The sequence below is a fragment of the Erwinia phyllosphaerae genome, assembly GCF_019132875.1.
GTDB classification, from domain to species: Bacteria; Pseudomonadota; Gammaproteobacteria; order Enterobacterales; family Enterobacteriaceae; genus Erwinia; species Erwinia phyllosphaerae.
Genome location: NZ_JAHSPF010000006.1, coordinates 230,687 through 288,357 on the forward strand (window position 1 = coordinate 230,687; position 57,671 = coordinate 288,357).

Annotated in this window: 50 protein-coding genes (2 of these 50 running past the window's edge); 16 read left to right on the forward strand and 34 right to left on the reverse strand. The window is 54.1% G+C overall.

Annotated elements, in window-relative coordinates; translation table 11 throughout:
- Positions 1-1,264: the 3' portion of a tRNA uridine-5-carboxymethylaminomethyl(34) synthesis GTPase MnmE gene (gene mnmE / locus KUE00_RS12955; RefSeq protein WP_246760309.1), read on the forward strand. It extends 101 nt beyond the left edge of the window; 1,264 of the gene's 1,365 nt are visible here — the last part of the coding sequence; its start codon lies off the left edge, out of view; it ends in the stop codon at positions 1,262-1,264.
- A gap of 115 nt (positions 1,265-1,379) precedes the next feature.
- On the opposite strand, the gene KUE00_RS12960 is transcribed toward mnmE, so the two are convergent.
- Together KUE00_RS12960 and KUE00_RS12965 are read right to left on the reverse strand one after the other, a co-directional pair.
- A complete protein-coding gene (locus KUE00_RS12960) occupies positions 1,380-3,476 on the reverse strand; it encodes a peptidase domain-containing ABC transporter (protein ID WP_246760310.1) in 2,097 nt (698 codons plus the stop codon).
- Positions 3,469-4,755 (reverse strand): HlyD family secretion protein, encoded by a 1,287-nt coding sequence (locus KUE00_RS12965; RefSeq protein WP_246760311.1) that lies wholly within the window; start codon positions 4,753-4,755, stop codon positions 3,469-3,471. The genes KUE00_RS12960 and KUE00_RS12965 overlap by 8 nt, the downstream gene beginning before the upstream one ends.
- 426 nt (positions 4,756-5,181) lie before the next feature.
- Here KUE00_RS12965 and KUE00_RS12970 point away from each other — a divergent pair, with 426 nt between their 5' ends.
- Positions 5,182-5,898 carry a 4'-phosphopantetheinyl transferase family protein gene (locus KUE00_RS12970; RefSeq protein WP_246760312.1) on the forward strand — a complete coding sequence of 239 codons (717 nt, stop codon included), beginning with the start codon at positions 5,182-5,184 and terminating at the stop codon, positions 5,896-5,898.
- A 37-nt stretch (positions 5,899-5,935) separates the two neighbouring features.
- Here KUE00_RS12970 and KUE00_RS12975 read toward each other — a convergent pair whose 3' ends face one another.
- Entirely contained in the window at positions 5,936-7,249 is a 1,314-nt protein-coding gene (locus KUE00_RS12975) for an NCS2 family permease (protein WP_246760313.1), read from the reverse strand.
- A gap of 207 nt (positions 7,250-7,456) precedes the next feature.
- Between KUE00_RS12975 and yieH the strand changes: the two genes are divergently transcribed.
- Positions 7,457-8,119 (forward strand): 6-phosphogluconate phosphatase, encoded by a 663-nt coding sequence (gene yieH / locus KUE00_RS12980; protein WP_246760361.1) that lies wholly within the window; start codon positions 7,457-7,459, stop codon positions 8,117-8,119.
- Positions 8,120-8,162: 43 nt separating this feature from the next.
- On the opposite strand, the gene KUE00_RS12985 is transcribed toward yieH, so the two are convergent.
- The 7 genes from KUE00_RS12985 to KUE00_RS13015 form a co-directional block, all read right to left on the reverse strand.
- The gene (locus KUE00_RS12985) at positions 8,163-9,353 is read right to left on the reverse strand and encodes an MFS transporter (protein ID WP_246760362.1); all 1,191 of its coding nucleotides are present in this window, start codon (positions 9,351-9,353) and stop codon (positions 8,163-8,165) included.
- A 174-nt stretch (positions 9,354-9,527) separates the two neighbouring features.
- Positions 9,528-10,259: a phosphate signaling complex protein PhoU gene (phoU, locus tag KUE00_RS12990; RefSeq protein ID WP_246760314.1), complete on the reverse strand. Its 732-nt coding sequence runs from the start codon at positions 10,257-10,259 to the stop codon at positions 9,528-9,530.
- 17 nt (positions 10,260-10,276) lie between these two features.
- Positions 10,277-11,047, reverse strand: a complete 771-nt coding sequence (gene pstB / locus KUE00_RS12995; protein WP_246760315.1) for a phosphate ABC transporter ATP-binding protein PstB — start codon at positions 11,045-11,047, stop codon at positions 10,277-10,279.
- A gap of 47 nt (positions 11,048-11,094) precedes the next feature.
- Positions 11,095-11,982 (reverse strand): phosphate ABC transporter permease PstA, encoded by an 888-nt coding sequence (gene pstA / locus KUE00_RS13000; protein WP_246760316.1) that lies wholly within the window; start codon positions 11,980-11,982, stop codon positions 11,095-11,097.
- Positions 11,979-12,941 carry a phosphate ABC transporter permease PstC gene (pstC, locus tag KUE00_RS13005; RefSeq protein WP_246760317.1) on the reverse strand — a complete coding sequence of 321 codons (963 nt, stop codon included), beginning with the start codon at positions 12,939-12,941 and terminating at the stop codon, positions 11,979-11,981. Before pstC ends, pstA begins: the two co-directional genes overlap by 4 nt.
- Positions 12,942-13,007: 66 nt before the next feature.
- Positions 13,008-14,048: a phosphate ABC transporter substrate-binding protein PstS gene (gene pstS, locus KUE00_RS13010; protein WP_246760318.1), complete on the reverse strand. Its 1,041-nt coding sequence runs from the start codon at positions 14,046-14,048 to the stop codon at positions 13,008-13,010.
- Positions 14,049-14,259: 211 nt separating this feature from the next.
- A complete protein-coding gene (locus KUE00_RS13015; protein ID WP_246760319.1) occupies positions 14,260-15,144 on the reverse strand; it encodes a DMT family transporter in 885 nt (294 codons plus the stop codon).
- A gap of 151 nt (positions 15,145-15,295) precedes the next feature.
- Here KUE00_RS13015 and KUE00_RS13020 point away from each other — a divergent pair, with 151 nt between their 5' ends.
- Positions 15,296-16,222, forward strand: a complete 927-nt coding sequence (locus KUE00_RS13020; protein ID WP_246760320.1) for a LysR family transcriptional regulator — start codon at positions 15,296-15,298, stop codon at positions 16,220-16,222.
- A gap of 204 nt (positions 16,223-16,426) precedes the next feature.
- On the opposite strand, the gene glmS is transcribed toward KUE00_RS13020, so the two are convergent.
- The 5 genes from glmS to KUE00_RS13045 form a co-directional block, all read right to left on the reverse strand.
- On the reverse strand, positions 16,427-18,259 hold the full coding sequence (gene glmS, locus KUE00_RS13025; RefSeq protein WP_246760321.1) for a glutamine--fructose-6-phosphate transaminase (isomerizing): 1,833 nt from the start codon (positions 18,257-18,259) through the stop codon (positions 16,427-16,429).
- A 161-nt stretch (positions 18,260-18,420) separates the two neighbouring features.
- A complete protein-coding gene (gene glmU, locus KUE00_RS13030; RefSeq protein ID WP_246760322.1) occupies positions 18,421-19,791 on the reverse strand; it encodes a bifunctional UDP-N-acetylglucosamine diphosphorylase/glucosamine-1-phosphate N-acetyltransferase GlmU in 1,371 nt (456 codons plus the stop codon).
- A 217-nt stretch (positions 19,792-20,008) separates the two neighbouring features.
- Positions 20,009-20,341 carry a phage holin family protein gene (locus KUE00_RS13035; RefSeq protein ID WP_246760323.1) on the reverse strand — a complete coding sequence of 111 codons (333 nt, stop codon included), beginning with the start codon at positions 20,339-20,341 and terminating at the stop codon, positions 20,009-20,011.
- Between the two features lie 23 nt (positions 20,342-20,364).
- On the reverse strand, positions 20,365-20,853 hold the full coding sequence (locus KUE00_RS13040) for a lysozyme (protein ID WP_246760324.1): 489 nt from the start codon (positions 20,851-20,853) through the stop codon (positions 20,365-20,367).
- 83 nt (positions 20,854-20,936) lie between these two features.
- Entirely contained in the window at positions 20,937-23,132 is a 2,196-nt protein-coding gene (locus KUE00_RS13045; RefSeq protein ID WP_246760325.1) for a glycoside hydrolase family 18 protein, read from the reverse strand.
- 572 nt (positions 23,133-23,704) lie between these two features.
- Between KUE00_RS13045 and KUE00_RS13050 the strand changes: the two genes are divergently transcribed.
- Positions 23,705-24,142 carry a winged helix-turn-helix domain-containing protein gene (locus tag KUE00_RS13050; protein WP_246760326.1) on the forward strand — a complete coding sequence of 146 codons (438 nt, stop codon included), beginning with the start codon at positions 23,705-23,707 and terminating at the stop codon, positions 24,140-24,142.
- A 139-nt stretch (positions 24,143-24,281) separates the two neighbouring features.
- Here KUE00_RS13050 and KUE00_RS13055 read toward each other — a convergent pair whose 3' ends face one another.
- The 16 genes from KUE00_RS13055 to ravA all read right to left on the reverse strand — a co-directional run bounded on the left by KUE00_RS13055 (position 24,282) and on the right by ravA (position 41,629).
- Positions 24,282-24,701, reverse strand: a complete 420-nt coding sequence (locus KUE00_RS13055; RefSeq protein WP_246760327.1) for a F0F1 ATP synthase subunit epsilon — start codon at positions 24,699-24,701, stop codon at positions 24,282-24,284.
- Positions 24,702-24,722: 21 nt separating this feature from the next.
- Positions 24,723-26,105, reverse strand: coding sequence for a F0F1 ATP synthase subunit beta (gene atpD, locus KUE00_RS13060; RefSeq protein ID WP_246760328.1), 1,383 nt, complete (start codon positions 26,103-26,105; stop codon positions 24,723-24,725).
- A 32-nt stretch (positions 26,106-26,137) separates the two neighbouring features.
- Positions 26,138-27,007, reverse strand: a complete 870-nt coding sequence (gene atpG / locus KUE00_RS13065; protein ID WP_246760329.1) for a F0F1 ATP synthase subunit gamma — start codon at positions 27,005-27,007, stop codon at positions 26,138-26,140.
- 54 nt (positions 27,008-27,061) lie between these two features.
- Positions 27,062-28,603, reverse strand: a complete 1,542-nt coding sequence (atpA, locus tag KUE00_RS13070) for a F0F1 ATP synthase subunit alpha (RefSeq protein WP_246760330.1) — start codon at positions 28,601-28,603, stop codon at positions 27,062-27,064.
- A gap of 14 nt (positions 28,604-28,617) precedes the next feature.
- The gene (gene atpH, locus KUE00_RS13075; RefSeq protein WP_246760331.1) at positions 28,618-29,151 is read right to left on the reverse strand and encodes a F0F1 ATP synthase subunit delta; all 534 of its coding nucleotides are present in this window, start codon (positions 29,149-29,151) and stop codon (positions 28,618-28,620) included.
- A 14-nt stretch (positions 29,152-29,165) separates the two neighbouring features.
- Positions 29,166-29,636 carry a F0F1 ATP synthase subunit B gene (gene atpF, locus KUE00_RS13080; protein WP_246760332.1) on the reverse strand — a complete coding sequence of 157 codons (471 nt, stop codon included), beginning with the start codon at positions 29,634-29,636 and terminating at the stop codon, positions 29,166-29,168.
- A 98-nt stretch (positions 29,637-29,734) separates the two neighbouring features.
- Entirely contained in the window at positions 29,735-29,974 is a 240-nt protein-coding gene (gene atpE, locus KUE00_RS13085; RefSeq protein WP_003849523.1) for a F0F1 ATP synthase subunit C, read from the reverse strand.
- 50 nt (positions 29,975-30,024) lie between these two features.
- The gene (gene atpB / locus KUE00_RS13090) at positions 30,025-30,840 is read right to left on the reverse strand and encodes a F0F1 ATP synthase subunit A (protein WP_246760333.1); all 816 of its coding nucleotides are present in this window, start codon (positions 30,838-30,840) and stop codon (positions 30,025-30,027) included.
- Positions 30,841-30,848: 8 nt separating this feature from the next.
- On the reverse strand, positions 30,849-31,229 hold the full coding sequence (gene atpI, locus KUE00_RS13095; RefSeq protein ID WP_125289170.1) for a F0F1 ATP synthase subunit I: 381 nt from the start codon (positions 31,227-31,229) through the stop codon (positions 30,849-30,851).
- Between the two features lie 839 nt (positions 31,230-32,068).
- The gene (gene rsmG, locus KUE00_RS13100; protein WP_246760334.1) at positions 32,069-32,707 is read right to left on the reverse strand and encodes a 16S rRNA (guanine(527)-N(7))-methyltransferase RsmG; all 639 of its coding nucleotides are present in this window, start codon (positions 32,705-32,707) and stop codon (positions 32,069-32,071) included.
- Between the two features lie 54 nt (positions 32,708-32,761).
- The gene (gene mnmG / locus KUE00_RS13105) at positions 32,762-34,651 is read right to left on the reverse strand and encodes a tRNA uridine-5-carboxymethylaminomethyl(34) synthesis enzyme MnmG (RefSeq protein ID WP_246760335.1); all 1,890 of its coding nucleotides are present in this window, start codon (positions 34,649-34,651) and stop codon (positions 32,762-32,764) included.
- Positions 34,652-35,110: 459 nt separating this feature from the next.
- Positions 35,111-35,554 (reverse strand): FMN-binding protein MioC, encoded by a 444-nt coding sequence (gene mioC, locus KUE00_RS13110; protein WP_246760336.1) that lies wholly within the window; start codon positions 35,552-35,554, stop codon positions 35,111-35,113.
- A 327-nt stretch (positions 35,555-35,881) separates the two neighbouring features.
- Positions 35,882-36,343, reverse strand: a complete 462-nt coding sequence (asnC, locus tag KUE00_RS13115; RefSeq protein WP_246760337.1) for a transcriptional regulator AsnC — start codon at positions 36,341-36,343, stop codon at positions 35,882-35,884.
- A 113-nt stretch (positions 36,344-36,456) separates the two neighbouring features.
- On the reverse strand, positions 36,457-38,592 hold the full coding sequence (ovoA, locus tag KUE00_RS13120) for a 5-histidylcysteine sulfoxide synthase (protein ID WP_246760338.1): 2,136 nt from the start codon (positions 38,590-38,592) through the stop codon (positions 36,457-36,459).
- Between the two features lie 80 nt (positions 38,593-38,672).
- Positions 38,673-40,136: an ATPase RavA stimulator ViaA gene (gene viaA, locus KUE00_RS13125; RefSeq protein ID WP_246760339.1), complete on the reverse strand. Its 1,464-nt coding sequence runs from the start codon at positions 40,134-40,136 to the stop codon at positions 38,673-38,675.
- A complete protein-coding gene (gene ravA, locus KUE00_RS13130) occupies positions 40,133-41,629 on the reverse strand; it encodes an ATPase RavA (protein WP_246760363.1) in 1,497 nt (498 codons plus the stop codon). The genes viaA and ravA overlap by 4 nt, the downstream gene beginning before the upstream one ends.
- Before the next feature lie 252 nt (positions 41,630-41,881).
- Between ravA and kup the strand changes: the two genes are divergently transcribed.
- On the forward strand, positions 41,882-43,750 hold the full coding sequence (gene kup, locus KUE00_RS13135; RefSeq protein ID WP_246760340.1) for a low affinity potassium transporter Kup: 1,869 nt from the start codon (positions 41,882-41,884) through the stop codon (positions 43,748-43,750).
- 322 nt (positions 43,751-44,072) lie between these two features.
- Positions 44,073-45,572: a UbiD family decarboxylase gene (locus KUE00_RS13140; protein ID WP_425523584.1), complete on the forward strand. Its 1,500-nt coding sequence runs from the start codon at positions 44,073-44,075 to the stop codon at positions 45,570-45,572.
- A gap of 182 nt (positions 45,573-45,754) precedes the next feature.
- Here the strand turns inward: KUE00_RS13140 and qseC are convergent, their stop codons facing one another.
- Both qseC and qseB read right to left on the reverse strand, forming a co-directional pair.
- Positions 45,755-47,101 (reverse strand): quorum sensing histidine kinase QseC, encoded by a 1,347-nt coding sequence (gene qseC, locus KUE00_RS13145; RefSeq protein WP_246760342.1) that lies wholly within the window; start codon positions 47,099-47,101, stop codon positions 45,755-45,757.
- A complete protein-coding gene (qseB, locus tag KUE00_RS13150; protein WP_246760343.1) occupies positions 47,101-47,760 on the reverse strand; it encodes a quorum sensing response regulator transcription factor QseB in 660 nt (219 codons plus the stop codon). The genes qseC and qseB overlap by 1 nt, the downstream gene beginning before the upstream one ends.
- A 218-nt stretch (positions 47,761-47,978) precedes the next feature.
- On the opposite strand from qseB, the gene KUE00_RS13155 reads away from it, so the two are divergent.
- The gene (locus KUE00_RS13155) at positions 47,979-48,371 is read left to right on the forward strand and encodes a YgiW/YdeI family stress tolerance OB fold protein (RefSeq protein WP_246760344.1); all 393 of its coding nucleotides are present in this window, start codon (positions 47,979-47,981) and stop codon (positions 48,369-48,371) included.
- Positions 48,372-48,451: 80 nt separating this feature from the next.
- On the opposite strand, the gene KUE00_RS13160 is transcribed toward KUE00_RS13155, so the two are convergent.
- Positions 48,452-49,327, reverse strand: a complete 876-nt coding sequence (locus tag KUE00_RS13160; protein ID WP_246760345.1) for a LysR family transcriptional regulator — start codon at positions 49,325-49,327, stop codon at positions 48,452-48,454.
- A gap of 105 nt (positions 49,328-49,432) precedes the next feature.
- Here KUE00_RS13160 and budA point away from each other — a divergent pair, with 105 nt between their 5' ends.
- The 8 genes from budA to rbsK all read left to right on the forward strand — a co-directional run.
- Positions 49,433-50,215: an acetolactate decarboxylase gene (budA, locus tag KUE00_RS13165; protein ID WP_246760346.1), complete on the forward strand. Its 783-nt coding sequence runs from the start codon at positions 49,433-49,435 to the stop codon at positions 50,213-50,215.
- A gap of 15 nt (positions 50,216-50,230) precedes the next feature.
- Entirely contained in the window at positions 50,231-51,910 is a 1,680-nt protein-coding gene (gene alsS / locus KUE00_RS13170; RefSeq protein ID WP_246760347.1) for an acetolactate synthase AlsS, read from the forward strand.
- Positions 51,911-51,930: 20 nt separating this feature from the next.
- Positions 51,931-52,704, forward strand: coding sequence for a (S)-acetoin forming diacetyl reductase (locus tag KUE00_RS13175; RefSeq protein WP_246760348.1), 774 nt, complete (start codon positions 51,931-51,933; stop codon positions 52,702-52,704).
- A gap of 261 nt (positions 52,705-52,965) precedes the next feature.
- Positions 52,966-53,385 carry a D-ribose pyranase gene (rbsD, locus tag KUE00_RS13180; protein WP_246760349.1) on the forward strand — a complete coding sequence of 140 codons (420 nt, stop codon included), beginning with the start codon at positions 52,966-52,968 and terminating at the stop codon, positions 53,383-53,385.
- Between the two features lie 7 nt (positions 53,386-53,392).
- Positions 53,393-54,904, forward strand: a complete 1,512-nt coding sequence (gene rbsA / locus KUE00_RS13185) for a ribose ABC transporter ATP-binding protein RbsA (protein WP_246760364.1) — start codon at positions 53,393-53,395, stop codon at positions 54,902-54,904.
- The gene (gene rbsC, locus KUE00_RS13190; RefSeq protein WP_246760350.1) at positions 54,901-55,863 is read left to right on the forward strand and encodes a ribose ABC transporter permease; all 963 of its coding nucleotides are present in this window, start codon (positions 54,901-54,903) and stop codon (positions 55,861-55,863) included. The genes rbsA and rbsC overlap by 4 nt, the downstream gene beginning before the upstream one ends.
- A gap of 19 nt (positions 55,864-55,882) precedes the next feature.
- The gene (gene rbsB, locus KUE00_RS13195; RefSeq protein WP_246760351.1) at positions 55,883-56,764 is read left to right on the forward strand and encodes a ribose ABC transporter substrate-binding protein RbsB; all 882 of its coding nucleotides are present in this window, start codon (positions 55,883-55,885) and stop codon (positions 56,762-56,764) included.
- 61 nt (positions 56,765-56,825) lie between these two features.
- Positions 56,826-57,671, forward strand: partial view of a ribokinase gene (rbsK, locus tag KUE00_RS13200; protein ID WP_246760352.1) — the 5' portion only. Its footprint extends 84 nt past the window's final position; the window shows 846 of its 930 coding nt (coding positions 1-846); the start codon lies at positions 56,826-56,828; its stop codon lies off the right edge, out of view.

Here is a 57,671-nt window from a genome sequence, read left to right on the forward strand (position 1 = left end):
CGCGCTGCTGGGTAAACTGCCGAAGCCCCGCTACGCCGACTATCTGCCCTTTCGCGATGCCGATAACGTCACGCTGGACCAGGGGATTGCGCTGTGGTTTCCCGGCCCGAACTCCTTTACCGGTGAAGACGTGCTGGAACTACAGGGCCACGGCGGCCCGGTTATTCTGGATCTGCTGCTGAAACGTATCGTCGCCCTGCCTGGCGTACGCATCGCGCGTCCCGGCGAATTTTCAGAACGTGCTTTCCTTAACGACAAGCTGGATCTGGCTCAGGCTGAAGCTATCGCTGACCTGATTGACGCCAGTTCGGAGCAGGCGGCACGCTCGGCGGTGAACTCCCTACAGGGCGCGTTTTCGCTGCGGGTTAATACTCTTGTGGAAGCACTTACTCACCTGCGCATCTACGTAGAAGCCGCAATTGATTTTCCGGATGAGGAGATCGATTTCCTGTCGGACGGTAAAATCGAAGCCCAGCTGAATCAGGTTATTGCCGATCTGGACAGCGTGCGGGCCGAGGCGCGCCAGGGCAGTTTGCTGCGCGAAGGGATGAAAGTGGTGATTGCGGGACGGCCTAACGCCGGAAAATCCAGCCTGCTGAACGCGCTGGCCGGACGAGAAGCGGCGATTGTGACCGATATTGCCGGTACAACCCGTGACGTGCTGCGCGAGCATATCCATATCGACGGCATGCCGCTGCATATTATCGATACCGCAGGGCTACGCGAAGCCAGTGACGAGGTTGAACGCATCGGTATTGAACGGGCCTGGCATGAAATCGAACAGGCCGACCGCGTGCTGTTTATGGTTGATGGCACGACCACTGCGGCGACAGAGCCTGGCGACATCTGGCCAGACTTTATTGCCCGCCTGCCGGCGACCCTGCCGATCACCGTGGTACGTAATAAAGCGGACGTTACTGGCGAAACGCTCGGCATGACGGAAGTAAATAATCACTCACTTATCCGCCTTTCTGCGCGTACCGGTGAAGGCATTGACGTCCTGCGTAATCACCTGAAAGCGTCGATGGGCTTTGCGGGCAATACGGAAGGCGGCTTCCTGGCGCGCCGTCGCCATCTTCAGGCGCTGGAGTTAGCAGCTACTCACTTACTTCAGGGTAAAGAGCAGCTGCTGGGTGCCAAAGCGGGTGAGCTGCTGGCGGAAGAGCTGCGGGTCGCGCAGCAAAGCTTGAGTGAAATTACCGGCGAATTTACCTCTGACGATCTGCTGGGCCGTATTTTTTCCAGCTTTTGCATCGGGAAATAAGCGGCAGCGCCTGAAACAAAGCATTGTGGGCCAAGGATGGCCCGTGCCGAGCCTCCACGAGGGCATCTTTGTGAAAAGCGCAGGCTTTCTGAGTCAGTACTCTGGTAGCCGAGCCTTACAGCTCAATCACCCTGTCCGCGCTGGCAATCGTGGACGGCCGGTGAGCAATAAATATGCGGGTAATTTTCAGCGCGGCGACAGAGGCGTTGATATGCGCTTCGTTGGCCAGATCCAGATGGCTGGTTGCCTCATCCAGAAACAGAATATTAGGCCGTCGGTATAAAGCTCTGGCGATAAGCAACCGTTGTTTCTGACCGCCGGAAAGGCTGCCGCCCAGCTCGCTGATCAAGGTTTCGTAGCCCATCGGCATCGCCGTAATTTCCTGATGGATATTGCAGTCCATCGCGCAGCGTATAATGCGCTCCATCTCTTTTTCGCCGTCAAAACTGGCGATGTTTTCGGCTATCGACCCCGCAAAAAGCTTATCTTCCTGCAACACGCACGCAATACAGTCGCGATAGTTATTCAGCCCTGCTTTGTTAATATCCAGACCGTTAATCAGGATCTCACCTTCAACCGGCGTCAGCAGGCCAGCCATCACTTTCATTAATGTGGTTTTGCCAATGCCGGAAGGCCCGACGATCGCCACGCTTTCTCCGGGTGCCACGGAAATATTCAGGCCGCTAAAAACAGGTCTGGACAGCTTGTCGTACTGGTAGGTGACGCCGCGCGCTTCAAAGCCAGCCGGTTCATCAACCGTGGCCAGCGAGCGCCCGGGCTGCAACTCCTCCGCATCGGTAAAAACAATGTCTGCCACCCTGTCGCTGTGCAGCGCCAGCATTTTCAGCTGTAAGACCATATTGATCAGGCTGGCAGCGCGATCGGAAAACTGTCCGCGATAGGCGTTGAACGCCACAAACATCCCCAGCGTCATATTACCGTCGATCACCATTGAGGCGCCCAGCCACAGGATCACCACCTGATCGAGGGTGCTGATAAAAGTATTTACGCCGCCAAACAGCAAATCCAGTTTGGTCAGCCGGATAGTGGCGTTGGTGGTATCGATAGTCAGATTGAGCCAGAACTGCGCTCGCCGGGCGGTTATACCCAGCGCTTTAAGCGTGCCGATGCCGTACAGGCTTTCCATAAAATGCGAACCGGCCCGCGCGCCCTTCACAATCTGCTCCTCCTGCGCCTGCCGATAGCGCTGATAGGTAGCCAGGCGCAGGATCATATAAATCAGCGTAAAACCCAACACCACCCAGACCAGCCAGCCGCCGTACAAAAACATCATGATAAAAACGCCAGCCGACATCAGCGAATCAATAATGCCGTTCACAATGCTGCTGGTTAGCGTGGTGCGGATCACGTCCAGCGAACCAAAGCGGGACTGGATATCGCCAAGCTTGCGCTTTTCAAAGTAGTGCAGCGGCAGGTTAAGCAGGTGATCGAACATGCCCGCTTTCCACTGCACGTCTATCAGCGATCCCATCACCAGCGATGTCCAGGCACGCAGCATGCTGACAAAAGTGCGAAACAGAATAAAACCCAGCAGCCCCATGCAGATGAGCGCCAGCAAATCATGATCTTCGGCAATAATGACGTGATCCATCACCAGCTGCGTCCCCACCGGCATCAGCAGGTTAACCGCTTCGATAACCAGCGACAGGCAGAAAATTTTAGTGAGAAAGCCGGGCAGCCCGCTGATATTTTTCATCATCGTGCCAAAGCTCAGACGGCTGCGCTGTTTAATACGGGTAAATTCGCTGTCTGGCCACAGCTCCAGCGCGACGCCGGAGAAATGCTGTGACATTTCCGCCAGCCCTACCACTCGTCTGCCAAATGCCGGATCGTGCAAAATAAAGCGCGAGCCGCGCACGGCCACCAGCACGACAAAGTGACTCATGTCCCAGTGCAGTAAACAGGGCGTTTTTAGCTGCTTCAGCTCGTCCAGATCCAGCGATAGAGGCCGCGTTTTCAGCTTTAGCTGCCTGCCAATGTCGATCAGCACCGCCAGCGTCGCGCCATGAGAAGAGATACCAAACCGGCTACGTAAATTGAACAAGTCGATATCCATGCCGTGGTAGCGGCAGGCCATTACCAGACAGGCCAGCCCGCACTCCGCCGCTTCCGTTTGTAACACCACGGGAACCTTGCGCCGAAAGCTGAAGTTCAGACGACGCAGGATGTCATTAAAAATCGAATCATTCATTTACAGGCCCGCTAATGCTTTTTTTGAGGTCATAGTAAGGCGATAACATCCACTGCCAGATTGGCCGCTTCTCCAGAAACAGCGTGGCCTGCGCCTTCATCCCGCTGGCCAGCGTCAGCGGCTTGCCCTGATAGCTGAAGCGCCCTTGCTCAAGCGCCACAATCACTTTGTAATAGGGGGCAATCACGCCGTCGGTACGCGGTATTGAGTTATATTTACCCATTTCCTGGAAAGAGGCGGAGACGTTGGAAATGGATAAAATCCTGCCGGGAAACTGGCCATATTTTTCAAACGGGAAAGCCTCGTAACGCAGATTGATACCATCGCCGGGATGGAGGTAAGGCACGCTGGTATCCGGGATCCAGAGCATCAGGTAATAACGGGTACTGCTGGCCGGCATCAGCTGGGCCAGGCTGTCTCCCTGTGCCACCATCTGCCCTTCCGTTACGCTCATGCTTTCGATTTTTCCGTCGCTGGGCGCTGTGATAAAGAGCGAGCCGCTGGCATTCACTTCCGCCAGCTGCCGTTTCAGATCGCTACGCTGATACTGATACTGTGAAATCTGGTTGTCATACTCGATGCCTTTGGTCAGCAGCTCACTCTCCAGCGCGCTGATTTGCAGTGCTTCCTGAATCGCCTGCGTGTTGAGGCCTTGCCAGGCGTTTTGCTGTTGGTAAAAGAGGTAGCGCTGGTTGGCGAACTGTTCCTGAGTGATTAACCCTTTACGCAGATAATCGCTATAGTTGGTCATGCTTTTACGCATATCTTTTACGCCGTTTCCGCTATCGGTAATTAAACGCTGCGATTTCTCATGGGCGATACGATATTTTTCCAGCTGGTTCTGCAAATTTTTTAAGGTAGTGGCTTTATTTTCCGCCAGCCTTTCAATGATATTTTCCGTTAGCGCAATCTGGTGGTTAATCGCTTCCACCGAGCGCTCGCTGACGTTACCTGATGAGGTGGTACGGCTAACATCAATCTGGTAAAGGCGTTCGCCTTTCTTTATTAAATCGCCCGCCTCCGGCCACTTTTTAGTAATAAAACCCTGCTGCGGGGCGAAGATGGTAATAGCGTGCGGCAGAGAGATAACTTCTCCGGTCACGTTGATGCGGCGGGTAAAAGAGCCGCCCAGGATAAACAGCAACAGCAGAATAAAAAACAGAACGGAAACAACGGCGACGGCCCATGCGGGATAGCCTGATGTCAGTAGCGCTTTGCCCAGCCATTTGGTTTTAAGATGCTGGACGGCTTCCATGCGAAATAGCGGTTTTCTTTCCATAGCTTTCTTAAATTAAAAGAATAAAGGGTTGTTATCCCCTGGTCATGGCGGATAAAAACCCGGCGTTCCGTGCCTGGCTGTGGAAAGTACACTATTCTCCCTTACTTTATCAACTCCATTTTTATAGCAATAGAATAAATCCAGTTAACATCATTGATTAATTCCAGTAAAAATAGCTTACTTGCGGCAGGTTACGTTACTTATATGACATTTATTAACGTTATATAAAAAAAGGTGAGCCGTTAATAATGATAATGGAATGGAAAAAATTTCAGCGTAAAAATACTGCCTGGCGGGATTAATAAGCAGGACTGTAAATTAATATTAATCCTAATTTCTGTTCGTAACAGGAAAGTTGCGTGATATTTACCAGGAAAATTCTTACAATAGCGCGATGATTTTCCGACCATTTTCACGGAGCGACAGATGGCAAGTCATTTTGTACGTTGGAGCCTGACGGATGCCAACATTCCCCTACACCGACTCTCCCGACAGGTCACCGAAGCGGCGCAGACACTGCCGGAGCGGCGGCGAATGCGTTTTCTCGCCTCACGTATGCTGCTGGCCGAAACTATGCTGCGGCTGTACGGTATTCCTCAGTTGCCTGCGCTAACCGCCGCCCTTAACGGACGCCCGCGCTTTGCCGATCCCGACCTGCCGGATTTTAGTATTGCCTATGCGGGAAACATTATTGGCGTGCTGCTGGCGGAAGAAGGTACCTGTGCCGGGCTGGATATGGAAATCGTTCGCGCGCACAGCCGACAGACGCTGGAACAGTATTCCCGTGAAATCTCCTCCGGTGAAAAAGCCTGGGCGCAGGCGCAGGCCGATCCCGTAGAAGCCGCCACCCAGCTCTGGACGCTGCGGCAAAGCATACTCAAGCTCACGGACGATAAGGCAAAAGAGTCGCTAAGGCTCCATCCCGCTTCCGGACGGCTGCGATCGCTGCTTTTGCCGGATATTGAAGCCATTTCCGATGTTGAACCGCTGATTGTCTGGTCGTGCGCGCTTTCGCCAGGCTGCGAGCGTTTATCACTGTGGGAATTTGCGGAAAATAACTGGAAGGGACTGAGTTCGAAAAGTATGGGGCCGCGAACGCTACGGCTGACCAGCCTGCCGCCAGAGAAACTGGCGCATTTTTAACGAGCGGGCCGACGCTTATCGACCCGCCCGTTGGCTGTTAATGAGCGTCAATAAAAACGATTTTCAGCACGAAAAGCAGTCCTACCACGATGACGCATGGCGACATTTCACGCCAGCGGCCGGTACCCAGCTTCATCACGCAGTAAGAGATAAAGCCCAGCGCGATGCCTTCGGTAATAGAAAAGCTGAACGGCATCATCACCGTCGTCACGAAGGCCGGCACCGCTTCGGTTAAATCATCCCATTTCACGCGCGCAAGGCTGGAAGTCATCAGCACGCCAACGTAGATCAGCGCGCCAGCGGCCGCATAGGCTGGCACCATACCGGCCAGCGGCGACAGGAACATCACCAGCAGGAACAGAATACCTGTTACCACCGCCACCAGCCCGGTACGACCACCGATAGAAACGCCGGAAGAGCTTTCGATATAGGCGGTAACGGAAGAGGTACCGATATAAGCGCCCGCAACGGAGCTGATGCTGTCGACAAACAGCGCCTGCTTCATGCGTGGGAACGTCCCTTTTTCATCGGTCAGGCCCGCTTTGTCGGTCACGCCAATCAGCGTACCGGAAGAGTCAAACAGGTTAACCAGCATAAAGGAGAAGATGATGCCGGCCATGCCGATATTCAGCGAGCCTTTTAAATCGACCTGTCCCAGTACGGCGGTCATGCCGGACGGCGCAGAGAATACGCCGCCGTATTTGACGTCGCCAAGCGCCAGGCCAATCAGCGTGGTCACAACGATAGAGACCAGCACCGCGACGTGAATATTGCGCGAGGCCAGAATCGCGATGATAAAGAAGCCCAGCGCCCCCAGCAGTACGCTATGGGAGGTCAAATCGCCTACGGCCACCAGCGTTTCTTTATTTGGCACCACGATACCGGCATTTTTCAGGCCGATCATCGCAATAAATAACCCAATTCCGGCGGTAATCCCCACGCGCAGGCTCACCGGAATATTGGCGATCATCCAGTAACGCACGCGAAACAGCGTCAGCAGCAGCAGGCCTACGGCGCCCCAAAAAATAGCACCCATTCCCACCTGCCAGGAGATCCCCATGGCACCCACGACCACGAAGGCGAAAAAGGCGTTCAGGCCCATGGCAGGCGCCAGCGCTACCGGCAGATTGGCCACCAGGCCCATCAGGATACTGCCGAATGCAGCAATCAAACAGGTTGTCACAAACACGGCCTGCGTATTCATGCCCGCCACGCCAAGGATCTGCGGGTTGACGAAGACGATGTAAACCATGGTCAGAAAGGTCGTGAATCCGGCGACCACTTCCGTCCGCACCGTCGTGCCGTGTTCCTGGAGTTTAAAGATCCGCTGCAGTAGACCTGAGTTATTCATTGTGAGTTTCCAAAACGGAGAAAAGTTATCGTCGGCTATCCTAACTGATAAATTTTAATTTGCCAGAGAGCACCGGGGTTTTTTCGCAACCGATTGCGCCTCTTTTACCGTCACTTCACCGCCGTTAACTGAAATTGACATTTTCAGGTCGCATTCTGCTCAAGGATAATTAAAGTGGAGAGAACATTTATTATTAAGGATGAATCGATGTCGGTTAGCTGTGTATTTTTTGATTGTGACGGGACGCTGGTGGACAGCGAGCTGCTCTGTACCCAGGCCTATGTAAACACCTTTGCGCGCTACGGCGCCCGGCTGTCGCTACAGGAAATGTTTGAAAAATATAAAGGCGTGAAGCTGTACGATATCATCGCCGACGTTACCGCTGAGCATCATCTCAGCGCCAGCGTAGAAGAGCTGGAGCCTGCCTACCGTCAGGAAGTGGCGCGGCTGTTTGACGAACAGCTACAGCCGATTGCGGGCGCAAAAGCGCTGCTGGAGCAGATAACCGCGCCCATGTGCGTGGTATCCAACGGCACCGTACCGAAAATGCAGCATTCGCTTGGTCTGACCGGCATGCTGTCCTTTTTTGATGACCGGTTGTACAGCGGCTATACGATTGAGAGCTGGAAGCCCGATCCGGCGCTGATGTTCTACGCGGCGCGGCAAATGGCGGTGCCAATCGAGCAGTGTATTCTGGTAGACGATTCCGAGGCGGGAGCAAAAGCGGGTATTGCTGCCGGTATCCCGGTGTTCTATTACTGCGCGGACGCGCACAACCAGCCGCTGGATCATCCGCTGGTGACGCCTTTTAATGATATGGCCCAGCTGCCAGCGCTGTGGCGGGAAAGAGGCTGGCAGCTTACGCGCTGAAAACCGTTGCGCCGGAGAGCGTTTCTCGTCCGGCGGTTCCTGCTCAGCCAATGGCGCCCAGCGCGTCCTCTTTGCCCTGCGTTTTCGGCAGCAGAAACAGCGTGGCGATAATATCCAGCAGGTAGATCAGCGCCAGCAGGGTAATGGCCGCCCCGAAAGAAAGTTTTACCGCCAGCAGCCCAATGACCAGCGGGCCAAAGCCGCCGACGCCGCGTCCCAGATTGAATAAAACGTTCTGCGCCGTCGCGCGAACCTGCACGGGATAGGTATCAGAAATCAGCGCGCCGTAGCCGCCGATCATGCCGTTAACGAACATCCCCATCACCGCGCCGGTAAACAACATCACCATGGGATCGCGCAGCTGCGCATAGAGGATCACCATCGCCACTGCGCCAGTCTGGTAAAGCAAAAAGATTTTCCAGCGGGCAAAACGATCCGCCAGCATGCCGAATAGCCAGATACCAAAGGTCATCCCTACCACGGTCACCGCCGTCCACAGCCCGGATTTCGTCAGGGAAAAGCCAAAGCTGCTGGAGAGGTAAGCGGGCATCCAGATCATCAAACCGTAGTAGCCAAAGTTTTGCACCGAACAGAGGATAAAAATGCCCAGGCTGGCTTTGGCCGTCGCGGCGTCTTTAAACAGCAGCTTCAGCCTGGCGGCAAAGGACAATCCCTGATGAACATCTACGTGACGCGTAAAGCCTTCCGGCTCACCCAGTCCACGGCGGATCATGAATGAGGCGACCGCAGGCAATAATCCCACCAGAAACATACCGCGCCAGCCGATATAACCCAGCAGCAGCGGCGTGATAAAAGCCGCCAGCAGCACGCCAAGCTGCCAGCCAATACCAACCCAGGCAGAAGCCCGGTTACGTTTGCTGGCGGGCCACGCTTCCGCTATCAGCGCCATGCCAATGCCGAACTCGCCGCCCAGGCCGACACCCGCGAGCGTGCGGTACGTCAGCAGATCCCAGTAGCCCTGGGCAACGGCGCACAGGCCGGTAAACACGGCAAACATCAGAATAGTAAAGGTCAGCACACGGATGCGGCCAAGCCTGTCGCTGAGGTGGCCGAACACTACGCCGCCGATGACCGCGCCGATCAGCGTCCAGGTAACCAGCGAACCGGCCTGCGATGGCGTCAACGCCAGGGAGAGACTGATAGCGGGCAGCATAAAGCCGAGGATCAGCAGGTCAAAACCATCCATCGCATAGCCGCCGATGGCGGCCAGCATCGCTTTGCCGGGCGTCACGCTTTTTTTTAATGACTGAGTCACGGGAGTTCCTTGCCGGTGTTAAGTGCGGCAAGTATAAATGACGCGCGCGGGTCAACCAACCTTGCGGGCGAACCGATCATCAAAACAAAAGATGCGCATCAGGGCGATGAGCACCTTATGGAAGCCAGATAATCAGACCGGTTTTTCGTCGCTTTCGCCGGTCAGCAGCTCGTCCAGCTTATCGCCGCCGACGTGACGGAAATCCTGTCCCTTAACGAAATAGAAGATGATTTCGCAAATGTTCTGGCAGCGGTCGCCGATACGCTCAATGGCGCGAGCGCAGAACAGCGCGGTCAGCACGCTGGGAATCGTGCGCGGATCTTCCATCATGTAGGTCATCAGCTGGCGCACGATGCCTTCATATTCCTGGTCGACCTTTTTATCTTCCCGGTAAATCTCAATGGCAGCATTCAGATCCATCCGCGCAAAGGCGTCCAGCACATCGTGCAGCATCTGGATGGTGTGATAGCCCAGCGACTCCAGGCTAACCAGCAGCGACTGGTGCTGTTGGCCAAATTTTTCCAGCGCCGTGCGGCTGATTTTTTCCGCCACGTCGCCAATACGCTCCAGCTCGGAAATGGTTTTGATGATCGCCATCACCAGCCGTAGGTCGCTGGCGGTTGGCTGACGTTTGGCGATGATGCGTACGCAAGCCTCGTCAATCGACACTTCCATCATGTTAACTTTCTGGTCGCCATCGATGACGCGCTGCGCCAGTTCAGCATCCTGGTTATGCATCGCCACAATGGCATCCGTCAGCTGTTTTTCTACCATGCCGCCCATGGTCATAACCTGGGTACGAATGTGCTCCAGCTCGGCGTTGAACTGCCCGGAGATATGTTTATTCAGATTGAGGTTGTCCATGCACTTCTCCAGTCAACTTAACCATAGCGGCCAGTAATGTAGTCTTCGGTTTGTTTTTGGTGCGGTTTGGTAAACAGCGTATCCGTATCGCTAAACTCGATCAGCTCGCCCAGATACATAAAAGCCGTATGGTCAGAACAGCGCGCCGCCTGCTGCATGTTATGCGTCACGATCACGACGGTGTAATCCTGTTTCAGTTCGGTGATCAGCTCTTCGATGCGCCCGGTAGAGATCGGATCCAGCGCCGAGCAAGGCTCGTCCAGCAGCAGAACCTCAGGCCGGATAGCGATGCCGCGCGCGATACACAAACGCTGCTGCTGGCCGCCGGAAAGGCTGTAGCCACTCTGGTGCAGCTTGTCTTTGGTTTCGCTCCACAGCGCCGCTTTGGTCAGCGCCCATTGTACGCGCTCGTCCATCTCGGCACGGGAAAGTTTTTCAAATAAGCGCACGCCAAAAGCGATGTTATCGTAAATCGACATCGGGAACGGCGTTGGTTTTTGAAACACCATGCCCACGCGGGCGCGCAGCAGCGCAATGTCCTGGCTGGCGGTTAAGATATTTTCGCCATCCAGCAGAATTTCGCCTTCTGCGCGCTGCTCCGGATAGAGCGAAAACATTTTATTAAACGTACGCAGCAGCGTGGATTTGCCGCAGCCCGAGGGGCCGATAAAGGCGGTTACCTGGTTTTTAGCAATATTCAGATTGATGTTCTTCAGCGCGTGAAATTTCCCGTAGTAAAAATTCAAATCACGAACCTGGATCATATTGCCGGAAATGTTGTCAGCCATTCTCTTTCTCGCTTTTCTTCGCGCCGCCGTAGCCGCGCTTTTTTTAATCAGTGTTTGCTTTTGGCAAAAATCACGCGTGCCAGAATATTTAAAATCAACACGCAGACGGTAATCAGCAGCACGCCCGCCCAGGCCAGGCTCTGCCATTCGGCAAACGGGCTCATGGCGAACTTAAAGATCGTCACCGGCAGGTTAGCCAGCGGCTGCATCATGTCGGTGCTCCAGAACTGGTTAGAAAGCGACGTAAACAGCAGCGGGGCCGTTTCACCGGCGATACGCGCAACCGCCAGCAGGATGCCGGTCAGAATGCCCGAAACAGAAGCTTTCAACGTAATAGCGGAAATCATTTTCCATTTCGGCGTGCCCAGCGCATAGGCCGCTTCGCGCAGGCTGTCCGGCACCAGCTTCAGCATATTTTCCGTGGTGCGGATAACGATAGGGATTTGCAGCAGCGCCAGCGCTACCGCGCCCGCAAAACCGGAAAAGTGCTGCATCCGCGCCACCACCAGCGTGTAGACAAACAGGCCGACCACGATAGAAGGCGCGGAGAGCAGGATGTCGTTAATAAAGCGGATGGTTTCCGCCAGCCAGGATTTGCGGCCATATTCGGCCAGATAGATCCCGGCCAGAATGCCTAACGGCGTGCCGACCACCGTTGACCAGAACATCAGCAGGCCGCTGCCCATGATCGCGTTGGCCAGCCCGCCTCCGGCCGTGTTCGGCGGCGGCGTATTTTCCGTAAACAGCGACAGCGTCATGCCGTCGATGCCGCGCGTCACGGTGGCCCACAGTATCCACACCAGCCAGAACAGGCCAAAAGCCATGGTCAGCAGAGAGAGCGCCAGGGCAATACGGTTTTTCATGCGCCGCCATGCCTGCATTTTGCGGCGGGAGGCTTCCAGATCGGCACGGGACTGTAACGCCATCATGCTCATGAACGCGCTCCTTCACTTTTTGCCAGACGAAGGATCATCAGCTTCGAGCAGGCCAGCACAATAAAAGTAATCACGAACAGGATCAGGCCCAGCTCCATCAGCGCGGCGGTATGGACGCCGGACTCCGCTTCCGCAAACTCGTTTGCCAGCGCGGAGGTAATGCTGTTACCCGGCATAAACAGCGAAGCGCTGTCGAGCTGGTAGGTGTTGCCGATGATAAAGGTCACCGCCATGGTTTCGCCCAGCGCGCGGCCAAGACCTAGCATGACGCCGCCAATGACGCCGTTTTTGGTGAACGGCAGAACGATGCGCCAAATCACTTCCCAGGTCGTGCAGCCAATGCCGTAAGCGGACTCTTTCATCATCACTGGCGTCTGCTCGAACACGTCGCGCATCACCGAGGCGGTATAGGGAATAATCATAATGGCCAGGATAATACCGGCGGCCAGAATGCCGATCCCAAAGGCCGGGCCGGAGAAGAGCGCGCCAACAATGGGAATGTTCGCCATCAGGTCACCCAGCGGCGTCTGGAAATAGGTAGCAAACAGCGGCGCGAAGATAAACAGGCCCCACATGCCATAAACGATGCTGGGGATGGCGGCCAGCAGTTCAATCGCCACGCCCAAAGGACGCTTCAGCCAGTTTGGCGCAAGCTCAGTCAAAAACAGCGCAATACCGAAGCTGACGGGCACGGCGATAATCAGCGCGATAGCCGAGGTAACAAGCGTGCCGTAAATCGGCACCAGCGCCCCAAACTGTTCGTTAGGCGCATCCCAGGTTTTGGTCCACAGGAAAGAGAAGCCAAATTTCTGGATGCTGGGCCAGGAGGAGAAGATGAGCGAGACAATAATGCCGCCGAGCAGCAATAACACAATCAGCGCAGCCAGCTTAACCAGCGCGCTAAAAATAATGTCACCCTGCTTGCCGGGAGCGTTGAATGTCGGCCTGGATGTAGCCATAGAATTCTCGATAGTGAAAGTTTTTGGGCGGCGCAGAGGCCGCCCGGGACCTGTCATTCAGTCAGCTTAATACAGCGCTTTGCCTGAACTGTCCTTGATGTTAGTTTTCCATGCGGCGCGTACTTGATCGGCCACGGAGTCTGGCAGAGCCGCGTAATCCAGGCTGGTGGTAGTCTGGCTACCGTTTTTATAAGCCCAGTCAAAGAACTTCAGCACGGCAGCGCCCTTCTCGGCGTTAGCCTGATCTTTGTGCATCAGAATGAACGTGGTAGAGGTAATTGGCCACGCGTTGTCGCCTTTCTGGTACGTCAGATCCTGGGCAAAAGATTTGCTCCAGTCTGCGCCTTTCGCCGCGTCGCTAAAGCTCTGCTCGCCAGGGGAAACGGCTTTGCCGTCGGCATCCAGCAGTTTGGTATAGGCCAGGTTGTTCTGTTTGGCGTAGGCATATTCCACATAGCCGATGGAGCCAGGCAGACGCTGGACGAAAGCGGCGACGCCGTCGTTACCTTTGCCGCCCAGGCCAACTGGCCAGTTAACGGTGTTGCCTTTGCCCACCTTGCTGTTCCAGTCGCTGCTCACTTTCGCCAGGTAGCTGGTAAAGACAAACGAGGTGCCGGAACCGTCAGCGCGGCGAACCACGTTGATGTTGGAATCAGGCAGTTTGATCCCCGGATTCAGTGCAAGAATCGCCGGGTCATTCCATTTTTTTACGTTGCCCAGGTAGATATCGCCAACGGTTTTGCCGTCCAGCGTCAGCTCGCCCGACTTCACGCCGGGAATATTCACCGCCAGCACCACGCCACCGATCACGGTAGGGAACTGGAACAGGCCGTTTTTCTGTAAATCTTCATCTTTCATCGGCGCATCGGAAGCCCCGAAATCGACAGTTTTGGCAATAATCTGTTTTACGCCGCCGGAGGAACCAATGCCCTGATAGTTAATCTGCGCGCCTGTTGCTTTGTTGTACTCGGCCGCCCACTTGTTATAAACCGGTGCCGGGAAAGTCCCGCCTGCACCCGTAAGATTATCGGCGGCAAAAGCGGAAACCGCGCTCAGTGAAAGCGTGACAGCCACGCATTGAGCCAGGGTTTTTTGCATCAGTGTCATATTCCCTCCAGGGGATTAAAGTCAGTCTTTATACTGTTTTAGTCTGAATAATGATTGCTGCTGGAGGCAAAATAGGACAGTTTGATGACAGTAACATGTCCACAATATGACAGTTTTATGACGACCTTCTTTTATCTCTCTGGCGCAGAAAAAGCCGGTTTGAATCAAGCCTGCCGTCGCGGCATTCTGTTTACCCGTTTCTTCTGGCGGACTACTCCTGCACGGCAACGGCACGAGGCTGGCGAGGCCGCGTCGCCCACAGCGAAGAAGCAACAATCAGTATGCCGCCCAGCCAGGCAAGCGGCGTCAGCGCTTCCTGTAGCCACAGGACGGCGAACAGCGCGCCGAAAAGCGGCTCCGACCCCATTAACAACGATGCCCGCGTGGCGGTAGTACGTTTCACCGCGTAGTTTTGCGCAAAGAAAGCAAACAGCGTGCAGAAAAGTACCATGTAGAGCGTGATGCTCCAGAAGCTGAAACTGTCTGGCAGCGGTGGAATACCTTTTTGGGTAAGCAGTAACGCTATCAGCGAACCGCAGGCGACGACGCCGGTTTGCACCGCCGTTAAAGCCAGTGCCGGAATAGCCCGGTGCTGGATCAGTTTTCTGGTCAGGCAAACCATTAACGCCCGCAGCAGCGCCGCCGCCAGCATCAGCAGATCGCCGCCGTTCATGGCAATATGCGTCGTACCGGTCAGCAGCAGCGCGCCGAACAGAGACAACGCCGCCGCAATAAAGATGTCGTTTTCAGGCCGCTGGCGAAACATCAGCCATTCCACAAAAGGCGTCAGCACTACGCAAAGGCTGATCAGGAAAGCAGCGTTACTGGCGCTGGTATGCGCCACGCCATAGGTTTCGCAGAGAAAAATAGTGAACAGCACGGTGCCTAAAGCGATGCCTGGCGGTACTGCCTGTCGCCAGACGTTTTTCAACGTAGGCAGCAGGATAAGAAAGGTAAGCAGAAAACGAATCAGCAGAAAGCCCACCACGGGATAAAAAAGCAGCGCCTGCTTTGCCAGACCGTAGCTGGTGCCCCATACCACGGCCACCGCCAGCAGCAGCCATTCCGCACTCGGTTTTATTCTGTTATTAATCATGATAAATATCCGATAAAAAAGGCTGAAAAAGCAGCACATTGCTTTCCTCACGTACCGTGCAGCCTGTATGGTTAACTGCATTGCCGAGCGGCGATTATGGGCGATGTTTTTCCGATAAATAATCAGGGCTGATAAACAAGACTTTTGCGCTATGAGAACAAATCAACACATGGGTTTGCTGCCTTATATGGCGGTTTTCGTAAAAGTTGTGGAGGCGGGAAGCTTTTCCGCAGCGGCTGAACAGCTGGATACCACCGCCTCGTCGGTCAGCCGCCAGATTGCCAGCCTTGAAAAAGCGCTGGCGGTAAAGCTGCTGGAAAGAACCACGCGGCGGCTAAAGCTTACCGCCGCCGGAACGGAAGCCTTTGCGCACTGTAGCGAGATGATACGATCGGCGCAGTCGGTGCTGGATTTGGCCGAACGAATCAATACTGCGCCGCAGGGGCTGGTAAAAATCAGCGCGCCGCGCGCCTGGGGCAAAGTGCTGATTGCGCCGCATATTGAAGAATTTTTGCAGCGTTATCCGCAGGTCGATATCCAGCTCAGGCTGACGGATCGCCCCGTCGACCTTATCAGCGACGACGTTGATTTAATTGTGCGTATAACCGACAGGCCGCCCGAAAACCTGGCGGCGCGGCCTTTGTTTCGGGTGAACCATGTTCTTTGCGCCTCTGCTGATTATCTACGTGATAACGGCTGTCCGCAGCATCCCGCCGATCTGGCGCAGCACAGCTGTATTTATTTGGGTGAAGTGGCCGGGGATGACATCTGGAAATTCCGACATCTGCAAACGCGGGAGTGTATTAGCGTAAAGGTACGCGGCCGCTACGCCACCAACCACAGCAAGGCGCGTCTGGAAGGCGTGCTTAGCCACTTAGGCATTGGCTGTTTCCCCCGGTTTGCCGTACGTGATGCGCTTGCCGCAGGCATTGTTACCGAGGTGCTGTCAGACTGGGATTATATGAACGCCTATTACGGTATGTCCTGGATCCTCTATCATCCCGATCGTTTCTTACCGCCAAAATGCCGGGCGCTGATCGATTTTCTGGTAGAGAAGATTGTCAGCGACAATACGTAATCTCATCTCTTCCTATAGTCGCCTGAAAAAAGTAGCGATTTTAGTAGCGGTTACCTTTTTTATTTATCTTCCGGCCGAGAGACGGCTGTCAGGGAATGCCGATAATTTCGCCATAAAAAAAGCCCGGTATACTTGTTTGAGAAGTATAGCCGGGCTTTATCGCTGTCAGACCTGCCGTACTGACAGGAGCAGCAACTTTATGGGTTACTCGACCGTCACCGATTTTGCCAGGTTACGCGGCTGATCCACGTCTGTGCCTTTAATCAGCGCAACGTGGTAGGAAAGCAGCTGTAGCGGCACGGTATAGAAGATTGGCGCAATAATATCTTCTACGTGCGGCAGTGGAATAATGCGCATGCCTTCGCTGTCCACAAAACCGGCATCCCTGTCGGCGAACACATAGAGCAGGCCGCCACGCGCGCGCACCTCTTCAATGTTCGACTTCAGTTTTTCCAGCAGCTCGTTGTTTGGTGCCACCACGATAACCGGCATTTCAGCATCGATCAGCGCCAGCGGGCCATGTTTCAGCTCGCCAGCCGCATAGGCTTCTGCATGGATATAGGAGATCTCTTTGAGCTTCAGCGCGCCTTCCATCGCAATCGGATACTGATCGCCACGGCCCAGGAACAGCGCGTGATGCTTATCAGAGAACTCTTCCGCCAGCGTTTCAATCAGCTTGTCCTGGGACAGCATCTGCTCAATGCGGCTCGGCAATGCCTGTAAACCGTGCACGATATCGTGCTCGATCTGCGCATCGACGCCCTTCAGGCGGCCAATTTTCGCTACCAGCATCAGTAAAACGGTCAGCTGGGTGGTAAACGCTTTAGTGGAAGCTACGCCGATTTCCGTGCCGGCCTTGGTCATCAGCGCCAGATCGGACTCGCGCACCAGCGAAGAACCGGCCACGTTACAGATTGCCAGCGAGCCGAGATAGCCCAGCTCTTTTGACAGGCGCAGCGCCGCCAGCGTATCTGCTGTTTCGCCGGACTGCGACAGCGTAATCATCAGGCTGTTTTTACGTACTGCCGATTTGCGATAGCGGAACTCAGAAGCAATCTCTACGTCACACGGCACGTTGGCCAGCGCTTCAAACCAGTAGCGGGAAACCATACCGGAGTTGTAAGAGGTGCCACAGGCGACGATCTGAATATGCTCAACCTGCGCCAGCAGCGCACTGGCGTTCGGCCCAAGCTCCGAAAGGTCAACCTCGCCGTGACTGAAACGCCCGCTCAGGGTGTTTTTAATCGCCATCGGCTGCTCGTAGATCTCTTTCTGCATGTAGTGGCGATAAAGCCCTTTATCGCCCGCATCGTACTGTACGTTAGATTCGATTTCGCTGCGCTGCACGCGCTCGCCCAGACGGTCGAAAATGGTCACGTCACGGCGGGTCACTTCTGCAATATCGCCTTCTTCCAGATAGACAAAGCGACGCGTTACCGGCAGCAGCGCCAGCTGGTCAGAGGCGATAAAGTTTTCGCCCACGCCACGGCCAATCACCAGCGGGCTGCCTGAGCGCGCGGCCACCAGCACGGAAGGATCGCGGCTGTCCATTATCACCATGCCGTACGCACCGCGTAGCTGAGGAATAACGCGTTGCACCACTTCACGCAGCGATCCGCCGCCCTGCTTCTGCTCCCAGTGCACCAGATGCGCCACCACTTCCGTATCCGTTTCGGAAGCAAAGTGGTAACCCAGCGCCTTCATCCGCTCACGCAGCGGCTCGTGGTTTTCAATAATGCCGTTATGTACGATAACGATATGTTCTGAGATATGAGGATGGGCGTTAGCTTCTGACGGCTCGCCGTGCGTTGCCCAACGCGTATGCGCGATCCCCGTTCCGCCAACCAGCGGCGTAGTTTCTGCCGCTTCCGCCAGTTTCTGCACCTTGCCTAAGCGGCGAAGGCGAGTGATTTTTCCTTCAGAGGTGACGACAGCCAGACCGGCGGAGTCGTAACCCCGATACTCCAGGCGACGTAATCCCTCTAACAGGATTTCTGCGATATCACGTTGCGCTACTGCACCAACAATTCCACACATAGTTGTATTCCTGACGTTATGGCCTTGGCCATTAACTTAGTCTTTTGCCTGTTTGTTCCGGTTATTTCCGGTGCCCCGAGCCTTGTAGAGAGTGGGGTTATTTTTATGTGGGATGACCAGCATCCCTTACTGCTGTCGGGCGATCTTCGCCGCCCGTAAAATTATTTTTTCTTTGCTGGCCGCTGCCAGTCGGTTTTCAGATTCTGATCTTTACGATTGTAGGCCAAACCTTTAGCCGGGATATCTTTCATGACCGTGGTGCCGGCCGCAATGGTCGAGCCTGCCGCGACCGATACCGGCGCCACCAGCTGCGTATCTGAACCGACAAACACATCGTCGCCGATTACCGTCAGCGATTTATTTACGCCGTCATAGTTACAGGTGATGGTGCCGGCACCGATATTCACGTTGGCACCAATTTCCGCATCGCCCAGATAGCTCAGATGGCCCGCTTTAGAGCCTTTGCCCAGCGAGGCTTTTTTCATTTCAACAAAGTTACCGACGTGCGCGCCCTCGGCAAGGGAGCTGCCCGGCCGCAGACGAGCAAACGGGCCGACGGTGCAGGCTGTCGCCAGCACGGCGTTTTCCAGCACGCTATACGGGCTGATTTCGCAGTCGTCGCCGATGGTGCAGTTTTTCAACACGCAGCCGCTGCCAATTTTTACCCGAGCGCCAAGATGAACTTTGCCTTCAATAATGACGTTGGTGTCGATCTCTACATCACGACCGTGCGTGAGTTCGCCACGCAGATCGAAACGGGCGGGATCTTTCAGCATCACGCCAGCCAGCAGCAGCTTTTCCGCCTGCTGCGCCTGATAAATACGTTCCAGCGTCGCCAGCTGTAGACGGTTATTTACGCCATCCGTTTCGGAACTGCGCGCAGGCTGTACCGTTTGCGTTGTGCGGCCTTCCTGGTGCGCCAGCGCGATAATATCCGTGATGTAATATTCGCCCTGGGCGTTATCGTTAGTCAGCTTGCTTAGCCAGCGTTTTAAATCGGCACCGTTGGCCAGCAGAATGCCGGTGTTGATTTCACGAATGGCCAGCTGTTCCGGCGTGGCATCTTTTTGTTCAACGATGCCTACCACCTGATCCTGCTCGCGCAGAATACGACCGTAGCCGGTAGGGTTATCCAGAATGACCGTCAGCAGCGCGATACCGCCCTGGGGTTTGGCCTGGCGAAGACGCTGTAGCGTTTCGGTGGAAATCAAAGGCACATCGCCATATAGCATCAGGATATCTTCGCCATCGGCAAAGTAAGGCGCGGCCTGCTGCATTGCGTGGCCGGTGCCCAGCTGCTCTGCCTGCAATACCCAGTTCAATGACGGATCCGTTAAGGTGGACTGCAAAAGCTCGCCGCCATGGCCATAAACCAGATGAACGTTATCCGCCCCTACGCCGTTAGCCGCATCAATAACGTGCTGAACCATGGGCTTACCGGCTAACAGATGAAGAACTTTAGGGAGATCGGAATACATACGGGTTCCCTTGCCTGCTGCAAGGATCACCACACTCATGGCGCTGTTTGACATAGATAACCTGCCTGGTTTTTGAAATCTGCCTTTACGGCGAAAAGTAGACCTGGTTTGCGATAAAATTACTACTTCTTTTACCGTTCAAAAATACTTTCTACCGGGCCAAAAAAGGGAAAATTCCTGCTGGTACAGGGAATTTTCCCTTAGCGCTGGCATGATATCATCAAAGCTCATCTGCGCCTTACTGTTCTGGAATGGGCTACGGTTATGACGCTCAAATCTGCTTACTCTCCAGCCAGCCTGAGACTTTTTTCTGTAGCACCACGATCACCTCACTGCCGCTGGTGCCTGCTATGGCGGCAAGCAGCAGCGTTTGCGTGATGCTGGTGGGAAAATCAATACAGATCAGGCCGACAATAAATCCGGTGAACATGGAAATAAAAACGTGCTTTGAAAAATAACTTAGCTTGCCTTTAACATTTTCCAGCAGTTCGCTATGAATAAAGTAATTCACCACGCCGCCGACGCTGGCAACTATCATAGAATCGATCAGATTATTTTCTGTCAACATCCTCAACAGTACTAAACTTTCATTATTACCTGTCATAACGTAAACCTTATAAATATAAATCAGCTTTTAAACATGCTCGATTTATTTTTTGGGAGAAAAATATTTTTTTCGCACTCCCTGCGATAGATTAACTCTTTAATCAGAATATTATTAACATAAATCCAGCTGCCAAACTGCTCTGCCGCGGCGGCATAACACCCCTGGTTTAAAAACATCAGTAGCGTTGACGGCTGGCCGCTGCGCAGCTCAACCAGGCCACTGCTTACCCCTCTCTTCCCTGCGCCAATATCAAGGGTCAGGGAGACAAGCGCATCAAATTGATTTTGCGTGAGAGGAATATCGACAGCGCTATTAACAATATCACCGCATCTTTTTATATCCTGATGCAGCAAAACCTCTGCCTCTTCTGGCGTAATAACATCACCAGCTGCAATATTGTTTTTATGTCCGTAACCAATAGCCCATAGTCCCGACGCATTCAGATAAGCTTTTGGCTGGAATCCTCTTGTGGCTTTTATAAAGCCAATACCATTTTGAGAAACGTTCATTACCGTTCGCCATACAAGATAAAATAAAGAGCGTCTTCTAAGAAGACACTCTTTGGTGGTATCAATCGATTACCCTAAATCCGTTACAGCACTGACCATGGCTTGCCGTACTGGCCGGTGGTTTCTTCCAGACCCGGCTCGCTTCCTTTGTTCCAGAAGCGGGCAATGTAGTTAACGCCTTTGTATGAAACTTTGTCGTTTTCTACATAAATTTCCGTTGCGCTCCACTCAGCGTAGTCAGAAGGCTCTGCCGGTGTAACCGGGTGCCATTCCGTAGCAATCCAGAACGCATACGAGGAGCTACTGCTGTTGCCTTTTGCATCGGTAACAGTGAGATCTACTCTGGCAACAGAATCGGCAGAAACCGTTGGCATTTGCGCTTCCGTCTCTTCAGACTGCGGCGCGCTTAGCTGGATACTGCTGGTTGCAGACCAATCGTATTTGACTGCGTTAGCTGAATTTATAGCGCTGAACACCAGCTTGCAGCCATTTGGCACTTTCATGGTGATAACGGCTTCAGGACCTACTTTATCTTCACCTGGATCTACCGGGTCGATTGGGTCAACTGGGTCAACTGGGTCAACCGGGTCAACCGGGTCAACCGGGTCAACCGGGTCAACCGGGTCAACCGGGTCAACCGGGTCAACCGGGTCAACTGGGTCAACTGGGTCAACTGGGTCAACTGGTTCTACCGGGTCAACTGGTTCTACCGGGTCAACTGGTTCTACCGGGTCAACTGGCGTTTCGCCATCAATGTTGATGCCTTTAAAGTAGAAAGGGGCCATATCGATGTTCTGCTGAACAATTGGGCAACCCATCCCTTCGCGACCCGCGTTTACCAGCAGGCCGTTATCGTTATCGATAGTCCAGGTGAACAGACCGCCCAGGCCTTTTTCGATAACGTATCGTGCTTTTTCACGTACGGTACGCGGAGTATCAATAGAGTGGAAAACCTTAGAGGTTGGGCTGTACAGATAGTCCGCACAGGCGACGTCATCGGTATAGACGTTATAGCCGTTACGACCACACTGGTTTTCCAGATCCAGGTAGTTGTTAATCACGTCATACCATTCAACACAGCCGGACTCAAAAGTACCTACGGTAGTGCCGCTGCCGTCGTAAGAACCTTTTAATGGTGAGAACGAACTAATGTCGCTGCCTTTGGCACTACGTGAGTAACCTACATAACCAATGTTAATCGCTTCAGGATCCACACCCAGTTCCAGCAGATACTCAACCGCTTCTTCCAGGCTATAGGTAGAGTGTGGCGTTTTGTACAGATTGGTATGATGGCCCAGACCGTCTGCCCATGGCGTACCAAAGAAGTCATAGGTCATCAGGTTGATGCCGTAAAGACCGGCTGAAATCAGCTCTTTGATATTGGAGTACTTCAGTACATCGATATTGGCTGAAGCCGCGATGCTGATTTTTACATGGCTCAGGCTATTAGCCTGTAGCGCTTTGTTCAGGCTATCCATCAGCTTAACGTAGTTGGCGCTATCTTCCGGGCCGTAAGGGTTACCGGCACCGGCTGCGTTTGGATATTCCCAGTCGATATCGATTTCAGAGAACATTGGGAAGCGCTGCATGAAATCGATAATGCTGGCTACCAGCGTATCAATGGCGCTCTGGCTTTTGGCCAGTTCGTGGAACGCTTCGCTCATGGTCCAGCCGCCCAGGCTGAAAGAGAGCTTCAGATCGTGGCCCTGTGAGGCTGCTTTTTTCTGCAGGTCACGCATCGCGCCCAGCACACCCTGCAGGTTAGGGTTATCCTGATAGAAGCAGTCTCCCTGGCCATCGGCAGGATAAGTAGTACCAGGGCCAAAACCAAAGGCTTTCCAGCCAGAGTAGCCGCAGTTAACGTAAGACTGGCAGTCGCCCCACGGATCCAGAATGGTCATCTCATTCGTTTTCTTACCGGTCCAGGCCGCTGCCTGATCGATTTTTTGCTTATTGGCGCCTTTATCACCCACGATGCCGGTAAAGCCAAAAATGATTTTATCGTAAGCGGTTGGGTCCAGTTTGGTGATATCGATACCGCGACCACGCAGATCTTTAGCAAGAGCGCCGTTATTATCAGTCTGACGCTGATCGTAGTGGGCCCAGTCAGTGTAGTAACCAAACAGTTTAGGTTTACCCGCTGTATTATATTTGTTGTATACGCGTTGAGCTACACGGCCAGAGGTATAGCTGTATTCAGATGTATTGGTTTTTGGATCAAAGCCATCCATCTTATACGACTGCTCGGTGTAGGTATCCTTTTGAATCAATTTACTCATGGTAAATCCTTATCAGATAGAAGTTATAGTGAAATGCTCATCACGGGATTACCCTGAAGGCGAAGTCACTTTTACCTGATACCGTTACGCTCGCCAGTTACAAATAAAGAATAATGTTTAGCAAGCAGGATTATCCGTTAAATAAAAATTATTCAAACTTTACGCTGTATGAAAAGCCGTATAGTCGTGACTCATAAGTTGCGGCTTTAAATATAGTTATAATTAAGGCTGCATTGAGGACGCATTTTTTATCAATCATGGATAAACAGCTTTCAGGATGTGGATGTACAGACTAACGATGGCAAACGCCACAACGCCTGTGCGGCTGCGGCTCTGCGGGCTGTCCGCAGCAAAAAATGCGTGCCGCATTGCAATAATTAGCGCTTAATTCTGAGGCTGCTGCTGATATATTCCCGCCACAATAAGAATCGGCAGAACAAAGCAAAGCATGCCGATATTAAAAACAAGCTTCATATCAACAAGAATATTAATGACCATAAGCGCCTTCTTGCCGATACAGGCGAAGGAGCGCTTTTATCCGACATTAAAAAATTAGCGAAGGCAGGAAAATAATGAGCAGTAATATTTATCTTGGTAATAATACTTTCCTTTCAGAAGAGGAAAATATTTTAATGAATGGCAATGTTACTTTAACAATAAGTGAAAAAGAGAAACGTTTACTGAGCTACTTTATTCGCCATGCTGATGAAGAACTGCCTAAACGAACCATTATTGAGAATATCTGGGAAAATCGCGCGGCAACGGTTGATGATGCCAATCTTACCCAGCTGGTTTATAAAATACGTCGCGACCTAGCCGCAATGAATATGAAAAGCTGCATCAAAACCATCCCTGGTAAAGGCTATGTTTTTCTGACGCCAAAAACCCAAACCGCAGTACCCTTGCAGGTACAGCCGCCAGTTAGCAGGTTAAAGGGACTGGTTTTTCTGGCGCTGGCCGTAACCGCCGTGGTGCTTTTAGCGCTGCTGTTTTCCCTGCTTTATCGCTAACTGATGAAAGGATAAACAGTTTAATTACAACATTAAATAGAGGTTTAATCAGGATAACAACGAGAGCACGGCTTTCTGTTGCCGCAAAAATAAAAAATGCCAGGCAGTTTCCTGACTGGCATTCTTGCTTAAACCTGAATTACATCGCTTTTTTGGTTAACTCGATCACGCGCAGTTTGGCGATCGCTTTAGCCAGTTCAGCCGACGCGGCAGCAAAGTCCACATCGCCATGCGAGCCATTCATATGCTCTTCGGCTTTGCGTTTCGCTTCCATTGCACGGGCCTCATCAAGGTCAGTACCGCGGATCGCCGTATCAGCCAGCACGGTAGCCGCGCCTGGCTGTACTTCCAGCATGCCGCCGGAGAGATAAATATACTCTTCGTCGCCCTGCTCTTTTACGATGCGAACCATACCAGGTTTAATGGCGGTCAGCAGCGGGGCGTGACCAGGATGGATACCCAGCTCGCCTTCGCTACCTGACACCTGAATTCGCTGCACAGTGCCGGAGAACATCTGCTGTTCTGCACTGACCACGTCCAGGTGAAAAGTCATAGCCATAATTAACCTCCCGGGAAACCGTTACAGTTTCTTCGCTTTTTCCACGGCTTCTTCGATGGAACCAACCATGTAGAAAGCCTGCTCTGGCAGATGGTCGAATTCACCGTCCATGATGCCTTTAAAGCCACGGATAGTATCTTTCAGCGACACGTACTTGCCCGGAGAACCGGTGAAGACTTCTGCCACGAAGAACGGCTGAGACAGGAAGCGCTGCATCTTACGAGAGCGAGCAACCACCAGCTTGTCGTCTTCAGACAGCTCGTCCATCCCGAGGATAGCGATGATGTCTTTCAGTTCCTGGTAACGCTGCAGCAGAGACTGCACGCCACGAGCAACGTCGTAGTGTTCCTGACCAACAACCAGCGGATCCAGCTGACGGCTGGTAGAATCCAGTGGATCAACCGCCGGGTAGATACCCAGAGACGCGATCTGACGGCTCAGTACCACGGTTGCGTCTAAGTGAGCAAAGGTGGTGGCTGGAGATGGGTCAGTCAAGTCATCCGCAGGAACGTAAACGGCCTGTACGGAGGTGATAGAACCGGTTTTGGTAGAGGTGATACGTTCCTGCAGAACGCCCATCTCTTCCGCCAGCGTTGGCTGGTAGCCTACCGCGGATGGCATACGACCCAGCAGTGCGGAAACTTCCGTACCGGCCAGGGTGTAACGGTAGATGTTATCGATGAACAGCAGAACGTCACGGCCTTCATCACGGAATTTTTCCGCCATGGTCAGGCCGGTCAGCGCAACGCGCAGACGGTTTCCTGGTGGCTCGTTCATCTGGCCGTAGACCAGAGATACTTTATCGATAACGTTTGAATCGGTCATCTCGTGGTAGAAGTCGTTACCTTCACGGGTACGCTCGCCCACACCGGCAAATACGGAGAAACCTGAGTGCTCAGCCGCGATGTTACGGATCAGCTCCATCATGTTTACGGTTTTACCTACACCCGCGCCGCCGAACAGACCAACTTTACCGCCCTTCGCGAACGGACACATCAGGTCGATTACCTTGATACCGGTTTCCAGCAGCTCCTGAGAGTTGGACTGGTCTTCGTATGAAGGTGCAGAACGGTGGATCGCCCAACGCTCTTCTTCGCCGATGTCGCCTTTCATGTCGATTGGCTCGCCCAGCACGTTCATGATACGGCCAAGCGTTGCAGTCCCTACTGGCACTTCGATTGGGTGCGCAAGGTCAACGACTTCCAGACCGCGCTTCAGGCCGTCGGAAGAACCCATTGCGATAGCGCGAACCACGCCACCACCCAGCTGCTGCTGTACTTCCAGCACCAGACGAGTATCACCATTTTTAGTCTCAAGCGCGCTGTACACTTGTGGTACTGCGTCCTGAGGAAATTCGACGTCAACAACGGCGCCGATTACCTGGACAATTTTTCCAGTAGCCATCTTGAATCCTCTACCTAATTCATTAAACCTGGTTAAACCGCGGAGGCTCCACCGACAATCTCGGTAAGTTCCTGGGTGATGCTGGCCTGACGAGCTTTGTTGTATACCAACTGCAGCTCTTTGATCAGGTTTCCGCCGTTGTCGGTCGCAGCTTTCATCGCCACCATACGCGCGGCCTGCTCGCTGGCCAGGTTTTCCACAACACCCTGGTAAACCTGAGACTCGACGTAGCGGCGCAGTAACGTGTCCAGCAGCGCTTTCGGATCCGGTTCGTACAGGTAATCCCAGGTGCTTTTCTTCACCACGCCTTCATCTTCCGCGGCTGGCGGTAACGGCAGCAGCTGGTTGATCTGTGGTGACTGGGACATGGTGTTGATAAATTTGTTGCTGACGACAAAAAGCTTGTCGATACGACCTTCGTCGTAAGCCTGCAGCATAACTTTTACCGGGCCGATCAGGTCAGACAGGGAAGGCTTGTCGCCCATACCCGTTACCTGAGCAACCACGTTGCCGCCGACAGCGCCGAAAAATGAGAGACCTTTGGAGCCGATAATCGCCAGATCGCTCTCGACGCCTTTATCTGCCCAGCCTTTCATATCAGCCAGCACTCTTTTGAACAGGTTAATGTTCAAACCACCACAAAGCCCGCGGTCGGTAGACACGACCAGGTAGCCGACGCGCTTAACGTCGCGCTCCGCCAGGTAAGGGTGCTTGTATTCCAGATTACCTAACGCAATGTGACCAATCACTTTGCGCATGGTCTCTGCATAAGGACGGCTGGCCGCCATGCGTTCCTGCGATTTACGCATTTTGGAGGCGGCGACCATTTCCATCGCTTTGGTGATCTTTTGCGTATTTTGAACGCTTCCGATCTTACTACGTATCTCTTTTGCGCCGGCCATAAGCTTCTCCTCAAAGCCTTGCGGCCTGCCCCGAAAGGGACAAGCCGCCAGACATTACCAGGACTGGGTTTTCTTGAACGTTTCGAGCAGGCCTTTCAGCTTCGCTTCGATATCGTTGTTGTAGTTACCAGCCTGGTTGATTTCAGCCATCAGCTCGCTATGGTCGCGATCTGCATAGGCCAGAAGCGCTGCTTCAAAGCTACCGATTTTTTCCAGCTCGACATCGGTCAGGAAGCCGCGCTCGGCCGCAAACAGCACCAGACCCTGCTGCGCTACGGACATTGGCGCATACTGTTTCTGTTTCAGCAGCTCGGTCACTTTCTGACCGTGGCTCAGCTGTTTACGGGTTGCTTCGTCCAGATCGGAAGCGAACTGAGAGAACGCCGCCAGTTCACGATACTGTGCCAGCGCGGTACGGATACCACCGGACAGTTTCTTGATGATCTTGGTCTGAGCAGCACCACCCACACGGGATACGGAGATCCCTGGGTTAACTGCCGGACGAATACCGGAGTTGAACAGGTTGGTTTCCAGGAAGATCTGACCATCGGTAATCGAGATTACGTTGGTCGGAACGAACGCGGAAACGTCGCCAGCCTGAGTTTCAATGATTGGCAGCGCGGTCAGAGAACCGGTTTTACCTTTCACTGCACCGTTGGTGAAACGCTCAACATAGTCGGCGCTCACGCGGGAAGCACGTTCCAGCAGACGGGAGTGGAGATAGAACACGTCACCAGGGAATGCTTCACGACCCGGTGGACGACGCAGCAGCAGAGAAACCTGACGGTAAGCAACGGCCTGTTTAGACAGGTCATCGTATACGATCAGCGCATCTTCACCACGGTCACGGAAGTATTCGCCCATGGCGCAACCTGCATACGGAGCCAGGTACTGCAGTGCAGCAGACTCAGAAGCGGTAGCCACAACCACGATGGTGTTAGCCAGCGCGTTGTGCTCTTCCAGCTTGCGTACCACGTTAGCGATGGTAGAAGCTTTCTGGCCGATAGCGACGTACACGCACTTGATGCCGGAATCGCGCTGGTTGATGATTGCATCGATCGCCATCGCGGTTTTACCGGTCTGACGGTCGCCGATGATCAGCTCACGCTGGCCACGGCCGATTGGAATCATCGCATCGACAGACTTATAACCAGTCTGTACAGGCTGATCAACGGACTGACGGTCGATAACGCCTGGCGCAATCACTTCGATTGGCGAGAAGCCGTCGTTATCAATGGCGCCTTTGCCATCGATTGGTGCACCCAGGGTGTTCACCACACGACCCAGCAGGCCACGGCCTACCGGAACTTCCAGGATACGGCCGGTACACTTAACCTTCATGCCTTCGGCGAGGTCAGCGTATGGGCCCATCACTACGGCACCTACGGAGTCGCGCTCCAGGTTCAGTGCGATAGCGAAACGGTTGCCCGGCAGCGCGATCATCTCACCCTGCATAACATCGGCCAGGCCGTTTACGCGGATGATGCCGTCGCTGACGGAAACGATAGTACCTTCGTTGTGAGCTTCACTCACGACATTGAACTGAGCAATGCGCTGCTTGATCAGTTCGCTGATTTCGGTGGAATTCAGTTGCATATGCTCCAGTCCCCTTAAGACTGCAAGTCGTCCGCAAGGCGTTCAAGACGGCCGCGGACGCTGCCATCAATGACCATATCACCCGCACGGATGATTACGCCTGCCATTACAGACTTATCAATTTTGCAATTCAGCTTAACTTTGCGTGACAGACGTTTTTCCATAGCGGCGCTGATTTTGGTCAGCTGTTCGTCACTCAGTGTAGTGGAAGAGATTACCTCAACGTCCGCGGTCGCATCATGTGCGGCACGTAGCTGGATAAACTGAGCCAGTACATCGGGAAGCGCCGGTAAACGTTTGTTTTCAGCCATAACCTTAATCAGGTTCTGGCCGGCTTCATCCAGTTCTGAGCCGCAGATAGCGATGAACCGTGCAGACAACGCTTCCGGCGCAAGCGCGCCGGAAAGAAGTTCTGCTACCTGTTCATTGCGGGCTACCTCGGTAGCGAACGCCAGCATCTGCTGCCAGCGATCGATACTCTGATGCTCAACAGCAAAGTCAAAAGCTGCTTTGGCGTAGGGGCGAGCTACGGTAGTAAATTCAGACATCAGCCCCTCCCTCCTTACAGTTCAGCGACCAGTTTATCAACGATGTCGCTGTTAGCAGCTTCATCCACGGAACGTTCAATGATTTTCTCGGCACCGGCAACAGCCAGCATCGCGACCTGCTTACGCAACTCTTCACGTGCACGTTTGCTTTCGGCTTCAATTTCAGCCTGTGCCTGAGTGACGATCTTGTTACGTTCCTGCTCGGCTTCGGCTTTCGCTTCGTCCAGAATCTGCGAACGACGTTTGTTAGCCTGTTCGATGATTACCTGAGCTTCTTCTTTCGCTTTTTTCAGCTGGTCGGTCGCGTCAGCCTGTGCAAGATCCAGATCTTTTTTGGCACGTTCGGCAGAAGCAAGGCCATCAGCAACTTCTTTCTGGCGCTTTTCGATAGCAGCCATCAGCGGCGGCCATACGTACTTCATGCAGAACACTACAAACAGGATGAACGCGATGGCCTGGCCGAGGATTGTTGCGTTTAAGTTCACTGCACAATGCCTCTTGTTAAGTTAACTTTTTTCTGCGGTCTGACGACCGGCAGAAGCCGTTCATCGTCGAACAGATGTCCAACGATGAACAATCTGGTTTACGCGACGGCGAACATCACGTACAGGCCCAGACCAACAGCGATCATTGGGATTGCATCCACCAGACCCATTACAACAAAGAACTGCGTACGCAGCAGAGGGATCAGATCCGGTTGACGCGCGGCGCCTTCCAGGAATTTACCTCCGAGGATGCCGATACCGATCGCAGCACCGATTGCCGCTAAGCCCATCATCACAGCGGCAGCCATGTACAGCAGATCCATATTCAGGTTTTCCATGACAGTCTCCAGTTTGTTTCAGTTAAAACGCAGTAGTGTTGATAAAAAAATCAATGTTCTTCAGATGCCATCGACAGATAGACAATCGTCAGTACCATGAAAATGAAAGCCTGCAGCGAAATGATCAGGATGTGGAAAATGGCCCATGGCACACTCAGAACCCACTGTGACCACCACGGCAACAGGCCGGCAATCAGGATAAAAATCAATTCACCCGCATACATGTTGCCGAACAGTCGCAGACCAAGTGAAACCGGTTTGGACAGCAGGCTCACGCCTTCAAGGATCAGGTTGATCGGAATGAAGACAGGGTGATTGAAGGGTTGCAATGTCAGCTCTTTAGTAAAGCCCCCAATGCCTTTCATCTTGATGCTGTAGAACAGAATCAAAATAAATACGCCCAGCGCCATAGACAGCGTGATGTTCACGTCAGCTGAAGGCACAACACGCAACGCTGGCAGCCCCAGATATCGCTCGCCGATAGTCGGCAGCAAATCGATAGGCAGCAGGTCCATAAAGTTCATCAGGAAGACCCAGACGAAAATCGTCAGAGCCAGCGGTGCGATAACTTTGCTTTTACCGTGGTACATGTCGCGGACGTTGTTGTCGACAAAGCCAACAATCAGTTCAATCGCCGCCTGCAGTTTTCCCGGAACGCCGCTGGTGGCTGATTTCGCAACTTTACGAAACAGCACCAGGAATACCAGTCCCAGCACCACAGAGAAAAACATGGAGTCAATATTCAATACCCAGAACGACGGTGCGTCGTGCGGATTCACTAGCTCGAAGGTACGCAGGTCCAGCTGAAGGTTTTTCAGATGGTGGCCTATGTATTCCTGCGGCGTAGAGATTTCTCCTGCAGCCATGATGCCTCTTACCCTTTGTTGTTAATTACAGCCGGTGCGACGATTTGCACAATCAGCACCGATAACCAGGTCAGTCCGAGCGGCGTAAATGCCGCCCCAAACACCGCCAGCGCCACGACAAGCAGAAGAATGGTTGCCAGAACCTTCAGCACTTCACCCAGAGCAAAGCTCCAGGCCACACGTCCTTTAACCGGGTCTCCTGCCTGATGACGCCAGGCAAAAATCATAAACAATACGTTTGGCAGCCAGGCTGCCAGTCCACCCGCAAGCGCGGACAGGCCCCAGGTCAATTCTTTCAGGGCAAACAGCGCGCCGATTATGACAAAAATCACCAGCTGAAGCAGCAGCACGGTTCGGGCAAATTTTACTCTGTAAAGGGACACTGACATGACGCTGAAACTCTCCTGCCCCGTCGGGGATATGTCGCGTGTCGTATAAAACTGCCTTTGCCACTTTGAGTCAAGCAGCAAAAAACGAGCAAATTATACGGTGCGGGCCTGCGATTTCAATCGATAAGTAGCGAAATGGTGAACAATTATTTAAATTTCTTTCGCGAGGCCTGTTTTTCAAAATTACCTGCGTCGGCGAACAGACGGAAAATCCGGCCAGTTCGCACAAAATATTGTGCACAAAGCGTGCAGGAGATCACAATTCAGTAATATATTCTCCGACCGCTGACCGGGATAAATCTTAATAATCGAGATAAAATATGATTAAAATCAAAGCTTTGAAGACAAATGCTCTATTTTAGAGTCGCTGGCCGTAAATCGGCGGATTAAAACAATTAATTGACATTTGTCTTCGCCAATTATCTGCGGTATCTCGTCAGCGCATTGAAATTAACAGGCAAAAATATTTTGTCATGCTGTTCGGAAAAAGGCGCTTAGCCCGACAGTGAAGTAATATCATTGCTAACACATTGTGAAATTATCGTTAAATGTAACCAGGTATTTCCGATAATTTCAGCCCGTCATTTTAACCTTACTGAAACATTAGCGGCCTGAAATTTTTTCTTACCGTCCGCTCGAAAAGCTAAATTTGCGCCGCGTTTTTTGTTCCTTTACCTTAACGCTGCTTATTATCCCCTGCCCTGCTCACCGTCCTGCCCACGCTTTTGCCATAAACTAAGCCAAATAAAGCACTTACTGTCTATGTGCCTACTCAGCTTTTGCGAGACAATCAAGCTAAAAACGCCGATTTTTAGCGCTATTACTGAAGCAAAAACCGGCTAGTTAGCGACGCCGTCCGGGCTTTTCAGCGGCTTAATTATCACCAGATGACGCTCCCCTTCCAGCTCCGGCACAAAGAGTTTTACGGTTTGCTGAAGCGTAAACCCGTCCGGCAGCGAGGCGATTTCGTCCGTTGGCACCACGCCTTTTAGCGCGTAAAAAAGCCCGTTTTCGGCAGGCAAATGGTGACACCAGCTAAGCATATCGTTTAGCGAGGCGAAGGCGCGACTAATAACGCCATCGAAAGGCGGCTCGTTATACTCTTCTACCCTGCTCTGTACCGGCTCGATGTTATCAAGCTTCAGTTCATGCTGTACCTGCTTAAGAAAGCGTACGCGCTTGCCCAGGCTGTCCAGCAGCGTGAAATGCGCATCGGGACGTACGATGGCCAGCGGTACGCCAGGCAAGCCTGGACCGGTGCCCACATCAATAAACCGGTTTCCCTGCAGATGCGGCTCAACCACAATGCTGTCCATGATATGGCGTACCAGCATCTGCTGCGGGTCGCGTACCGAGGTCAGGTTATAGGCCTTGTTCCATTTATGCAGCATTTCTACATAGCCGGTCAGCTGCTGTTTTTGTTGATCGGACAGGGAAATATTGGCGGCTTTAAGCAGCGAAGAGAGTTTATTAATCACGATGACATCCGAATACAGTATGAAAAGGGGCGAAAACTATCGCCCCGCGTAGCGTCAGGCGCTTTTGCGCAGCAGTCCCTGCTTTTTCAGGTAAATCAGCAAAATAGAGATGGCAGCCGGCGTGATCCCCGAAATACGGGAAGCCTGGCCGATCGATCCGGGTTTGTGGTCGTTCAGCTTGGCGATCGCTTCGTTAGAGAGGCCGCTCACCTGACGGTAATCCAGATCGACCGGCAGCAGCGTATTCTCATTGCGCAGCTGGCGATCGATCTCTTCCTGCTGGCGGGCAATATAGCCTTCGTACTTCACCTGAATTTCAACCTGCTCGGCAGCCTGAGCATCGGCCAGCGCTGGCGCAAAGGTGCTCAGCGTCATCAGCTGCTCATAGGTCATCTCCGGACGACGCAGCAGATCTTCACCGTTGGCTTCCTTGGTCAGCGCAGCGCTCAGCACGCCGTTTACTTCTTCGACGGTTTCTGATTTTGGATGAACCCAAATATCGCGTAGACGCTGGCGTTCCTGCTCAATGCTTTCCAGCTTTTCATTGAAGCGTGCCCAGCGTGCATCATCAACCAGGCCGAGTTCGCGGCCAGCAGCAGTCAGACGCAGATCGGCATTGTCTTCACGCAGCATCAGGCGGTATTCCGCTCTTGAAGTAAACATGCGGTACGGCTCTTTGGTGCCCAGCGTGCAAAGGTCGTCGACCAGTACGCCAAGGTAAGCCTGATCGCGGCGCGGTGCCCAGGTTTCTTTGTCGGCAGAAAGACGTCCGGCGTTCAGACCAGCCAGCAGTCCCTGCGCAGCAGCTTCTTCATAACCGGTGGTGCCGTTAATCTGTCCGGCAAAAAACAGACCTTCGATAAATTTGCTTTCCAGCGTTGGCTTCAGATCGCGTGGATCGAAGAAGTCATACTCAATGGCATAGCCGGGACGCACGATCTTCGCGTTTTCCATGCCCTGCATAGAGCGGACAATCTGCATCTGTACGTCAAACGGCAGGCTGGTTGAAATGCCGTTCGGGTAAATTTCGTTGCTGGTCAGTCCTTCCGGCTCCAGGAAGATCTGGTGTGCGTTACGATCGGCAAAGCGCATGACCTTGTCTTCGATCGATGGGCAGTAGCGTGGTCCAACGCCTTCAATCACGCCTGCATACATCGGGCTGCGGTCCAGGTTATTGCGGATCACGTCATGCGTTTTTTCGTTGGTATAGGTGATATAGCAAGGCACCTGCTGAGGATGCTGTGCAACATTACCCATAAACGAGAAGACCGGCAGCGGCGTATCGCCATGCTGGGGAGCCAGCACGCTGAAATCAATCGTTCTGGCATCGATGCGCGGTGGCGTACCTGTTTTCAGGCGGCTAACGCGTAACGGTAACTCACGCAGTCGACGGGCCAGCGGGATCGAAGGCGGATCGCCTGCACGTCCACCGCTGTAGTTGTCGAGGCCGATGTGGATCTTACCGTCCAGGAAAGTGCCTACCGTCAGTACAACCGCTTTGGCGCGGAACTTCAGTCCCATCTGGGTTACTGCACCCACAACGCGATCGTTTTCCACAATCAGATCGTCAACGGCCTGCTGGAAGATCATCAGGTTTGGCTGATTCTCCAGCGCGGTACGAACCGCCTGCCGATAGAGCACGCGATCCGCCTGAGCACGAGTCGCTCGTACCGCCGGGCCTTTGCTTGCGTTTAGTATCCTGAACTGGATACCCGCCTGGTCAATAGCATGCGCCATCAGACCGCCAAGCGCGTCCACTTCTTTAACCAGATGTCCTTTTCCGATGCCACCGATCGCCGGGTTACAGGACATTTGTCCAAGCGTATCAATGTTATGCGTTAAAAGCAGGGTTTGTTGACCCATTCGGGCTGCCGCCATGGCGGCTTCCGTGCCCGCATGACCACCACCGATCACGATGACGTCAAAAGGATCTGGATAAAACATGGTACTGAACCTCGCGGTTGTGCGATTGAATGATTGGGGGATGCCCGGGGCGTGAATTCTACTCAACTTTGCCCGAAGGTGAAAGCGCAGGGCCAGACACGTATTAAAAAGAAGATCTTTTTTATTTAGAGATCTCTTTATTAGATCTTCTATTAGGATCGTCGATCGCTGTGGATAAGCCTTTTTTCTCTACCAGGATCATTGGCTTATTCAGGATCGTTTGCTGTGAAAGATCGGTGATCCTGTCGCGTATAAGCTGGGATCAAAACAGCATGTTATGCACAGGTACCCGCAAGCTGTCAGGTTGTTCTTTGGATAAACACCGGTTATTACCGCTTAATTAGCGTAGTTATCCACAGTTGATCGCTATTTAAATCGCCAGATCCGGGGAAAATTTACAAAACCTGGCCGTTTTTTTATGCGCCGGAAGGTGAAAAGCACGATCCGGACGCACGATCGTTACGCGATCAGCTCTTTCCAGCTCTCAACCCAGATCTCGGCGGGATCTTCCGGAATTTCGTGTTCCATAACGTCAATGTCCAGGCGATCGCCAACGCGTTTTGCGCCTCTTGCCGTTAACAGCTTGTCCATTTTGTCGATAGCCCCGCAAAAAAGATCGTATTCGCGGTTACCAATGCCGACGGCGCCATAGCGAAGCTGGCTCAGATCCGGCTGCTTCTCTTCTATTTCGTCAAACAGCGGTTGCAGGTTGTCCGGCAGGTCGCCCGCGCCGTGAGTCGACGTCACCACCAGCCATAATCCGCTTAAAGGAAGCGCTTCCAGTTCCGGCCCGTGCAGCAGCTCGGTAGAAAAGCCCGCTTCTTCCAGTTTTTCAGCCAGATGTTCAGCTACATACTCTGCGCTGCCTAAGGTGCTGCCGCTGATTAAAGTTACGTCCGCCATGTGGGATCCCTGTCGCTAAAGGCGGGTATTGTACGCTGTGATCAGCATGGGATCTACCTGTGCATAAGTAAGGTTATTAATGTTGAGGTGGCTATCTTACTTACCATTTTCTGCCCGAGCAGTGCTTGCCCTCCTCACATACTAAGGTATGCTGCCGGTGCTGCGCGCTGGTCGGCCAAAAACTGGCTGCGACGATGTACGCCACAGGTATCCTGTGGCGACCGGTCTGGCTGTGACGATCTTGATGTTGGTCGCGGTGATGCGCTTACAGAAGGGATCTTATTTGCCTATCCACAGAAGTGAACTGTGGATAATTTTGTGCACAGATCAGGGCTTGATCGTGCGCATGATCGGGTTTTGCAGGGAAATTAACGTCTCGGTGGACTGGATCTCGTCGATAGTCTGGATCTTGTTGATCAGCACCTGCTGTAGCGCATCAATCGAGCGGCACATTACCTTAATAAAGATGCTGTAGTGGCCGGTGGTGTACCAGGCTTCGACAACTTCATCAAGCGCGTCCAGCTTTGCCAGCGCGGCGGGATAGTCTCTGGCGCTTTTTAAAATAATGCCGATAAAGCAGCAGACGTCATAGCCCAGCTGGCGAGGATCGATCTCTACGCGGGTGCCTTTAATGATACCGGCCTGCTTCATCTTCTCTACACGAACGTGAATGGTGCCGGGACTGACGTTGAACTGCTTGGCCAGCTCGGCATAGGCGGTACGGGCATTGGCCAGCAGCGCGTTAAGAATGCCGCGATCGAGATCGTCAGGTTGCAGATTATCGGCCATAAAGGCTCCTGGATTGAGGATTATTCAGTAGATATCGGGATAATGTGCAGGAAAGAGAGAAAACAGGCAACAAAGTAAGATAAAAGCGAGCGCGAAGCCGCGCCCGCCAGAGATTAACGTTTACGCCAGACCGTCAGCTGTGCAACGGTATGCTGATATTTACGGGCCGTTTCGCGGATCACGAAAGGCACGTCCTGCGGTGCGGCAATTTCTTCAAAATCCTCTGCCAGCAGGCGTTGTAGAGCCTGATACGTCGTTAACGCTTCGCCGTTTTCACGGATACCGCCCAGCCAGTTCTCTTTTGGCGTGTACTCTTCCAGCCAGGTATAAGGCGAAGAGAGCAGCAGCACGCCGCCGGAGTTGATCATTCTGGTGATATCCTGCAAAAAACGTTTCGGCTGACGCAGCCGGTCAATCAGATTAGACGCCAGCACCAGATCGTAACCGTGTTTTTGCGGCTTCAGGTTACAGGCATCCCCCTGCATAAACTGAATACGGCTGGCCTGCTGCTGACCCAGACCGAAATCTTTCAGCCTTATCTGTCGGTATTCGACCAGCTCGCCCTCTTCTTGCGTCACGTAGCGGAAATCTTCACCACGGGTCAGCTGTAACGCCACGTCGATAAAGCGTGCGGAATAGTCCATGCCGACCACTTCATCAAAGTGACGGGCCAGTTCAAAGCTGGCGCGGCCCGTCGCACAGCCGATATCCAGCGCGCGCCCACGCTTATCCGTCATCTGGCAGGCGATATCCACCAGCGCTTTGCCGTAGTTTTCCGTGCCGAAATAGTTGGGGCCATACTGGAAGTCCAGATACTGCGACACCATGCTGTCGGTTTCGTAAGGATTCAGCGTCGCTTTTTCCTGATGTGTGGAAACGACATAGCGGAAACCGGCATGCTGGAAAAAGTGGCGGCGAAAAGCATAGCGGGATGATTTAAGCGTCTCGTTGCCGGTAGAAATCCAGCTGCCGCCTTTAATTAAGGTATGCTTACCGTCAAAAGTTGGCGTTGAGAAGTCATCATAAAGCGGATGCACTTTAAACCCTTCCAGGCCGTTAATCGGCGTGGTGGTCCACTGCCAGACATTGCCAACCAGATCGAAAAACTCGCCCTGCGCAAAACGATCCACCGGGCAGGAAGAAGCCCACCAGGCCAGATTGAAATTGCCCGGCGCCTGCTGCCAGCGGTCGCCCGCCAGCTGTTCGCGCAGCAGCAGCCATTCGGCTTCGCTGGGCAGCTGGACAGACTTCCCGGTTTCGTCCGCTTTCCAGCGGCAAAAGGCCGCCGCTTCCAGCTGGTTAACTTCCACCGGCCAGTCCCACGGCATAGCGACCTCTTCGGTCATCAAACGCAGCCGCAGATTATCGGCATCGTTCAGCGAGCCTGTCCAGAAAGTAGGCATGGTCGCTTGCGTAAAGTTACGCCAGCCCAAACCTTCTTCATCCCACCAGCGGTCGTCCTGATAGCCGCCCGCCGCGACAAATTCAAAAAACTCCGCGTTGCTTGCCAGCATCTGACTGGCTTTAAAGGGTTTAACGTCCGTAGTCAGCGTACCGTATTCGTTATCCCATCCATAGGTATCGTCAGTTTTCCCCTGCGTCACGCGCGCGCCTTCAACGGAGATAAGCTTGTTCTTGGGGACGCTCTGGCGATCGCGGCGTGCATCAGGGCAGGCTGGCCAGTGCGGCTGGGGCTTAACCCACTCAAGCGGTAGCTGGCGGATCAGTACGCTGGAGGTTTCCAGATGAATGCGCTCGTGCTCAATACCCATCAGAATCACCCATGCCGGGCTTTCCCAGTCGACAGGCAGCGTCAGCGGCATCGTTTTGATGAAGTCTTCCACCAGCGAGCGCACTTTGCCGCGGTAGTCACGCATTTCAGCCAGCGTAGGCCATGCATAGTGGGTTACATCCAGATCGTCCCAGCTCATTTCATCCACGCCGATAGCCATCATCGCTTCGATACGATCGTCAACGCGCTGCTCAATCAGCCCAGCCGCCATCAGTTTGTTGATATAGAAGGTGGCGGTATGGCCAAAGTAAAAGATCAGCGGATGGCGTAGAGAGATTGCCTTGTTGTAGTAGGCCTGCTCGCTGGCGAGGCAATCGAACAGGCTTTCATAAAGCGTCCAGGTCTGTTGGAAATAGCTGAGCAGTTCCCGGCGTTTTTCTTCTGCGTCGTTGCCGGTTAATAGTACTGTGCGGGTTGGCGCCGGTAGCGCTGCCGCCGTCTGGTGATGTTGTGCCACGTAAAACTCCTGAGGGAACCGTAGAAAACGTTCATATGACTATAGCAGGAGAGTATTGCCGGATAGTGGCACAGGGAAGATTAGCGCTGCCAGCGCCGCAGCAGACGGCTTTTCAGGCCGGTATCAAAGCGCCAGATATGGTCGAAGATACGCATAATGCCGGGTTTTCCATGATCGGACAGCGCAACAGCATGAAAGCGTTGCTGCTGGAGCAGCTGATGCTTTTTAATATTTTTTACCAGCTCTTCCGGCAGGCGCTGCGCGATAAAATCGGAAATAATCACCGCGTCGGCATCGTTCCACTGCGGCATCGCCAGCTTAATCAGTACGGCTTGCAGGCAGGCGGCCAGATCGGTGCCGCCGCGAAAGCGCTGGCTTAAAAAGCGGACGGCTTGCGCAATACCGTCTTCCGCAGTCAGCTCATAACCTATTACTTCGTGAGCGAATAACATAATGTAGCAGCGGCGATTATCCGCCAGCGCAATTTTCAGCAGCGCCAGGCAAAAGGCTTTGGCGCAGCGTTCGTTAAAACCGCCCATAGAGCCGGACGTATCGACGCAAACCACAAAGGGACCGCGCGGCTGTTCGTCATGGTGCTGGTGGGATACCGGGCGCAGCGAGACCTTGTCATGCCAGGCTTCGCCCTGTAGCCGATAGGTCAGCAACCGCTTCTCCACCAGCCTGCGGTAAAACTCCAGCTCCAGTTCGCTGATGCCCAGCGCGGCCAGTTCTGGCGGCAGCAGGCGCAGGATATCGTCACTCTGATGCAGTCCGCTCACCTCTTCCGGCACGGATTCGGGCTCTCTGACCAGCTGGTGGAAGGTTTCCAGCGGCGCATCCTCGCTCAGCACGGCTTTGGCTTCGCGGCTGCGTCCCAGCTGTTCTGCCAGCTTTTGCAGCATCGGCTGCTGCCCCAGAAAATCGCCGTAGTCAACGAGCAGCTGATAATCGCCGCGCTGGAGCGGACATTTGCTTAAATCCCACAGCCTGCCTGCTGCGGCTTCGCTGTTGTCCGACAAGACGGGGGCCAGCTGGCCGCTCATGGCCAGCCGCTGCTGTAATTCTGCCAGCAGCTTGTCGCGTTCCTCATCGAGCAGCTGGTGGTTTAGCGACAGGGTTTGTAACGTCAGGCTCAGCCGCCAGCGCTGTAGAAAAAGCGTTTGCTGCGGCGCGCTCATACTGTGCCCTTCGCCGATATGGGCTACCAGCTCGCGGGCTTTTTCCAGAAATGGCGACTGGTGATTTGCCAGATAAAGCATGATTTCCGGCAGCTTCTGGCAAAATGCTTTGTTACCGAGCGCCTGGCACTGCCGAAAAAGTTCGAATTCGTCGGCCAGATCGACGGGAACTTCCGTCTGCTTCAGCTGCGCCAGCATCTCCGTTTTCCAGCGCGGCAGATCGGCCAGCAGCGCTTTTTTCAGGCCGGGAAATTTTTCGAGGAAAACGGCCAGCTGGGGGCTGGCGAGCAGCGCCAGAAACAGTTCTTCGATCAGATCGCCTTCGCTGACCGCCAGAAACGCGCTGAGCGTATCCAGCGAAATCAACGGCGTGCCTGTTTCAGCTGGTCTGCAACCTGTTGCAGACTCTCTTCAATCTTCGCCAGCCAGTCATCGCTGATAAATAAACAGCGGTGATGCTGACTGAACAGCGTGCGCTGCGCGTGAAGCTGCTCTTCTACTTCGTCTAACGCCGTAACAATTTCTTCCGGCAGTCCGCCAGCCTGCTGCACGCCAGGCAGCATCAACCGCGAAGGTTGCAGGCTGACATCACGTAAAGTCAGGCAGTCGTTCCCGTCCACGTGTAAATCCAGCGTCTGGGCAAAACCAATGCCGTTAAGCTTGCCGCGCACATCGCCGCCTTTCAGCAGCCAGTGATGCAGCGGCTCGCGGCCAATAACGATATGGTTAACCTGCATATCGTGCAGCATCAGCGGCTTTTGCAGCAGCAGGGTCAGCGTTTCTTCCGCCAGGCTGGACGGCAGTTCGTAATGGGGTTTACGGCTGAACATTCCGCCGTGTTTTTCCAGCTTTATCGCCTGCTCGACGCTTTTTTGCTGCTGCAGGCTGAGGCGGCGTGAAGCGATCTGCTGTAATTTGATCAGCATGGGCTGCTGCTGCCACGCCTGCTGGGTGATCAGATTCTCCAGTTCGCGATCCAACAGCTTCATTGAGGCGACGTCGTGCCACAGGCAGTCTTTCAGCAATATCAGGTCAACCGGGGCGATAGCTTTGCGGCCGCTGTAAAAGGCGCTGGCCTGTAATAAATGAATCGCTTTTTTCCAGCGCCTGTCGGAAATATAAGGCGCTTCCGGCTGGCTTTCTAACTGCTGGCGCAGCAGGAAAATCAGCTCAAAGACGTCGTCCGGTAGCGCGACCTGGGTAATCCCTTTCTGCCATTCGCTATACTCTTCATCAGTAATACAGAGCGAGGCCGTGACGGGATTGCTGTTTTCATCCTGCTGGTGGGTCAGCATGCTTTTGAAATTCTGTTTTTCGTGCACATTGTCCAGCCACAGGCGGATCAGCATGCGGTCATAGAGCGCTTCCAGCCCGCTGTCGGCTTCAGGCAGTTCGTTTGACGCGGTAACCAGCAGACGCATCGGGATCTGCTCTTCGCAATCGCCGTTGCGAAAGCGGCGCTCGTTAATGGCGGTCAGCAGGGTATTCAGAATGGCCGGGCCGGCTTTCCAGATTTCATCCAGAAACACAATTTCGGCATCGGGCAGATAGCCTTTCGTCAGCCGCTGGTAGCGCCCTTCATCTTTCAGCGCCTGGATAGAGAGCGGACCAAAAACTTCTTCCGGCGTGGAGAAACGGGTCATCAGATATTCGAAAGCGCGGGCGTGCTGAAAAGCAAACTTCAGGCGGCGGGCAATCAGGCTTTTGGCGATGCCCGGTGGTCCAAGCAGAAAAACGCTTTCACCACTCAGCGCCGCCAGCAGGCAAAGGCGGATAGCATGGTGTCTTTCGTAAAGTCCCTTTTCTAAAGCGTTACTAAGGCGTGCAATTCTTTCCGCCAGGAGGTGGGGCTGGGACATCATCAAACATTTATCCTTTTCTACGTTCAGGCCAGGGGAACTGGCGAGCGCAAACACTACTGGCTATGATGCTTGAAAGAGTTGATACGAGTCAGCTTTTTTCTTGTCAAAGGGTGACACAGACCATTGAAGTTGCTTTTCACATTTCAATTAAGGATAGGCATTCATAATGATTCGTGCATACTGTGCGTTTTTTGATGGCTTGATGAGCCTGGCGTCTGTCGATCGTCAGCTCCAACGAAAGATTCTTCTATGAGTTCTGATAAAAAGCAGTCCCTTGGCGCAGTTACCCTGGCGGCAATAGGCGTCGTTTATGGCGATATTGGCACCAGCCCTCTCTATACTTTGAGGGAATGTCTGTCCGGTCCGCTCAGCTTCGGCGTTAAGCATGATGCCGTTTTTGGCTTCCTTTCTCTGATTTTCTGGCTGCTGGTGCTGGTTGTTTCGTTAAAATATATCAGCTACGTGATGCGCGCCGATAACGCAGGAGAAGGCGGCATATTAACGCTGATGTCGCTTGCCGGTCGCAATACGGGGGCCACCGCTACCGCCATTCTGGTGATAATGGGGCTAATAGGCGGCAGCTTTTTCTATGGCGAGGTGGTGATAACGCCCGCCGTTTCGGTTCTGTCGGCTATCGAAGGTCTGGAAATTGCGGCGCCAACGCTCGACTCTTACATCGTGCCGCTGGCGATAGCCGTATTGACGCTGCTGTTTGTGATTCAGAAACACGGAACAGGAATTGTTGGCAAACTCTTTGCCCCGGTGATGCTGCTGTGGTTTCTCGTGCTGGCCGTTCTGGGCGTACGCGGGATTATGCTTAATCCGGACGTGCTGCACGCGCTGAATCCTTACTGGGCAATACATTTCTTTGTTGAATACAAAACCCTTTCTTTCTTTGCGTTAGGTTCTGTCGTACTGGCTATTACCGGCGTAGAGGCGCTTTATGCGGATATGGGACACTTTGGCAAGCTGCCTATCCGTCTTGCCTGGTTCCTGGCGGTGCTGCCATCGCTGGTGCTGAACTATTTTGGCCAGGGCGCGCTGATCCTCAAACATCCGGAAACCATCAAGAACCCGTTTTTCCTGCTGGCTCCCGACTGGGCGCTTATCCCGATGCTGATTCTGGCAACGTTTGCCACGGTGATCGCTTCGCAGGCGGTAATTTCCGGCGTCTTCTCGCTGACTCGTCAGGCTGTGCGCCTGGGCTATCTGCCACCGATGCGCATCGTGCACACCTCGGAGGAAGAGTCCGGGCAAATCTATATTCCGACTATTAACTGGATCCTGTTCTTCTCCGTGGTGATAGTGATTGTTGGCTTTAAGCATTCCAGCAACCTGGCGGCCGCCTACGGTATAGCCGTGACCGGGACTATGGTGCTGACGGCGATCCTGTGCAGCACGGTGGCGATAAAAAACTGGCACTGGAATCGTTATATGGTGCTGTTTATCCTGCTGTGTATGCTGTGCATCGACGTGTCGCTGTTCTCGGCCAACCTGGTAAAACTTTTCTCCGGCGGCTGGTTGCCGTTAAGCCTGGCGCTGGTGATGTTTGTCATTATGACTACCTGGAAAAGCGAGCGTTTCCGCCTGCTGCGCCGCATGCACGAGCACGGCAACTCGCTGGAAGCTCTGATCGCTTCTCTGGAGAAATCGCCGCCGGTACGCGTACCGGGCACTGCGGTTTATATGTCGCGCGCGCTCAACGTTATTCCGTTCGCAATGCTGCATAACCTGAAACACAATAAAGTGTTACATGAAAGGGTAGTGTTGCTGACGTTGCGTACGGAAGATGCGCCTTACGTCCATAACGTGCGCCGCGTTTCTATAGAGCAACTCTCACCAACGTTCTGGCGCGTGGTGGCCAGCTATGGCTGGCGCGAAACGCCAAATATGGAAGAGATTTTCCATCGCTGCGGTCTGGAAGGATTGAGCTGCCGAATGATGGAAACCTCGTTCTTTATGTCGCACGAGTCGCTGATTATTGGCAAACGCCCGTGGTATTTAAGGCTGCGCGGCAAGCTGTTTATGGCGCTCCAGCGCAACGCCCTGCGCGCGCCTGACCAGTTTGAAATCCCGCCAAACCGGGTTATCGAGCTGGGAACCCAGGTCGAAATTTAAAATGAAAAGCCGCACACCGTGCGGCTTTTTTTACGCCTGCTGCCAAAAATATCAGCTTACATTCTCACCGCTTTTCCCTTGCGTAAGAGACGGCTTCCTGTGCTACAGCTTAAAAGCCATACACATTTTGCAGCCTTTGGCTGCCTGGAACCGGATAAAAGGGAAATGTTATGAGGTTAAAACATGCAAAAGAAGTAAGCGCGCCACGCAAAATGGTTTATCGGGCGTTGACGGATATTCAGCAGGTTGAAAGCAAGGAGGCGGCAAGATGAAAAAAAACCATCCTCACTATAAGGTCGTTGAGCCGGGCGAGCCGCACCCGCTGGGCTGGAACGTACCGCCCGTGGACGATTTGCGCTCGGCTATTGAGCTGCTGAAAAAACATCCCGAACACTATCTTGAAACCGATCGCGAAGTGAACCCCATTGCCGAACTGGCTGGCGTTTACCGTTACGTCGGCGCTGGCGGCACGGTAATGAGGCCGACCCGCGCTGGCCCGGCCATGATGTTTAACAACATCAAGGGATTTCCTGATTCACGCGTGCTGGTTGGGCTGCTGGCAAGCCGCACTCGCGTTAGCCAGCTGTTGGGTGCCCCTGAACGTGAACTGAGCATGCAGATGGGACAGGCCCGCATGGCCGTCATTCCGCCGGTGGATATTGGCGATAAGCCTGCGCCCTGCCAGGAAGTGGTTTATCGCGCGGAGGATGAAGGCTTCGACTTACGCAAGCTTCTGCCCGCGCCAACCAATACGCCAGAGGATGCCGGTCCTTATTTCTGTATGGGGCTGGCGCTGGGTAGCGATCCGGATGACCGGGAGAACGTAGACGTCACCATTCATCGTTTGTGTGTACAAAGTAAGGATGAGCTGTCTATCTTTTTTGCGCCCGGACGGCATATTGACGCCTTTCGCCGTAAGGCTGAAGAGCGAGGCGAGCCGCTGGCCATCTCCATCAATATGGGGCTGGATCCGGCTATTTACATTGGTGCCGAGTTTGAGGCCCCGACCACGCCCTTCGGTTTTAATGAGCTTTGCGTAGCGGGTGGTTTGCGCAACAAACCGGTAGAGCTGGTAGAGTGTCTGACCGTACCGCAGAAAGCTATCGCCAGAGCCGAAATTGTTATTGAAGGCGTTATTCTGCCAGACGTGCGCGTAGCGGAAGATCAAAACAGCGGCACGGGCAAAGCGATGCCGGAATTTCCAGGCTACACCGGGGAAGCCAATCCTTCTTTACCGGTGATTAAAGTGAAAGCGATTACCACGCGCAAAAATCCCATTCTGCAAACGCTGGTCGGGCCGGGCGAAGAGCACGTTAGCCTGGCGGGCATTCCTACCGAAGCCAGTATTTACAACGCGATGGAAAATGCGCTGCCGGGTTTACTGAAAAACGTTTACGCGCACAGCGCTGGCGGCGGTAAATTTCTGGCGATATTGCAGTTAGCCAAACGCAGCGCCGCCGATGATGGCAATGCCCGGCAGGCCGCGCTGATTGCCCTTGCCGTCTATCGCGAACTCAAGAACGTGATTCTGGTGGACGAAGACGTCGATCTGTTCGACAGCGACGATGTGCTGTGGGCAATGCAGACCCGTTTTCAGGGTGATTTGGACACGCTGTTTGTGCCTGGCGTAACGGGCCACGTGCTGGATCCTTCGCAAACGCCGCAGTACAACCCAAAACTGTCGGCTAAAGGCACAACCTGTAAAACTATTTTCGACTGCACGGTGCCTTATCATTTGAAAGAGCACTTTGTTCGCGCGCAGTTTAAGGAAGTTGACCCCAGCCTGTGGGCGCCTTCGCTTTTTCCCCAGGCTGAAAAATAAAATGTCTGCCCGTTTTCCTTTTTAAGCCCGCCGCTGGCTGTCCGGGACATCGGGCGCAATGACTGTTAACAGGAGCAAAGCCTGGCTATCTCCGCCGGGCTTGTTTATCTGTCAGCCTGGTAGCGAGCAATAAAGCTGGCTATTACTGCGTGATGCAGGCTTAGAGCAGCCGTTCGGGCTTATCACCACGTCAGCGTTACCGCAAATCCCCCTTCGCTTCGGTTCGCAAAATTTATCTGCATGCCGTGTAGCCGTGCTATGCGACTGACAATGGAAAGCCCTAGCCCGCTACCCGACATCTGCTGGCCTGGCGGACGATAAAACCGCTGGCCCAGACGCTGTAAATCGTCTTCGTTGACGCCCGGCCCGTTGTCGATGACCGCTATGCTATGCCAGTCGATCTTCAGCCATATGCCGCTGCCTGGCTGACCGTAGCGAAGCGCGTTCTCCAGCAAATTACGGATCATTAGCGACAGCAGTAATGCGTTTCCCGTGCGGTTAACGGCACTATCTGGCGCTTCCAGCGCGATCTCCATGCCCGCTGCCTGCGCCTGATAGTAATGATCCGCGACTGCCTGCTGTACTATCTGGCACAGATCCAGCGATTCGGTCGCCAGATCTTCCGCGCTATCCAGCCTTGAAAGCGTTAGCAATTGATCCACCAGGCGAGATGCGCGATCGATGCCTACGTCCAGGTTTTGTAGCGCGTGATGCCGCAGCTGGCTGTCATCATGGGCAAGCTGGGCGACTTCGGCCTGCACTTTTAACGCCGCCAGCGGGCTTCTTAGTTCATGGGCGGCATCTGAGGTAAAACGTCGCTCCCGCAGCAGCATTTCGCTGACCCGGAAAAACAGCGCGTTCAGCTCTGCCAGCAGCGGCTTGACCTCCTGCGGCACGTTGTTTTCCACCAGCGGCGTGCCGTCATCGGGCGAACGATAGTGAAGCTGGCGAGTAATTCTTTTTAACGGCGCCAGCTCGTGCGTGACCAGCCACAGCAGCAGTATCAGCATGACCGGCAGGGCAATCAGCCAGGGCAGCAGGTTGGCAGAGACAATATCCTGAGTCATCTCATCGCGGTATTCCCATTCCTGACCCACCACGACCAGGTATTTTTTATCCGGCGTCGGTAGCCAGACCATACGCCACAGATCGTCATCGCCTTTTAGCTTACCGTCGATAAAGCCGTTGCGCTTCCAGGTGAAGATAAAGTCTTTGCCATTGTCGCCATCGTTCATCACCATGCGGCCATCGACGGTGAAAACGGCGAAAGCCAGCGCGTCATCTTCCTGTTCGCCACGGTGGGACTTCAGCACCTTTTTCGTTTGCGGTAGCTTCAGCAGCTGGTGGTTTAGCTGCTCCGGATTCATGGCTGCCAGGCGCTTGGCAAACAGCATCTGCTGAGTATCAAAAAGCTTGTTAATGTTGTGGCGTGTTTGCCACCAGGCGCCCACGCTGGCGGCTCCCCAGCAGATCGACGTCAGCAGGATGAAGCCCATCATCAGGCGCAGGCGCAGACTCAGGCGCTGCATCAGCTATCGCCCAGCGTATAACCGACACCGTGGACGGTGCGGATAAACTGGCTACCCAGTTTTTTACGCAAATGATGAATGTGCACTTCTACCGCATTGCTGGATACGTCGTGGTCCCAGCTATAGAGTTTTTCTTCCAGCTGCGCACGGGTCAGAACACGGCCTGCATTCAGTAAAAACAGTTGTAGCAGCGCCAGTTCGCGCGATTTCAACGCCAGCGGCTCGCCATTTAGCGTCGCCGTATGCGAGCCGGGATCCAGGGTTACCGCACCGTGGCTTAAGGTGGGTTGAAGCTGGCCGTGACGGCGGCGGATCAGGGCCTGGAGCCTGGCCGCCACTTCACTCAGGGCAAAAGGCTTGCAGAGATAGTCATCAGCGCCCTGCTGGAGGCCAGTAACCCGCTGTTCCAGCGCGTCTCTTGCCGTTAATATCAGGACGGGTTCGTCATGGCCCTGTTGCCGCCAGCCGCGTAAAATATCCAGCCCGTCCATGGCCGGCAGGCTCAGGTCCAGAATAACCGCATCGTAGGAAGCCGCCGCCAGGGCAGCCTGGCCCGTTTTGCCGTCGGTAAACCAGTCAATGCTAAAACCCATCTTGCCCAGCCCCGCTTTTATGCCGTCACCAATCAGGCGATCGTCTTCAATGACTAAAATTTTCATGGCAGTGTCCCTCTGTGGTTAATGGCTTTATACGGAAAGTTAGCTGACGTTGTACAGGCAAAAAAGGAAGAACGTCTGCGATTTACGGCAAGTCTCGCAAATCCAGAAACCTGTCTGTTTGTTTTAAGATCCTGTTAAGAATTGTTTGTTTTAATCCATAGCGAACAGCAAAACATGCAGTGAACGCTGCGCAATTTTATGGAATAAAGGTGACTACGATGAAAAAAACGACCGCACTGTTAACCCTCGCCGTTCTGTTTTCCGGTTCCGTCTTCGCTGCCCAGACGGGGGGATTCAGCGATCCGAAAGCGCCAACGATTAGCGCACCTCAAGGCGGCTTTAGCGCGGAAGAAACGGTCGTTAAGGTAAAGCAGGCGCAGGAGATGAAGGATGACTCATGGATAACACTGCGTGGGAGCATCGAAAAGCGTATCAGTGAAGATGACTACATTTTCCGTGATGATACCGGCACAATAAAGGTAGATATTGACCACAAGCGCTGGGAAGGCCAGACCATTACGCCAAAAGATAAGGTCGAGATCCAGGGGGAGCTGGATAAGGATTTCAACTCGGTTGAGCTGGATGTGAAAAAAATCCGCAAGCTGAACTAACCGTTGGACGCTGGCTGGCCCGGTATGGCGGGTACAGGGCGCTGCTCGCAACTAACCCGCGGGCATCTGCCCGCCGGTAGCTAGTCCAGCATAGCCGCCAGATGCATCACCGCTGGCGAGCGGTCGAACCGTCGCCACGCCAGCGCGATATCGGTATTGAGCGCCGCATCGTTAACAGGTCGAAAGACCACATCAGGGTGCGTGATACAGCAGAGCGACTCAGGCACAATGGCAAAGCCAAAACCAGCGGCGACCATGCCGATGGAGGATGAAATTTGCGGCGACTGCTGACCGGCATGTGGTTGAAATCCTGCGCGCAGGCAGGCGCTGAATACCAGCTCATACAGGCTTGGTGCCACTTCCCGTGGGAACATAATTAGCGTGTCGTCGGCCAGCTGCGACAGTGAAAGCTGCGGTTGTGCACTCAGCGCGTGGCTGGAAGGCAGCGCCACCAGCATTTTCTCACTGGCGATGACCTTCAGATTAAAAGCCTTGCTGCTTTCACAGGGCAAACGGACGAAAGCCGCGTCCAGTAAACCTTCCTGCAGATCGTTCATCAGCGACGCCATATTTTGTTCCTGCGTCAGCAGCTTCATGGCCGGATAGCGCGCCTGAAACGTTTTCATCAGCGCAAATACCGCAGGATGGAAGGCAACCGAGCTGGCTACGCCCAGCGAAAGCTGGCCGGTCACGCCGCGTGCAATCCCCTTCGCTTTTTCCAGCGCGTGGCCGGTTAGCTCCAGTATCTGGCAGGCATCGTGATAAAAAGCCTCGCCCGCTTCCGTCAGTTCCACACCGCGCGTCAGCCTTTTCAGCAGCGGCGTGCCTATTTCCCGCTCCAGTCGCAGAATTTGCTGACTAAGCGGCGGTTGCGAAATCCCCAGCATTTCTGCAGCGCGCGTAAAGTGATGCGTTTGCGCGACCGCGACAAAATAACGCAGATGGCGGAGTTCCATATCAAATTCGTCTCAAAGTAGTGGGCTTTCTATATTGGAATCAGTTACTGAAACGAGTCAACATTCAGTTAGTAATTCTGAACTGTTTTAGCGGCGAGGTAAGTAATGAAACATTCTGTAACTGATTGTTTGTGTGAGCAACAGTTGGCTTCTACCGTGAGCGCGCTCCGCCAGCATAGACCAGAAAGCGTTATCTATCAGACCTCTTTGATGAGCGCGCTGCTTAGCGGCGTCTACGAGGGTAACGTCACCGTGGCCGACCTGCTGAAGAAAGGAGATTTCGGCCTGGGCACTTTTAATCAGCTGGACGGTGAACTGATTGCCTTCGACAGCGAAGTTTATCAACTGCGTTCAGACGGCAGCGCGCGGGAAGCCCATCCGCAGCAGAAAACACCCTTCGCCGTGATGACTTTTTTCCAGCCGCAGTATCGGCACCGCTTTTCCGCGCCGGCCAGCCGCCAGGCTATTCATGAGCTGATTGATAGCCAGGTCACCTCGGATAACCAGTTTTGCGCACTACGGATCGACGGCCGTTTTTCTGCTGCTTCGACCCGTACCGTCCCGTGCCAGCATCGGCCTTATCGCTCTATGCCTGAAGTGTTAGGACATCAGCCGACGTTTCACTTCAGCCAGCGCAACGGCGTACTGATTGGTTTCCGTACGCCGCAATATATGCAGGGCATCAACGTGGCGGGCTATCACGAACACTTTATTACGGACGACCGTCAGGGCGGCGGCCATCTGCTGGACTATCAGCTGGAAGAGGGCGAGCTCACCTTCGGCGAAATCAGCAAGCTGGTTATTGACCTGCCTGGCGACAGCGATTTTTTACAGGCCAATCTGAATCCGGAAAACCTGGATTCCGCTATTCGCTCCGTTGAAAGCTAATCCTGAGGAATTAAGATGAAAAATCCAACCGAAACAGCAACCTGGTTACACGGCGCCGATCTGGTTGTCGCACAGCTTGAAGCTCAGGGCGTAAAACAGGTTTTTGGTATTCCCGGCGCAAAAATCGATAAAATGTTCGATTCGCTGGTCGATTCTTCTATCCAGACCATTCCGGTACGGCATGAAGCGAATGCGGCTTTTATGGCCGCCGCCGTAGGTCGTCTGACCGGCAACGCGGGTGTCGCGCTGGTTACTTCCGGACCGGGCTGCTCAAACTTAATCACCGGTATGGCTACCGCCACCAGCGAAGGCGATCCGGTAGTGGCGCTGGGCGGACAGGTGAAGCGCGCGGACAGCGCTAAAAAGGTGCATCAGAGCATGGATACCGTGTCGATGTTCCGTCCGGTCACCAAATATGCCGTTGAAGTCACGGATTCCAACGCGCTGGCGGAGGTCGTTTCCAACGCCTTTCGTCACGCGGAACATGGCCGTGGCGGCGGCGCGTTTGTCAGCCTGCCGCAGGACATAGTCGATCGGCCTGCCAGCGGCCAGATACTGACCAGCAAAGGCCAGGTATTGCTTGGCCCGGCACCGGATGCGGCTATCGCAGCGGTGGCCGCGCAAATCGCTAAGGCCAAAAATCCGGTACTGCTGCTGGGCCTGATGGCCAGCCAGCCGGAAAACAGCGACGCCATCCATCGGCTTCTGGAGCGGAGCCGCATTCCTGTAACCAGCACCTATCAGGCGGCTGGCGCAGTCAGACAGGAACACTTTTCACGTTTTGCTGGCCGTGTCGGGCTGTTTAACAATCAGGCTGGCGACCGCCTCCTGCGCGAAGCGGATTTGATTATCACTATTGGCTACAGCCCGGTGGAGTACGAACCGGCCATGTGGAACAGCGGCGGTGCCACGCTGGTACATATCGACGTGCTGCCTTCCGACGCGGATAACTGCTATCTACCGGATGCGGAGCTGGTGGGCGACATCGCTTCTACCATCGATAAGCTGGCCGCGCGCATTGAATCCCCTTTGCAGCTTAGTACGGAAGCGGCTGCCATCCTGCAGGATCGTCAGCAGCAACGTCAGCTGCTTTCGCTGCAGGGTAAAAACCTGAATCAATTTGCGCTGCATCCGCTGCGGATCGTGCGGGCCATGCAGGACATCATCAATAACGACGTCACGCTAACGGTAGATATGGGAAGTTTCCATATCTGGATTGCCCGCTATCTTTATAGTTTCCGCGCTCGTCAGATCATGATTTCCAACGGCCAGCAAACCATGGGCGTAGCGCTGCCCTGGGCTATCGGTGCCTGGCTGGTGGATCCGAGCCGCAAAGTCGTTTCGGTTTCCGGCGACGGCGGCTTTCTGCAGTCCAGTATGGAACTGGAAACCGCCGTCAGGCTGGGTGCCAATATTCTGCATATCATCTGGGTCGACGAGGCCTACAACATGGTGGCCATGCAGGAAGAGAAAAAATATCAGCGCGTTTCCGGCGTGAAGTTCGGGCCGGTAGATTTTAAAGCCTATGCGCAGTCGTTTGGCGCTGCCGGATTTGCCGTGGAAAGCGCGGCCGAGCTGGAACCAACGCTGCGTAAAGCGATGGATGTCAACGGTCCTGCGGTGGTTGCCGTGCCGGTCGATTATGCCGACAACCCGATGCTGATGGGCCAGCTGCATCTGAGCCAGATCCTTTAAGACACGTTCATGGAGATAAGATGAAAACGAAAGTAGCCTTAGTGACAGGTAGCGGTCAGGGAATCGGTAAAGCCATTGCGCTGCGTCTGGCAAAAGATGGTTTTGCCGTTGCGGTTGCCGACTTTAATGCGCAAACCGCGCGTCAGGTCGCTGACGAGATCGCCAGCGCAGGCGGCAAAGCTATCGCAGTGACCGTGGATGTATCAAAGCGCGATCGGGTCTTCGCGGCGGTTGAGCAGGCGCGCAAAGAGCTGGGCGGTTTTGACGTTATTGTCAATAACGCAGGCGTAGCGCCTACCACGCCAATTGAAGAGATCACGGAAGAAACGGTCGATAAAGTTTACGATATTAACGTAAAAGGCGTGATCTGGGGCATGCAGGCGGCCATCCAGGCGTTTAAGGCAGAAGGACACGGCGGCAAAATTATTAATGCCTGTTCGCAAGCGGGCCACGTTGGCAATCCGGAACTGGCTGTCTACAGCTCCAGTAAGTTTGCGGTGCGTGGACTGACGCAAACGGCCGCGCGCGACCTGGCGTCGGCAGGCATTACCGTTAACGCCTACTGCCCCGGCATTGTCAAAACGCCGATGTGGGACGAAATCGACCGTCAGGTTTCCGAAGCGGCGGGTCAGCCGCTGGGTTACGGCACTGCGGAATTTGCCAAACGCATCACGCTGGGCCGCCTGTCAGAACCGGAAGATGTATCGGCCTGCGTCTCTTTCCTGGCAGGGCCTGACTCGGATTATATGACCGGGCAATCGCTGTTAATTGATGGCGGCATGGTCTTTAACTGATTTATGCGCCAGCCGCTACCGTGCGGCTGGCTTTTTGTCTCGTAGAAGCTTTCAGCTGTAAACCCGTTTTTTGATGCCTTTTCAGCTACCGCTACAAACCGCACTGTTTCTGTCACGACCGGATATTGCCCCTCATTCTCCCCTGTCGCAAATTTAGCGAAACGTTTCGATAGCGATCACATTTCCATAAATTGCCAATTGTATTCCGCCAGGGTTTTTTTACACTGCCGGTTAGCGAAACGTTTCGCTCTGGAGTGAAAGATGAAAAAAGGCGCTTTACTGAATTCTGCAATTTCGTCCCTGGTTTCCCGCCTGGGCCATACCGACACGTTAACTATCGGCGATGCCGGTCTGCCCATTCCAGCCGGGCCGGAGCGTATCGACCTGGCGCTGACTAACGGTATACCCGGCTTTATGCAGGTGGTAAAAACCGTTACTGAAGAGATGCAGGTTGAGAGCGCCATCATCGCGGAGGAGATTAAATCTCATAACCCACAGCTTCATGACGAGCTTTCTGCTCTGCTCGACTTACTGCAACAACGCCAGGGAAATACCATCTCTGTTCAATACGTTACGCATCAGCAGTTCAAACAGTTAACGCAGCACAGCCAGGCGGTGATCCGCAGCGGAGAATGTTCGCCCTATGCGAATATTATCCTTAGCGCTGGCGTTACTTTCTGAGGCCGCCATGCAACCTTTACTGCAACTTCAGGGCATTGAAAAATCCTTTCCGGGCGTGAAAGCACTGTCCGGCGCGGCGCTGGCGGTCTATCCCGGTCGCGTGATGGCGCTGGTCGGTGAAAACGGTGCCGGAAAATCCACCATGATGAAAGTCATGACCGGCATCTACGCGCGCGACGCGGGTTCCATTAAATGGCTGGGGGAAGAGGCCAACTTTAGCGGGCCGAAGGCGTCTCAGGAAGCCGGCATTGGCATCATCCACCAGGAACTGAATTTAATTCCGCAGCTTAGCGTGGCGGAAAACATCTTTTTAGGGCGCGAGTTCGTCAACGCTTTTGGCGCTATCCGCTGGAAACAGCTTTATGCCGAAGCGGATCGGCTGCTGCAGCGGCTCAACCTGCGTTTCAGCAGTCACAAGCTGGTGGGCGATCTGTCGATTGGCGATCAGCAAATGGTCGAAATAGCCAAGGTGCTGAGCTACGAGTCCAGAGTCATCGTAATGGATGAACCTACCGATGCGCTGACCGATACCGAGACAGCCTCGCTGTTTCGCGTCATCCGCGAGCTGAAAGCGCAAGGCTGCGGCATTGTTTACATCTCCCATCGTATGAAAGAAATCTTTGAAATTTGCGATGACGTAACGGTGTTCCGCGATGGCCAGTTTATTGCTGAAAGAGCCGTCGACACGCTGGATGAAGAAACGCTGATTGAGATGATGGTCGGCCGCAAGCTGGAAGAACAGTATCCAAGGCTGGATAAGGCACCGGGCGACATTCGTTTAACCGTCGAAAACCTCAGCGGGCCTGGCGTGAACGACGTGAGCTTTACGCTACGCAAAGGCGAAATTCTTGGCGTGGCCGGATTAATGGGCGCTGGCCGTACCGAGCTGATGAAAGTGCTGTATGGCGCGTCTCAACGCAGCGGCGGCAGCGTCACGCTGGAAGGGAAAAAGATAACCACGCGCACGCCGGAAGAGGGTTTGCGTAACGGCATCGTGTATATCTCTGAAGATCGTAAGCGCGACGGACTGGTGCTGGGTATGTCGGTGAAAGAGAACATGTCTTTGACCGCGCTGGACTATTTTAGCCACGCTGGTGGCCGCTTAAAGCACGCCCAGGAACAGCTGGCAGTCAGCGATTTTATCAAGCTGTTTAAGGTAAAAACGCCGTCGATGGAGCAGCCGATTGGCCTGCTGTCGGGCGGAAACCAGCAAAAGGTCGCTATCGCGCGCGGGTTGATGACGCGCCCTAAGGTACTGATTCTGGATGAGCCGACGCGCGGCGTGGATGTGGGCGCCAAGAAAGAGATTTATCAGTTAATCAATCAGTTTAAAGAAGAAGGGCTGAGTATCATTTTAGTCTCTTCAGAAATGCCGGAAGTGCTGGGTATGAGCGATCGCGTGCTGGTGATGCACGAAGGTCGTCTGAGCGGCGATTTTCCGATTGAACAGGCCAGCCAGGAACGTCTGATGGCAGCGGCAGTAGGCAAGCAACATAGCGCGGAGCTGGTAACACCATGAGTACTCAAACCCTTCAGGCCAGCAGGATCTTTAGCAAGGCCTGGCTGCTGGAACAGAAATCGTTAATCGCGCTGGTAGTGCTGATCGCCGTGGTCGCCAGCCAGAGCCCAAACTTTTTTACCGTGAACAATATGTTCAACATTCTTCAGCAGACATCGGTTAACGCCATTATGGCGGTTGGCATGACGCTGGTGATCCTGACTTCCGGTATCGATCTTTCGGTAGGATCGCTATTGGCGCTGACCGGGGCGGTGGGCGCTTCGCTGGTGGGAATAGAAGTGAACGCGTTGGTGGCGGTGGCGGCCTCGCTGGCGCTGGGCGCGCTGATCGGGGCGGTGACCGGCACCATAGTGGCAAAAGGCAAGGTGCAGGCGTTTATCGCGACGCTGGTAATGATGCTGTTGCTGCGCGGCGTGACTATGGTTTACACCAACGGCAGCCCGGTTAACACCGGTTTTAACGATAACGCCGATCTGTTTGGCTGGTTTGGCATCGGGCGGCCGCTGGGCATTCCAACGCCGGTCTGGCTGATGGCGCTCACCTTTCTGCTGGCGTGGTACATGCTGCACCATACTCGCCTGGGTCGCTACATCTATGCACTTGGCGGCAACGAGGCGGCTACAAGGCTATCGGGCATCAGCGTTAACCGCGTCAAAATCATCGTTTACGCGCTGAGCGGCATGCTGGCGGCGCTGGCGGGCACTATCGAAGTGGCTCGTCTCTCTTCTGCACAGCCAACGGCGGGAACGGGTTACGAACTGGATGCTATCGCCGCGGTTGTGCTGGGCGGTACCAGCCTGGCAGGCGGAAAAGGCCGCGTGATGGGCACGCTGGTTGGCGCGCTAATTCTCGGCTTCCTGAATAACGGACTGAATCTGCTTGGCGTCTCGTCCTACTACCAAATGATTGTGAAAGCCGTCGTTATTCTGCTGGCGGTGCTGGTCGATAACAAAAAATAACTCCCTACAGGAACCGATAATGAAAATGACTAAACTGACGGCGCTGGCGGTTCTGCTTGGCGCAACCCTTAGCGCTAACGCGCTGGCAAAAGATACGCTGGCGCTGGTGATCTCCACGCTGAACAATCCCTTTTTCGTTTCGTTAAAAGATGGCGCGCAGAAAGAAGCGGACAAGCTGGGTTACAACCTGGTGGTGCTGGATTCACAGAACAACCCGGCAAAAGAGTTGGCCAACGTGCAGGATCTCTCCGTGCGCGGCACAAAGCTGCTGCTGATTAACCCAACCGATTCCGATGCGGTCGGCAACGCGGTGAAAATGGCGAATCAGGCCAATATCCCGGTTATCACGCTCGACCGCGTTGCGGCACAGGGTAAAGTGGTCAGCCACGTTGCCTCGGATAACCGTTTAGGCGGCAAAATGGCCGGCGACTATATTGCGCAGCGCGTTGGCGAAAAGGCCAAAATCATTGAGCTGGCCGGGATTGCCGGAACCTCTGCGGCTCGCGAGCGAGGCGAAGGCTTTAAAACGGCGGCCGATGCGCATAAATTTGTTATCCTTGCTAGCCAGCCCGCAGATTTCGATCGCACCAAGGGTCTGAACGTCATGCAGAACCTGCTGACCGCCCATCCGGACGTGCAGGCAGTGTTTGCGCAAAACGATGAAATGGCATTAGGTGCGATGCGCGCATTGCAAACGGCAGGCAAATCTGATGTGGTAGTAGTCGGCTTCGACGGCACCGCGGACGGCGTAAAAGCCGTACAGGGCGGTAAACTTGCCGCTACCGTGGCGCAGCAGCCGGAGCAAATCGGCGTTATCGGCGTGCAAACGGCCGATAAAGTGCTGAAGGGCCAGCAGGTTCAGGCTATCAACCCCGTTGACCTGAAGCTGGTCACTAAATAAATCAAAGAAAAGCATGGCACGCGCCACCTCTTGCAGGTGGCGCCTTTTTCTGGACGATCCCATGACTAAAATCGGCAGGCTGGCGGTACTCGGCAGCATCAACGCAGACCATATTCTCAATCTGGCTACCTTTCCTCGTCCCGGCGAAACGGTGATCGGGAAACAGTATCAGGTTGCCTTTGGCGGTAAAGGCGCTAATCAGGCCGTCGCGGCCGGACGCAGCGGCGCAGAGATTACCTTTATTGCCTGCACGGGCGACGACGATGTCGGGCAACGTATTCGCCAGCAGCTGGCAGACGATCGGATTGATGTCTCTTGCGTCGAGGCGATAGCGGGCGAATCCACCGGCGTTGCGCTGATCTTTGTGAATGAAGATGGCGAAAACAGCATCGCTATTCATGCAGGCGCCAACGCTTGCCTGACGCCCGAGCGGGTGGAAAAGCAGCAGCAGGTTATCGCCAGCGCGGACGCGTTGCTGATGCAGCTGGAGTCGCCGCTCGAAAGCGTGCTGGCGGCGGCAAAAATTGCGCATCAGCATCAAACCAAAGTGATCCTTAATCCGGCTCCGGCCACGCCGCTTTCCGATGAGCTGCTGGCGCTGGTGGATATGATTACGCCAAACGAAACCGAAGCGGAAATCCTGACGGGTGTGCCGGTTGCCTCGGATGAGGATGCCGCTCGCGCAGCAGCGGTACTGCACGGTAAAGGGATTCATAGCGTGTTGATTACCCTGGGCCGCCGCGGCGTATGGCTTAGCGAAGCCGGTCAGGGACAACGCATCCCCGGCTTTAAAGTACAGGCGGTAGATACTATCGCAGCGGGCGATACCTTTAATGGCGCGTTAATGACCGCGCTGCTGGAAGAAAAGCCGATGCCGCAGGCGGTCCGTTTTGCTCATGCGGCGGCG

What these genes read in the sequence shown, in the direction of transcription:
- kup (WP_246760340.1), top strand. Translation starts at nt 41,882, where the DNA reads ATGAGTTCTGATAAAAAGCAGTCCCTTGGCGCAGTTACCCTGGCGGCA.
- phoU (WP_246760314.1), bottom strand. Translation starts at nt 10,259, where the DNA reads ATGGACAACCTCAATCTGAATAAACATATCTCCGGGCAGTTCAACGCC.
- KUE00_RS13040 (WP_246760324.1), bottom strand. Translation starts at nt 20,853, where the DNA reads ATGAACGTTTCTCAAAATGGTATTGGCTTTATAAAAGCCACAAGAGGA.
- atpG (WP_246760329.1), bottom strand. Translation starts at nt 27,007, where the DNA reads ATGGCCGGCGCAAAAGAGATACGTAGTAAGATCGGAAGCGTTCAAAAT.
- atpA (WP_246760330.1), bottom strand. Translation starts at nt 28,603, where the DNA reads ATGCAACTGAATTCCACCGAAATCAGCGAACTGATCAAGCAGCGCATT.
- rbsA (WP_246760364.1), top strand. Translation starts at nt 53,393, where the DNA reads ATGCAACCTTTACTGCAACTTCAGGGCATTGAAAAATCCTTTCCGGGC.
- KUE00_RS13050 (WP_246760326.1), top strand. Translation starts at nt 23,705, where the DNA reads ATGAGCAGTAATATTTATCTTGGTAATAATACTTTCCTTTCAGAAGAG.
- pstC (WP_246760317.1), bottom strand. Translation starts at nt 12,941, where the DNA reads ATGGCTACATCCAGGCCGACATTCAACGCTCCCGGCAAGCAGGGTGAC.
- KUE00_RS12965 (WP_246760311.1), bottom strand. Translation starts at nt 4,755, where the DNA reads ATGGAAAGAAAACCGCTATTTCGCATGGAAGCCGTCCAGCATCTTAAA.
- ravA (WP_246760363.1), bottom strand. Translation starts at nt 41,629, where the DNA reads ATGTCCCAGCCCCACCTCCTGGCGGAAAGAATTGCACGCCTTAGTAAC.
- atpH (WP_246760331.1), bottom strand. Translation starts at nt 29,151, where the DNA reads ATGTCTGAATTTACTACCGTAGCTCGCCCCTACGCCAAAGCAGCTTTT.
- KUE00_RS13160 (WP_246760345.1), bottom strand. Translation starts at nt 49,327, where the DNA reads ATGGAACTCCGCCATCTGCGTTATTTTGTCGCGGTCGCGCAAACGCAT.
- mnmG (WP_246760335.1), bottom strand. Translation starts at nt 34,651, where the DNA reads ATGTTTTATCCAGATCCTTTTGACGTCATCGTGATCGGTGGTGGTCAT.
- yieH (WP_246760361.1), top strand. Translation starts at nt 7,457, where the DNA reads ATGTCGGTTAGCTGTGTATTTTTTGATTGTGACGGGACGCTGGTGGAC.
- KUE00_RS13175 (WP_246760348.1), top strand. Translation starts at nt 51,931, where the DNA reads ATGAAAACGAAAGTAGCCTTAGTGACAGGTAGCGGTCAGGGAATCGGT.
- atpI (WP_125289170.1), bottom strand. Translation starts at nt 31,229, where the DNA reads ATGTCAGTGTCCCTTTACAGAGTAAAATTTGCCCGAACCGTGCTGCTG.
- budA (WP_246760346.1), top strand. Translation starts at nt 49,433, where the DNA reads ATGAAACATTCTGTAACTGATTGTTTGTGTGAGCAACAGTTGGCTTCT.
- qseB (WP_246760343.1), bottom strand. Translation starts at nt 47,760, where the DNA reads ATGAAAATTTTAGTCATTGAAGACGATCGCCTGATTGGTGACGGCATA.
- KUE00_RS12970 (WP_246760312.1), top strand. Translation starts at nt 5,182, where the DNA reads ATGGCAAGTCATTTTGTACGTTGGAGCCTGACGGATGCCAACATTCCC.
- KUE00_RS13035 (WP_246760323.1), bottom strand. Translation starts at nt 20,341, where the DNA reads ATGACAGGTAATAATGAAAGTTTAGTACTGTTGAGGATGTTGACAGAA.
- KUE00_RS13015 (WP_246760319.1), bottom strand. Translation starts at nt 15,144, where the DNA reads ATGATTAATAACAGAATAAAACCGAGTGCGGAATGGCTGCTGCTGGCG.
- KUE00_RS12960 (WP_246760310.1), bottom strand. Translation starts at nt 3,476, where the DNA reads ATGAATGATTCGATTTTTAATGACATCCTGCGTCGTCTGAACTTCAGC.
- KUE00_RS13045 (WP_246760325.1), bottom strand. Translation starts at nt 23,132, where the DNA reads ATGAGTAAATTGATTCAAAAGGATACCTACACCGAGCAGTCGTATAAG.
- qseC (WP_246760342.1), bottom strand. Translation starts at nt 47,101, where the DNA reads ATGCAGCGCCTGAGTCTGCGCCTGCGCCTGATGATGGGCTTCATCCTG.
- KUE00_RS12985 (WP_246760362.1), bottom strand. Translation starts at nt 9,353, where the DNA reads ATGCTGGCCGCCATCGGCGGCTATGCGATGGATGGTTTTGACCTGCTG.
- glmU (WP_246760322.1), bottom strand. Translation starts at nt 19,791, where the DNA reads ATGTCAAACAGCGCCATGAGTGTGGTGATCCTTGCAGCAGGCAAGGGA.
- rbsC (WP_246760350.1), top strand. Translation starts at nt 54,901, where the DNA reads ATGAGTACTCAAACCCTTCAGGCCAGCAGGATCTTTAGCAAGGCCTGG.
- pstA (WP_246760316.1), bottom strand. Translation starts at nt 11,982, where the DNA reads ATGAGCATGATGGCGTTACAGTCCCGTGCCGATCTGGAAGCCTCCCGC.
- KUE00_RS13055 (WP_246760327.1), bottom strand. Translation starts at nt 24,701, where the DNA reads ATGGCTATGACTTTTCACCTGGACGTGGTCAGTGCAGAACAGCAGATG.
- KUE00_RS13155 (WP_246760344.1), top strand. Translation starts at nt 47,979, where the DNA reads ATGAAAAAAACGACCGCACTGTTAACCCTCGCCGTTCTGTTTTCCGGT.
- mioC (WP_246760336.1), bottom strand. Translation starts at nt 35,554, where the DNA reads ATGGCGGACGTAACTTTAATCAGCGGCAGCACCTTAGGCAGCGCAGAG.
- pstB (WP_246760315.1), bottom strand. Translation starts at nt 11,047, where the DNA reads ATGGCTGACAACATTTCCGGCAATATGATCCAGGTTCGTGATTTGAAT.
- rbsB (WP_246760351.1), top strand. Translation starts at nt 55,883, where the DNA reads ATGAAAATGACTAAACTGACGGCGCTGGCGGTTCTGCTTGGCGCAACC.
- KUE00_RS12975 (WP_246760313.1), bottom strand. Translation starts at nt 7,249, where the DNA reads ATGAATAACTCAGGTCTACTGCAGCGGATCTTTAAACTCCAGGAACAC.
- alsS (WP_246760347.1), top strand. Translation starts at nt 50,231, where the DNA reads ATGAAAAATCCAACCGAAACAGCAACCTGGTTACACGGCGCCGATCTG.
- atpE (WP_003849523.1), bottom strand. Translation starts at nt 29,974, where the DNA reads ATGGAAAACCTGAATATGGATCTGCTGTACATGGCTGCCGCTGTGATG.
- rbsD (WP_246760349.1), top strand. Translation starts at nt 52,966, where the DNA reads ATGAAAAAAGGCGCTTTACTGAATTCTGCAATTTCGTCCCTGGTTTCC.
- pstS (WP_246760318.1), bottom strand. Translation starts at nt 14,048, where the DNA reads ATGACACTGATGCAAAAAACCCTGGCTCAATGCGTGGCTGTCACGCTT.
- glmS (WP_246760321.1), bottom strand. Translation starts at nt 18,259, where the DNA reads ATGTGTGGAATTGTTGGTGCAGTAGCGCAACGTGATATCGCAGAAATC.
- asnC (WP_246760337.1), bottom strand. Translation starts at nt 36,343, where the DNA reads ATGGCCGATAATCTGCAACCTGACGATCTCGATCGCGGCATTCTTAAC.
- KUE00_RS13020 (WP_246760320.1), top strand. Translation starts at nt 15,296, where the DNA reads ATGAGAACAAATCAACACATGGGTTTGCTGCCTTATATGGCGGTTTTC.
- atpB (WP_246760333.1), bottom strand. Translation starts at nt 30,840, where the DNA reads ATGGCTGCAGGAGAAATCTCTACGCCGCAGGAATACATAGGCCACCAT.
- atpD (WP_246760328.1), bottom strand. Translation starts at nt 26,105, where the DNA reads ATGGCTACTGGAAAAATTGTCCAGGTAATCGGCGCCGTTGTTGACGTC.